This is a genomic window from Microbispora sp. ATCC PTA-5024, assembly GCF_000511135.2.
In the GTDB taxonomy this organism is placed as follows: domain Bacteria; phylum Actinomycetota; class Actinomycetes; order Streptosporangiales; family Streptosporangiaceae; genus Microbispora; species Microbispora corallina.
Window position 1 is genome coordinate 1,388,257 of sequence record NZ_KI866522.1, and the last position, 57,671, is coordinate 1,445,927.

Here is a 57,671-nt window from a genome sequence, read left to right on the forward strand (position 1 = left end):
CGGGACCGGGACGCCGCCGCGGCCCGGCTCAGGTAGCCGGCGGCCACGCCCGCCGTCCGGGCGCGCCGCTCGGCGGTCGGCTCGGCGCCCGCCCGCGCGTCGCCAACTGCTCCGGAAAGGTCGGCCGCTCCCTCACCCGGCCGGACGTGGTCCTCGGCGCTTAGCTGGTGGGGCACTTCCTCACCCCGCCGGACGCGGCCCTCGGCGGTCACCTGGGCGGCCACGATCGCGGCGTCCAGCGCCGCCGCCGGCCATCCCGCCGCGTCCAGGGTCGCGACCATGACGTCGATGACCGCCGCCGGGAGGCGCGACCGGCGGCCGGCGGCGCGCTGGGCGGACAGGACGGACAGCCGGGCCAGTTCCGTCCACTCCCGCCGCCCCTGGGCGCGGAAGCGGCGCAGCGCCGCCCGGGCGTGGCCCAGCGCTGCGGACGGGTCGCCTGAAAGGATCTCGGCCTGCGCGAGCAGCACCTGCACCTCGGGCACCTTGAGCGAGCGGCGCTCGCGGCGGTAGGCGTCCACCGCGCGGGCGGCGGCCGCCTTCGCCTCGGCGGCGAGCCCCACCGACAGCAGCAGCTCGGCCCGGTCCTGGTGCAGCGTGCCCAGCTGCGCGCCGTGCGCGCCGATGATGCGCTCGGCCCGGTCGAGGTGGCGCAGCGCGGCCGGGACGTCGCCCCGCAGCGTCTCCATGAGACCGAGGTTGTTGGCGATCAGGCCGATCGTCAGCGGGCGGCCGAGCTCGCGCGCCAGCGTCTCCGCCTCCAGCAGGTCGCGTTCGGCCGCCGCGAAGGCGTGCCGGTCGGAGTGCACGAGGGCCCGGTTGATCAGCATCCTTTGCACGCCGAGCCGGTCGGCGTGGTGGCGCAGCACCTGCAGCGCCAGCTCGAACTCGGCCAGCGACTCGTCGAGGCGGCCGATCACGTGCAGCACGATCGCGCGCTGCGCGCGGGCGCGGGCGGCCGCCACGCCCGTCAGATCCGGCAGGGCGGCGTCGATCTCGCGCAGCGCCGCCTGCGGCCTGCCCCGCTGCAGAACCGCGAACGCGAGCTTGTACCGCGCCTCGCCGGCCAGGTCGGCACGACCGGCCCGCACACCCCAGGCGGCGGCGCGGCTCAGGTGCCTGATGGCGTTGTCGAGCTCGCCCACGTGCAGGAGCGCGTGCCCCCAGGCGCGTTCGGCCGTGGACGCCGCCACGGCGTGGCCCGCGCGGGCCGCGCGCCGGGCTGCCTTCTCAGCCGTCGGGAGGCCCGAGACGGGGTCGCGGTCGACCGCGGCCAGCGCCGCCTCGGCCTCGGCCAGCGGCTCGTCCGCCGGGTCCGCCGGGCCGTCGCCGTCGCCGTTGTCGCGAACGGCGAAGGCGCGTGCTGGAGCGTTCCCGTGAGCCCTTGCGCCCGGCGGCGTTTCCTGCGTTGGATGTATCACGGCCAGGCCCTCGTGGTTCCGTCTGAGGAAGTTCGCGTTCCGGACGAGTCATGACCCCCGGGAAGGACACTATCCAGATGCCAGTCGACGCGGGCACCACATCGCACCAACCGGACCAACTCATCGTCGACCTCCTGCACCTGGAGGTCGTCGAGCGCATGCTGAACGACTTCGGCGTCGTGCACGCCGCCCTCGCCGCCGACGACCGCGACGAACTCCTCGGGCTGGCCCGCCTGCGCGACCTCAGGGACGCCGACGACGACCCCGTCGAGGTCGGCGAGCTCCTCGCCCTGCTGCGGGAGAAGGCGGCCGCCGACCGCGGCGGCTGGGTCCCGACGATCGGCAAGAACCGGGTGGTGGACGCGGTCATCGGCGACGGCCACAAACCCATGTCCCTGCCGGACGGCGCCGTCCTCGCGACCGGCCACAAGCCCATGCATCTGGTGAGCGGCGGGTTCTCCACCCTCGGGCACAAGCCCATGTCGCTGGGCGAGTTCGACGTGCTGGGGCACAAGCCGATGAGCGGCGGGCAGCCCGAGCCGGTCGGCGCCGCCGACGTGCCGACGTCCCCCGCCGGGCACGAGGACGCCGGGCGCGGCGTGCGGGTCGGCGTCGTCGACACCCCTCTCGCGTCCTCTGGACCGGGCACGGCGGAGCACCCGCTTCCGTACCGCTCGGGCCACTCGGCGTTCGTGCGGAGCCTCATCCAGCGGGAGGCGCCGGCCGCGGAGGTCTCCGTCGAGGGAGTCCTCGACCCCGGCACGGGCCGGGCCGACTCATGGGACACGGCCCGGGCCTTGCTGCGGCTCGCGGCCGCCTTCCAGCCGGACATCCTCAACCTCTCCCTCGGCTGCTTCACGCTGTCCGGGGGGCCTCCGCTGGTCATCGCCCGCGCGATCGAGCGGCTCGCCTCGCGCGTGCTGGTCGTGGCCGCAGCGGGCAACCACGGCGCGCTCCCCCACCTCAGCTCCGGACGCAGCCGGCGCTCGGCCTGCTGGCCCGCCGCCGTCCCGCCCGTCGTCGCGGTCGGCGCGTACGGCACGGTGGACGGGCGCCCGGTCATGCCCGGCTGGAGCCCGGACCTCCCGTGGGTGGCGTGCCTGGCGCCCGGGGAGGGGGTCGTGGGCGCGTACCTCACCGGAGAGGTCGACATCGACGGCGACCAGCAGACCTTCCAGGGCTTCGCCCGCTGGAGCGGCACCTCCTTCTCGGCCGCGCTCGTCAGCGGCGCGGTCGCCGCCCGCACGGTGCCGGGCTCCGTGACGCCCCGGCAGGCGCTGGACAAGCTCCTGGCCGAGGCCGCCGAGGTCCGGCCGTACCCGCTGGAGGGCTGACGGGCCATGCGCGACGATCCGGTCGTCGTCGACCTCGTGCTCCGGGCGCGCGAGGGCGACGCCACAGCGTGGGACGCCATCGTCGAGCGGTACGCGCCGCTCGTCTGGGGGGTGTGCGGCCGGTACGGCGTGACCGGCAGCGACGCGGACGACGTCGCCGGCGGCGTCTGGCTGCGGCTCGTGGAGCGCCTCGACACGCTGCACGAGCCGGCCGCCCTTCCCGGCTGGCTCGTCCGCACCACCCAGCGCCAGTGCCTGCAGTTGCTGCGCGCCCGGAAGCGGCAGGTGCCGGTGGACGACCCCGAGCCGGGCCCCCGCGGGGAGGACGACGGCGTGGACGGCGAGATACTGGTGGCGGAGCGGCGGCACGCCCTGCGCACGGCCTTCGCCGAACTGCCGGCCCGGTGCCGGGAGCTGCTGGGCATGCTGTTCGCCGAGCCGCCGGCCTCCTACGCCGAGATCAGCGCCGCGCTCGGCGTGCCGGTGGGGGCGATCGGCCCCACCCGCGGGCGCTGCCTGGATCGGCTGCGCAGGAGCCGGACCCTGGCCGCTCTCCAACTGGCCTAGGCGGTCGACGTGGACGGGAGCGACGGCGTGACGGACGTACCGAGCTGGTGGGACGACGACGACCGGCTGCTCGAGGAGCTGGGGCACGCGGTGCGCGAGGCCCGGGTGCCCGACTCCTTCGTGCGCGCCGGGAAGGCGGCTTTCGCCTGGCGGACCGTCGACGCCGAGCTGGCCGAGCTGCAGCTCGACTCCCTGCTCTCGGCGCGGGAACCGGCGGGCCTGCGCGACGAGCCGCGGCCGGACGGCTCGGGGCCGCGGGTGCTGAGCTTCGCCGCCGGTGAGCTGTCCGTCGAGGCCGAGATCCATCCCGACGCGGTGCGCGGGCAGCTGGTGCCCGCGCAGCCCGGCGCGGTCCTCGTGCGGGACGACGACGGCCCCGTCCGGGAGGTCCCGGTCGACGAGGTCGGCTGGTTCGTGATCGAGCCGGTCCCGGCCCGGCGCTTCCGGCTGCACGTCCGCACGTCCGCCGGGGCCGCCGTCATCACCGGCTGGATCGACCCCCGGCCGTAGACGACCGCACCGGCCCGCCGGATCGGCCCCCGACGTGGACGACCGTAGCCCGCCGGAAAACTCGTGAAGATTCGCTGTATCACCGGTCCGCCCCGCGCCATCCGTCGTGCGACAGACCACCGCGTCAGCGGTGACGTACCGCACCGGAAGGACCAGGATCGTGAGCGATCCCGCACGCGCCATGAGCAAGGAAGACGCCTACGCCGAGCTGCTCGACCTGCAGTCGAGCGACGTGATCCGGCTGGAGGGGGAGGGCAGCCCGGACGGGGTGAGCCTGGACGGCTGGGACGGCGAGCAGGCCCAGGACGGCAACGTCGCCGGAGTCGTCGTCCGCTACCTGGCGTCGGGCACGGTGAAGTTCGGGCAGCCCAGCCACCCGGCGGCGCCCGACCGGCTGGACCCCCGCAACGCGCTCGCCCTGGTGCGGCTGTGCCAGTGGCTGAAGGACACCTACAACGTCGTCGAGCTGTACCACCTCGGCATCTCCGGCGGCGGCGTCGACAACCAGGGCCGCCCGCGCACCGACTGCCACGGCCAGGGCCGCGCCGTCGACTTCGTCGGCGTCAAGGCGGTCGCCGAGGACGGCGAGGAGTGGACCCTCACCGTCAACGACGACTGGGGGACCGTGTCGACCGCCGCGACCCCCGGCGGGAACTGGCCGCCCGGGACCGGGTCCGACACGTCCTACCGGCTCGACGACGAGGACGCCGACCCGTTCACGCGCGACTTCTGGCGTGCCGTGTACGAGTTCGTCGCCTCCGAGTGGCAGGACCGCACCGACGGCCCCGACGGGCTGGACACGCCCACGTCCATCGGCGAGCGCAGCTTCATCATGCACCCCGACCACCCGGCCACCGCCCCGGGGACGCCGCACGGCCGCGAGGCCCACAAGAACCACATCCACATGCAGATCGGCGTGACCGGAACGGCGGCCTGAGCATGCGCAACCTCACCTTCTGCGACATCCGGCTGCACCCCTCGACGGTGGACTCCGTCTTCGAGGAGACCATGACCGGCGACGTCATGCCGGGCGCGGGCGACCTGCCGCACCCGCCCGGCACGCTGTTCGTGCGCAGCCTGTACCGCGAGGCCGGCTACGGGTTCCCGCCGGCGTACCGCTGCATCGTCAACTCGATTCTGGTCAGCGACACCGGGTTCTTCGGCATGCGCCACCGGATCGCCCGGCTCGGCGCCGACACCAAGGAGCCGCGCTTCCGGCTCGTGGCCGGCGCGGTGCCGGACGACGAGGCGGCGCTGGACGTCCTGCGGATGCGGGACGGCCACTCGCTGGTGATGGCCGCCGTCCACCTCCCGCTGCGGATGATCCAGGAGACCTTCGAGAAGGAGCTGGCGGCCGCGCTCGAGGAGGAGATCGCCGTGCCGTCCCGGTTCAGCGCGCTGACCGGCGCGATCTGGACCCGCGACGACGAGGCCGTCCCCGGCCGGGTCGAGTACCTCGTCGCCGCGACGGGCGACTTCGCCGAGCTGCGGCTGCGGCCCCGGACCCTCGAGCGGATCGAGGCGGCCGGCGGCAGGCTGGTCGAGTCGCGCGGGTTCCGCCACGTCGGCACGGTGTCGGGCGACCCCGCTCCCCAGGCCGGGGGGTGACGGCCGTGGACAAGCTCTGCGGGTTCGTCGCCCCGTCCGGGGCGAAGGCCTACTTCTTCACCGGCGAGCGTTACATCCGGTACGACGTCGAGGCCGACGGCGCCGACGACGGATACCCGCTGGCGATCGCCGACCAGTGGCCCGGCCTGTTCGAGGCGGACATCGACGCCGCCCTGCCGTGGAGCGACGGCTCGGTCTTCTTCTTCCGGGGCGACCAGTGCCTGTCGTACGACGTGGAGAACGGGACCGTGCTGGACGGCCCGCGGCCGATCGCCGAGATGTGGCCCGGGCTGTTCGAGTCCGGCATCGACGCCGCCATCCTGTGGGGCAGCGGCAACGCCTACTTCTTCTCCGGGGAGCAGTACCAGGAGTTCGACGGCGCCACCGGCCAGATCGACCCGGAGGCCAAGTCGATCGCCGACGACTGGCCTGGAACGTTCCAGCCGATCGAGACGGCACTGTGGTGGCCGAGCGGCAACCCGTACATCTTCTCGGGGAACGAGTACGCGAGGCTCGACCCGGACGACGGCTCCGTGGCCGAGGACTTCCCCCGGCCCATCGAGGACTGGCCGGGGCTGCCGATCGGGCCGCTGGCCGAGGACGTCCCCGAGCCCGTCACACCCGACGGGCCGACCGGTTCCGCCCGGTCGGTCAGGGACTTCTTCCCCGAGTTCAGCGCCCCGATGGAGGGCCGGCTCCCCTACCTGTACCAGGACGTCAAGGGCCTGGTCACCACGGGCGTCGGCAACCTCGTCGACTCCCCCGAGGAGGCGGCCGCCCTGCCGTTCGTCCACAAGGACACCGGGACGCCCGCCACCCGCGCCGAGATCGTGGCCGAGTGGCACCGGATCAAGGACGCGCCCGACCTCGCGAAGAAGGGGCACCTGGCGGCGAAGGCGATCCACACCCTGGAGCTGCCCGACGCCGCGATCGACGATCTCGTCCGCAAGCGGTTCGACCTCAACGAGGCCCGGCTGTCGGCCTTCTTCCCCGGGTGGGCGGACTGGCCCGCCGACGCCCGGCTCGGGGCGCACAGCATCGCCTGGACGGGCTCGTTCTTCCCCACCCGCTGGCCGGGCTTCAACGCCGCCGCGAACGCGGGCCGGTGGGAGGACGCGGCCGCCCAGTCCCACCTGCGGGAGGACGGCAACCCCGGCCTCGCCCCGCGGAACCGGGCCAACCTCCGGCTGTTCCGCAACGCGGCCGCCGTGGTCGCACGCGGCCTCGACCGGTCTCTCATCTACTACCCCGCCGCCCTGTGAGCGGCCTCCCCACACACGTCAGGAGCCAGCGATGGTGAATCCAGCAGGACCGATCATGGCCGGCGGTTTCGAGACCGTCACCCTCAACGACGCCGGCGTCGAGTACGCCCTCGTCTTCCTTCCCGACAAGCACAACGACGAGCTCCAGGCCCAGGGGTCCAACCCCGTCTTCTACTGGCTGCCGGAGCGGATGCGCCTGGCGCGCAAGCCGAACGGCGATCTCAGGCTCAGCTTCCTGCATTTCATGGGCGTCCAGGACGGCGAGACGAACATCGGCGTGCTCCCCGGCCAGACCCGGGAGACCTCGGGCGGGGTGCTCAGCTTCGCGATGACCGGCGCGCCGCCCGACGGCGTCCTGCAGGCCGCGCACAAGCAGATCCTGGAACGGATGCAGCAGGGCAGCCGGGACCGGTTCTGGCAGGTCAAGCCGGGCATGGCCGACCGGTCCACGATCGCGGACATCCGGCCGATCCCGATCAGGAGCTCCACGCTGCGCCTGATGATCACCGACCAGGACGGCACGCAGGGCGGCAACGCGGGCGACCCGTTCTTCGTCACCGCCCAGGGCGCCGGACCGGGCAGCCTGATCCCCACCGCCGAGCACCCGTTCGTCGTCAACCTCGGCACGTTCGCGGCGGCGCAGGTGGAGCAGGGTCTGCTGAGCACCGAGGTGCCCATCGAGGTGACGGCCGACCTCACGCTGCCGCTGTGGGCGCCGATCACACGGCTGCACATGACCGCCAACTGGGAGCGGGTGTTCAGCCACTTCACGGCCCAGGCCAGCGCCAGCTACTGGTGGAGCTCGGCCGACCTCAAGGCCACCTGGAACACGCTGCGCATGAACGGCGACATCAAGGTCGAGCTGGAGATGGACCGTACCATTCCCGGCGCGGACAACAAGGAGGCGATGGTCACCAAGTACATCGACATGCTCGTGGCGATGTGGCTGGACCAGGCGAAGCAGGTGATCTTCCAGCCGATGCCGGAGGTCCAGGACCCGGCCCCGCCCAAGCCCGGCGGGCTGCTCAACATCTTCGGCTGGGGCTTCAACGCGGGGTTCAACCTCAACTTCCGGCACGACCGGGTGGAGATCGCCAACTCCTTCACGTTCGAGGTCGACGAGATGTACGCGCAGCCGAGCACGATGGGCGGCAACGTGGACGGCGTGGCCGACCTGCTGGCCGCCCACCCGGAGCTCAAGAGCCGCTACATGCGCACGCTGTACCTGGACAACTGGGAGCGCAAGATCACCACGGTCTGCCGGCCCGTCATCAAGTGGCCCGACCCGGCCCACAACGTGAGCGGCGACCCAGTGAAGTTCGCCAGCGTCCAGATCGGCTACCCCAGCGTGAACGGCGAGATCGCGTGGTCCGCCCACGACTTCCTGCCGCCGCCGCGCCCCCAGGACGTCGACGCGACGACCGACGTGCACGGCGAGGGCGCCCCCGTCGGCGAGACCACCCCGCTCGCCCCCGCCTCCTCGCCGACCCTGGTCTACGCCAGCGGCGCGACCAGCGAGGTCTTCTTCGCCCGGCAGACGCAGAAGAAGGCGGAGGAGGTCACCGGCGCGCCGGAGGGATGGCGTCCGGACAAGGTGTTCGTCCGGCGCACCATCCAGTTCGACGAGTCGCCGTCCGCCCTCGACGACCGGTTCTCCCGGATCATCGTCGAGGCCAACGAGGTCGACCTCGACCCGGGACCGTTCGGCACGCTCACCGACAGCCTCGACGTGGCCGTGCGCGCCGACAACGCCGGCGCGCTGGTGCTCGCCCCCATCTCGATCAACCGGGACCTGACGGCGAGCAACCAGATCGTCGAGGTGCAGGTGCAGCCCAAGGGCGAGGGCCCCGACGGCGGCGAGCGCCCGATCTCGACGTTCACCTTCACCATGGCCGACACCGGGCAGGACTACAAGGAACGCCGGTTCGCCCTCTACACCGGGCAGCCGGGACGGCCGCCGGCGTACCGGTACCGCGTGCGTGTGATCATCAAGGGCACGCTGTTCGAGGACGGGGACGAGTGGATCGGGCCCTGGACCGACGGCGAGGGCAGCGGCGACCTGGCCGTCCGGGTGCCGAAGAAGACCGCCCCCGGCGTCACCGTCGTGAGCCAGGACTGACCGGGATGAACACGCCAGGAGTCCCGGCCGACGAGCCGGGCCCCCGCGTCGGGTCTGCCGACCGGAGCGAGCCCCTGCTGCCCGACTCGCAGCTGGGCTCGCCCTGGTGGGCGCCCGCGCCGGAGCTCGTGCCCGCCACCGAGGGCACGTTCCGGTTCCTGTTCCGCGTCACCGGTCACGACGACGAGGGATCGCCCGTGCTCAGCGCGACGGTCACCACCGTGCTGCGCTTCCCCCCGCCGCCCGCGGGCGCCCAGACCGTCCCCTGGACGGATGTGGGCGTGCGGCTGCGCATCCCGTTCGTGGACGCCGACACCGGCCGGCCGACCTCCACGGAGCTGCCGGTCGACGTGGACGTCCGCGACGGCGTCGTCCACTGCCGGGCCGAGATCAGCGGAGCCGTGGCCCGGGCCGCGTACGGCGCGCTGAGCACGCCGGGCTTCCAGCCGGACGACGGGGCGGGGCTGGTGGTCAGCACCAGCTTCGTCGGCGTGCAGGAGACGCTCGCCGCGTGGGCCACCTCCCTGGTGAACCACGACAGGCTGGACCGTACGGACCCGGGCCGTCTGGAGGTCGTGCCCATCCGGGCGTGGCCGTTCGAGGAGCCGCCCCGCGTGGAGCACCCGATCCCCGAGGAGCATCCGAACTGGGCGGATGTGGTGACCACCGAGGTCCGCGTCCCCGGTGAGCTCACGACGGCCGGGCAAGGCGCCGTCCGGCTGACCCGGGTGTCGACGCCGTTCACGGAGTCGGCCCTCACGGAGTCGTCTCTTGCCGAGTCGGCCCTCACCGGGTCCGCTCTCAGGGAGTCGGCCCTCAGGGAGTCGTCTCTCCCGGAGTCGGCCCTCACCGGGTCCGCTCTCGCGGAGTCGTCTCTCACGGAGTCGGCGCTGACGGAAACGTCCGCGGCGGCGCGGGCCGCGGTGGAGGCGTCGCTCGCGGACGCGGCGGTGGCGGGGCCGGCCTTCTTCGCGGCGTCGCCGGCCGAGGCGCGGGTGGATGACGTGGCGACCCCGCTGACCCTCGCCCGGGTGCCGCTCCCCCTGCCGCGCGCAGGCGGGCGCCTGGTGCTCCGCGACGACCTCCGCGGACGGCGCGGCGACATCCTCACCGGGGTCAGGAGATCGGGCGGGCTCGCCACGGACCCTCCCTCGTTCACCATGGACATGGGCGTGTCCGTGACCCGCTCGCACCGCCTGCCGCTGCTGGTGCCGTGCCGGGACAACCCCGGCCTGTACCGGCAGGACGTAGGAGGCCCGGAGCCCGTGATCGTCGGCTGCCAGGACGCCTTCCAGCTCGGCCGCGTCCCGGCCCGCCGGTTCGCGCCGGCTCCGCGCCTGGACCGCGACCACCGGTACTCGGTGTGGGAGTCGCTCCAGCAGCCGGCCACGTACCTCGTCGTGCCGGCGCACTACCGCGTGGCCCGCGACGTCGCCGGACGCCCTCAGCTGGAGTGGCTGCAGGTGTTCGACGCCACCGTGGACGCGGGCCTGCCGTGCCGGCTGCAGGCCCGGTGCGTGCCCGACCTGTCGGCGGCCGAGCTCGCCGAGCTGGAGTCGCTGCTGCGCGCGGACGCCGGCGGGCGCGACGTCCGCGTGCTGCTCCCGACGTCCCCCTCGGTGGGGTCGACCGGGGTGTCGGTGCGGTCGAGCACATTGGAGGGCGGCCCGCGCGCCGTCCTGGACGACGACGCGATCCGTCTGGCGCTGCACGTGGACTACGACGACGCCGTCGTGGCGGTCACCCAGTTGCGCGGCGGCGACGCGGTCTCGCAGGTCGTCTTCGACACCGGCGACTCCTCCACGTCGATCGCGACCACCGTCCACCTGGACGTGGACGAGCTGGCCGGCCCGTACCCGGGCGGGCCGGTACGGGTCACCGCGACCGGGCTGCGCAACGACGCCGACACGGCGGCGACGGTGACGGCCCTCTGGGTGCGGCAGGCGATCGGGGGGTGGGAGCGCGTCGCGCTCGACCCGCCGGCGCGCGTGCCCGCCCACGGGGACGTCACGCTGCCCGCCGCCGTCCGGGACGGCGCCGTCGTGCCGCAGGCGGTGCTCGACCCCGCGGACCCCGCCCAGCTGGTCGTCCGCAACGTCTACCTGGAGAACCTGCACACAGCCGTCCTGATCCGGCGGGACGTGGACCTGCACGCCGCCGGCGTCGCCCGGGTGGGGCTGGTCTTCGCGGTGTCCGGCATCGAGGTCGCGCGGGCCGTCCTCCCCGCGGACGCGCCCACGCTGGAGGTCACTCTGGTGCAGCCGCTGGTCGCCGACCGTTCGACGTTCGACCGGAAGGTCGCCGTGTCCGTCACGCTCACGCGGGACGACGGCACCGTCCGGCCGGCGGCGTCCGGCCCGGTGGTCGTGGACCTCGCGGGCGGCGCGATCGTCCGGCTGTCGCGGCTCATGGGGGGGTGACGCGGCGACCGGCGCACGAGCCCTGGTCATGCGGCCAGGGCTCATCCGCGTCCGGCGGCCCGCGTTCCCGTGACCGCGGGCGGGATCGGAACGGCCGAATCGGGGAAGGCCGAGAGGGGCGCCGGGCACGCCTCGCCGGGCACACCACGGGGCGACCGGCGGCCCCGTCGGTGCGGCGTTGGACGGGCGTCCGCCGAGAGGCCGCGCTACCGGGGGAGTTACGGGATGGGTCAGGTGGGAAAGGCGCTGACGATCGCCGCGACGATGGGCTGGACGATCCTGTGGGCGCTGATCCTGGGGTTCGCCCTGTCGGCGGTCGTGCAGGCCGTGGTGCGCCGCCAGGCGGTGACCGCCGTCCTGGGCGACGACTCGCCCAGGGCCCTGGCCGCCGCGACCGGCCTCGGCATGGCCTCTTCGTCCTGCTCGTACGCCGCCGTCGCCCTGGCCAGGTCGCTGTTCCGGAAGGGCGCGAGCTTCACCGCGGCCATGGCCTTCGAGATCGCCTCCACCAACCTGGTCCTCGAGCTCGGCATCCTGCTGGCCCTGCTGATGGGCTGGCGGTTCACCGCGGCCGAGTTCGCCGGCGGGCCCATCATGATCGTGCTCATCGCCGTGCTGTTCCGGCTGTTCCTGCGCCGCCGCCTCGTCGAGGAGGCTCGCGAACAGGCGGATAAGGGCGTCTCCGGATCGATGGAGGGGCACGCCGCCATGGACATGTCCGTGACCGGCCCCGGCTCGTTCTGGCGGCGGCTGACCTCGGCCAGGGGGTTCACGGCCGTCTCGCACATCTTCGTCATGGAGTGGGCCGCCATCTGGCGCGACATCGTGGCCGGGCTCCTCATCACCGGCGCCCTGGCCGCCTGGGTCCCCTCGAGTTTCTGGCAGGGCTTCTTCCTGACCGGACACCCGGTGCTGGCGGCGCTGTGGGGACCGCTGGTCGGGCCGCTCGTCGCCATCGTGAGCTTCGTGTGCTCGGTCGGCAACGTCCCCCTGGCGGCCGTGCTGTGGAACGGCGGGATCAGCTTCGGCGGCGTCGTCGCGTTCATCTTCGCCGACCTGATCATCCTGCCGATCCTGAACATCTACCGGAAGTACTACGGCTGGAGGACGGCCGCCTTCGTCTTCGGCGCCTTCTACCTCACCATGGCCGCGGCCGGCTACCTCGTCGAGCTTCTGTTCTGGGCGCTGCGACTGACTCCGCACGAGCGGTCGGCCCGCGTCGTCGAGGCGCACATCACCTGGGACTACACGACCTGGCTCAACCTGGCCTTCCTCGCCCTGGCCGCGGTCCTCGCCGTCCGCTTCGCCGCCACCGGCGGGCTGCCCATGCTGGCGATGATGGGCGGCACGCCCGACGGCGCCCCCGACGGCACACCGGTCGGCCGCGACCACCCCGACCACCCCGACCACCCCGACCACCACGGCGACGACGGCCGTAGGCGGTGAGATCCGGCCCGGGTGGAGCCGGATGCCGGCGGAGCCCCTCCCCTCAGCCCGGGCAGAGGGGGTTCGGAGCGAGCAGGACCGTGGTCACCCACGAGGACGACCGCTTCGACGACCCCCATGTTCTCGTGGCCGCGGACGGTGTCACCTCCCTCTCGGAGGACGTCCGCCGCCCCTGTCCGCTCCCGGCCGGGGCGACCGGCCACCTCGATTTCCCCGGCGGCCGTCGCGCAGCGCGGCCACGGCCGCGGCGGACGCGACCACGCCCAGGACGAGGAGCAGGTCGCGCCCGTAGTTCAGCGGCAGCAGCGACGGGTTGTCGGCCCGCCTGCCGATGCCCAGCGCCATCGGCAACGCCACCAGCGCGAGCACGCCGCCCACGGCGAGCGCGGCCCTCAGCCAGAACCGGTACGGCTCGCGCACCCTTCCGGCGAGCACGCCCGCCGTCACCACCAGTGGCGCCACGATCCCGTCGTGCGCGGCGATCAGCCCCCCGAACCACAGGGCCCACCCGAACGGATGCGTGTGGCGGGCGTCGGCGGCGAGGCCGGACAGCCCGGTGACCACGAGTGCAGCGCCCGCGCCGTACCCGGCCAGGCGCCACGGCCGGGCGGCCACCTCCCGAGGTTGAGCGGCCCTCTGCCGTGAAGGAGCGGCCCCTTCCCGGGAGGGAGCATCCCCTTCCCGGGAGGGAGCGGCCCCGGCCGGATCCCGTCCCGCACCCGTCCCGGTCACGACACCACCACCCTCGTCACCCACTTCGTCTGGAGCACCCCGGGCCGATCCGGGGCGATGAGCCGGACCGGGAAGCCGTGGTCGGCGGCGAGCGGTGAGCCGTTCACCCGCAGGGCCAGCAGCGTGAGCGGGTCGTGCCAGTGCGGCGGCCGGACCTCGCTGGACCGGTAGGCCCCGCCCCGTTCCAGCGACTCGACCGTGACCACGGCGTCCGCGGCCGCGCCGGCCCGGGCGAGCAGTTCGCTCAGGCGCACACCGGTCCACTCGGCCTCGGCGCTCCACCCCTCCACACAGGAGATCGGCAGCCTCACGGTGTGCTGCGGCAGCCGTACCAGGTCGGCGTAGGTCAGGGACAGCTCGGCGCGGACCGCGCCGGTCACCGTCAGCCGGTAGCCGGGGTCGCCGATGAGCGCGGCCACCCCGGCAGCGGCCGCGCTCTTATTGACCGGGAGGCCCTGCGGGCCGATGCGCGGGTCGCGCGGGGCGAGCAGGGCCAGCCGGGCGAGCGGCGCGTAGGTCTCCCCCACCGTGAACAGCACGGTGAGCCCCGAGGCGGCGGCCACCGTGCCGAGGAACCGCCGCCTGCCCGTGGCCTCGGGGTCCACCTCGTCCCGCGTCCGCAGCGCCGCGCGGACCTTCGCCCACTCGTTGACCACGTGGATCAGCAGCGCGCCGTAGACGAGGTACGCCGTCCAGTAGTGGGCGACGGTGAAGGAGAAGGGCCACAGATAGGCGTAGGAGATGTTGAGCAGCCCGGTGAAGAGCTGGAACAGCGCCCCGCCGACGAGGACGAGCACGAGCGCGCGCTCGACCGCGTGGGACGCCGACCGGAACGGCGGCCACTGGAACAGCCGGGGGTACACGGTCCAGAGCTTGGCGAGCAGCAGTGGGATCGTCGCCAGCCCGCCGATGACGTGCAGGCCCTGCGTGACCCGGTACAGGTTGACCGGCCGGGACGGCCAGAGCAGCCACGACGGGGGATGCTGCATGAAATGGCTGATCAGGCCGGTGACGAAGGCGACCGTGAACATGCCTCCGAGCCACAGGCCGAGCCGGGCGGCGACGCGCTCGGAGTGCAGCCCGCTGCGGAAACGCCCGCCGACGCCCCGCACCACCGCCTCCGCGCGGTCGTTCAGGCCTCTCAGGTCCGGGCGGGTCACCGGTGTCCCGCCTCGTGTCCGTGCCCTGTGGACAGGAGGCCGCGGCGGTCCTCGACCGGGCTCACTGCGCTGAGCGGGAGGAGGTCCGCCGGGATGTCCAGGTCGCAACGCTCGATCACGTCGCGACGCTATACCGGGCGTCGTTCACCGCTCCTTACGAAGGTGTGACGGCGTTCCCGCTGCTCAGAGGCGCCGATGAGGAGACGGGGCACGATCGGCGCCGCGGCCGGCGTGGTGACGTGGTGACGTCCTGGGTGCCGAACGCCGGATGATCGGCACCGTTCCGCACAAATGGGGGTTTTCGCATTAGCCGGACAATTATCCTTCTTTCCGTATTTTCAGCGGAATGCCAATAGGCGCGGAACGACGCGTCGAACAAAAAGTTGGCGATATCCCTCACGTACATTCCCCGGCCCGTCATACTGTCCACACGCCGAACTGTCAGCGAAATCTGACGACGGCGAATCGTCGGCGGAGGCGCAACCGGGAGGTACGTCTTGGCAGGTCTCCATGCGAACCGATCCACGTCCCGTTCTAGGAAATTCCGAGCACTAGGCCCAAATTCGGGGGCCCGGCATGCGTCGGGCGGAGTGACGTCCGCAGCGGAAGAACGCCGGGCCCTTCAGGGTGAATCCGAAAGGAACCGTCTGTTGACGAAGAGAGTTCTCGCCACGGGCTTCCTGGCCGTGGCCGCGCTGGCCGCGCCGATCGCCTGGCACATGCCCGCCACCAGCGCCGCGACGCCCGTGCCCCAGGCCATGCCCGGCGTGCACATCCGCGAGGTGGCGCTTCCGAAGGCTCCCCAGGGCCCGAGCGTCCTGGCGGCGCCGTCGCGGCACGGCCGTCCCATCGTGCTGCCGATCGACCCGCTCGGGGACGACCCTCACCAGATCTTCATCGGCGGCCGGATCTACCAGCTGCCGGGCTGCCAGTACGTCGTCAACGACGGCGTCTACATCGACCCCTCGTGCGGACCGCGCTACCGGACCCCGGTCTACGTCGTCAACGGCCGGGTCTTCCCGCTGCCGGGCGACTGGCGCCTCCAGCCCTTCAGCCCGGGGCTGCCGGGCCGGTGGTACGCCCTGGCCGACTACGACAGCGGCCAGCGGGTCCACGAGTACATCTGGGAAGGCCGCGTCTACATCCTCCCGAGCTGCCAGTGGGTGGTGAACGGCGGCATCTACATCTCGCCCACGTGCGAGCCCCAGTTCAGCACTCCGGTGTACCTGATCAACGGCCGCGCCTTCCCGCTGCCCGGCTCCTGGCGCCACCAGCCCGTCGGCCTGCCGGGCCGCTGGTTCGGCCTCGACGGGCGGCACTTCGGGCAGGGATGGGGCCGCAACTGGGGTGACCCGCGGCCGGGCCGGGACGACCACGGCGGCTGGAACAACGGCGGCCACGGCGGCTGGGACGGGCACGGCGATCGGGACGACCACCGGGGTCCCGGCCGTCCCGGTGACCACGACCACGACGGGCACGGCGGCTGGGACGGCCGCGGAGGCTGGGACGGCCGGGGCGGCTCCCGCGACCACGACGACCGGGGTGGCTGGGGCGGCAACGGCCGCGGCGACCACCGGGACCGCGGTGACCACGACGGTCCCGGCGGCTGGGGCGGCCACGGTCACCAGGGCGGCCCGGGCCAGGGCGGCAACGGCGGCGGCTGGGGCGGTCACGGCGGCTCCGGCAATCCCGGCAGCCCGGGCGGCTCCGGCGGTACAGGCGGCGGCGCCGGGGGCGCCGGGGGCACTGGCGGTGGAGCCGGCGGCGCGGGCGGTGCCGGAGGTACGGGCGGAGCCGGCGGCGGAGCCGGGGGCACCGGTGGCGGAGCCGGAGGTACGGGCGGCGCCGGTGGCGGAGCCGGGGGCACGGGCGGCCTGCCCGGCGGTTCCGGTGGTGCGGGCGGTTCCGGCGCTCCCGGCGGCGGCACCGGCAACCCGGGCGGCGGCGGCAGTGGCGGCTCCGGCGGCTGGGGCGGACAGGGCGGCGGCCAGGGCGGCTCTGGCGGCCACGGAGGCCAGGGCGGTTCCGGCGGCTGGGGAGGCGCGGGCGGCCCCACCGGCAGCCCCGGCGGCGGACACTGACGACGGCACGGAGTAACCGGCAACCCGGCCGGTGCCGACACCGGCCGGGGAGGGGCGGAGCCGCCGGGCAGGCCTGCTGCCTGCCGCTCACGCTGCGGCGGGACCGGCCCGGACGAGGACGGCGTGGCCGGAGCCGCCGGGCGGGCCCACCGGCCCGCTCCTCCCCTGCCGGTGCGCGGTCGTCAGCGACGCCAGACGACCGCCGTGGGGGTGGCGGCGTCGAGGGCGACGTCGCCGCTCCACGTGAGGAAGGACTGCTGCGGCCGGTAGTCCTGCCCGAGGAGGAACCCGCGCGTGATGCCGGTGACGTGGACGACGGCGCCGGTGTCCGTGCCGACCGCCACCCGGTTCGCGGTGATCTCGGCGATGTCGCCGGCCGTCGTGCCGGGCGGGAGCTCCACGGTGGTCGCGGCCGGGTCGTCGCGCTGGATCGACCACGTGGGATCGACGTGGTTCGACACGTAGACGGTGTCGCCGTTCTTCAGGCGGACGCCGAGCGAGACGCCGACCCACGACGACCCGTTGTTGGCCCGGTCGGTCGTCTTCGTGACCACGGCGTACAGGTAGTCGCGCTGGTCGCTCACCTCCGGCGTGGCCGGCGTCGTGGCCGAGGGCGCCTCGATCTTGCCCTCGCGGAGCATCTCCTTGGCCATGATCTGGTACGTCCAGGGGTTGGCGTCCATCACGGCCTCACGGGCCTGACCGGCCGGCCGGGTCTGCAGGGCCGACAGGAAGAACCGCATCGGGTCGTCCACCTTGTCGCACATGTTGTTGTTGCTCGTGCAGGTCTCCAGCAGCGCGTGGTCGCCCTCGTACGTCCCGGAGAAGTGCAACGTCTGGTGGTTGGCGGCCTGGTAGGTGTCGCTGCCGGGGACCCGCCGGCCGTGCTCGTCGACCTCGACGTCGTAGATCCACTCGATGTCGGTGGTGCGGCCCCAGCGCGCCATCAGGGCGGGGGTGTTGGTGCCGCCGTCCTCGTTGCTCCAGATGAGGGAGTACGTGAGCTTGGTGCGGCCCGGCGCCGAACCCGGCGCGGTCTCGTGCCAGGCGATGAGCGGGGTGTCGGTCGTGGCGTTCTGGTACGGGCTGCCGAGTTCGGCGAGGTTGCGGCCGTAGACGATCGGGGCGAAGCGAAGCGCGAGGTAGTCGGCGGTGCCCGGCCGGTACGTCGTCACCGTCACGTCGTCGAGCCGCACGGACCCGCTCCCGGACGCCGAACGCTCGGCGGCGAAGCGCAGGCGCAGCGTGTGGGGTCCCGCGCGGAGCTCGCCGAGGGCGAGCTGCCGGTGCAGCGGCTGGTCGCCGGACACGACGAGGTCGGTGGCGTAACGCTCGTCGACGTAGATCGACACGACGGCCGACTCGCCGCCCTTCGCGGCCCAGTCCGTTCCCGGGGCTGCGGCGTCGAGGTCGACGAGCGCCTCGCCGCCCCCCTTCACCACGACCGGCACCCGTACGTCGGGATGACCGCGGCGGACCTGGATGTCCCGGCCGTGGCCGGCCTGCTCCCCACCAGCCTGACCAGAGCCGGCCTGGCCGAACGTGGCCTGGGCGGTTGACGACGCGGCGAGCGCGGCCCCGGGGGCCGGCACCGTGGCCGCCAGAGCCGCCGTCGCCGTGGCGACGGCGGCCGCCGAGGCGGTGAGCAATCGGGTGATTCGCATGAGGGTGTCCTCCGTGTGTGACGCACCGCGGTCCTTTCGCGGCGATGCCACACCTACTGACCGCGTCTGACACGGCGGCCAACGTCGAGAAAGCACTCCCTGAAGATCGCGACAAGTCGCCCGTACTTCGTAGGTCAGGCCGGATCGGCCGCCGTCCTCGGCGGGCGCCTCCGGCCGCCCGGCTTGTAGACGGCCAGGACGGTCGCGACCAGGAGCAGGGACCCCTGCACGGCCATCAGCATGACGAGGGTGCGGTGGCTCTGCGTGAGATCCGCCGCCCCGGGCGCCTGTCTGAGGACGGGCCCGATGAACAGCGCCCCCGTCGCGATGATCGCGAGCTGGATGCAGAGCTTGAGCAGCACCCAGGGCCGCCGGAGTCCCCAGCCGCCGAGGATCGCGAGGACCAGGCCCGTCACGAGGGAGATCAGGCTGAGCGGCACACCCCCGGCGGACACCATCAGCGAGGTGAACCTGAACGCCGCCCTGCCGACGGGGAGCGAGCCCGACGCCGACGCCGCCATGTGCATCAGCGCGAGTCCCCAGACGTCTCCGATGACGGCAACTCCGGCGACGATGTGGACGACCGTGAGGGCGCGGCGGGTACGTGGAGACAGCATGGTGGCCATGCTCCCCGTCACGCCGGCGCCGTCCATCTGCCCCTGGTTGGCGGCCGGTGTACGCCCGATGACGTATGTCCCGCCTATCCTGGGCGAATGGAGATCGGCAGGATCGGGCTGGCGGGCGGCGTCCTGACGGCGGCCGTCCTTTCCGGCTGCTCGGCCGAGGGCGCCCCGTCCCCGTCGGCCCTCCAGGTGAGCAGCACCGCGTTCGCCGAGGGCGCCGCGATCCCCCGCACGTACGCGTGCGCCCGGCAGGGCGGCCGGGACGTGTCTCCGCCGCTCAGCTGGAGCGGCGTCCCTGGCTCCGCCCGGGAACTGGCGATCGTGGTGGACGACCCGGACGCCCCCGGCGGGACGTACATCCACTGGATCGTGACCGGCATCCCCACGTCGGCGACGAGCGCGGCCGAGGGCCGGGCCCCGGGCAGGGTCCTGCCGGGCAGCGACGGCACGGCGGCGTACGCGGGCCCCTGCCCGCCGCAGGGCACGCACCACTACCACTTCATCGTGTACGCCCTGCCCGGCCCCGTCACGCCGGAGGGCGACCCGGCGGCGGTGCACCGGCGGATCAGGGACGCGGCGATCGCCTCCGGCGAGACCGTCGGCACCTGGGCGGGCTGACCCGAAGCCACCGCGTGCGCCGTCGCCTGCGGATGCGCGCCCCCTCTGACCGGCCCGGGGGTCAGCGGCGCAGCAGCCGTACGAGATTGAGGCCGGCGAGGACGCCGACCGCCAGGTGCGCCGTGACGAGGGCGATCTGGAAGGCCCGCTGGCCGCCGGTGAGGTCCGCGGCGTAGCCGCCGTCGTAGAACCCGGACATGAAGGCGAGCACCCCGGCGACGGCGAGCAGGGCCGAGGCGGGGACGGCGACCCCGCGGTGGCGCCGGGTGGCGCCGACGACCAGGACGACCTGGGCGATCATCATCGGGATCGGCGCGGACAGCCGCGCCTGCGGCCCGAGCGCGTCGAGCAGGGTCGCGTTGAGCCCCGCGGACAGGCTGATGAGGGCGCCGGCGACGTCCATGGCGAGCAGCAGGGCGACGCCGGAGACGAGGACGGCGTCGAGCGAGCGGACGCGGGCGGCGACGGTTACGGACATGGTCTTCTCCCAGAAGGTGTGACGATCGGTTGTGGGTCCGAGCGTCGGCCGCGGGACCGCCGGGCGTCATGAGCCGCGGGTCCTCCACGCGACGGGACATCTCGTCCCGTGACGACGGGACGGGCGGATGACAGGATGCGCACCATGATGGACAGATCGGCCCGGCGCGCCGCCCCGGCGGCGGGCGTGCTGCTCGTCCTGGTCGCGGGGGCGCTCGCCGTCGAACCCAGGCTCGGGCGCCTCGGCGTCACCGGGATCGTGGAGCGGTTCGACGCGTTCCGCGCGGTCGCGGCGCTGTCGTTCGGCCTGCCCGGCCTGTTCGTGGTGTCCCAGCGACCGGGCAGCCGGGTCGGCTGGGTGATGGTGGTCGTCGGGGTGGCCCAGGGCCTCGGGCTGGCCCTCGGGACGTACGGCCTGCTCGGCATCAACAACGGCGCCGGCGGCGCCGGCGGTGGCGCGGGAGCCGGCCAGGGCATCGGCGGCGGCGCTGTCGTCGCGGGAGCCGGTGACGGTGTCGTCGCGGGAGTCGGCGGGGCCGGAGGACTGCCGGGCGACGACTGGGCGATGTGGGTGTCCAACTGGCTGTGGGTCCCCGCCTACCTCCTGGTGCCGACGTTCTTCCTGCTGCTCTTCCCGGACGGCCGGCTCCCCTCCCGCCGCTGGTGGCCCGCGCCGGCCGCGGCCCTCGCCGGCCTCGCGATCGGCACCCTCGACTGGATGCTGCGCCCGGTGACCTACGAGAACGTCCCCGGGCTCTTCCCCGCCGGCTACACGGGCGTGCTGGCCGGCCTCACCGGGGTGCCGGCGCCCCTCAGGACCGCCGGCACCGTCTGCACGATCGGCGCCGTGCTCGCGTCGGTCGCCTTGCTCGTCGCCCGCTACCGGTCGGCCGGCCCGGAGGTGCGCAGGCGGCTGCAGTGGGTGCTGGCCGCCGCGCTGGTCACGGTGAGCCTGCTCGGCGTCGCCCTGGTCGTCCCCTGGGGGCCGGTCATCGTGGCGCTCGCCGCGATCCCGCTGCCGGTGGCGGTCGCGGTGGCCGTCGTGGCGCACCGCCTGTGGAACCTCGACCTGCTGCTGTCCCGCGCGCTCGCGTTCGGCGCCGTCACCGTCGCCCTGCTGGCGGCGTACGCCCTGGTCGTGGCGGCGCTCGGGAACGCGGTCGGCTCCGGCGCGTCCGCCGTGGTCGTGGCGCTCGCGGTGCATCCCCTCTACTCGCGGGTCTCGTCGGCCGCCAACCGGCTCGTGTACGGCGACCGCGACGACCCGGCGCGGGCGCTGCGGCGGCTCGGCGTGCGGCTGTCGGACGCCGGGGCGCCGGGCGACCTGCTGGAGCGGATGGCGGCGGAGGTCGGCCGCATGCTGCGCATCCACTACGTGGCGGTCGAGGAGTCGGGCGCCGTCGTGGCCTCCTGGGGCACCGCCCGCCGCGCGGACGAGCCGGCGGAGAGCGTCCCGCTGCTGCACCAGGGCGAGCGGGTCGGCACGCTGGTGGTCGGGGAACGGCTGCGCCCGAAGGACAGGACGCTGCTGGCGGAGCTCGCGCCGCAACTGGCGGTGGCCGTGCGCGCCCACCGGCTCGGGGCCGACCTCGAGCGGTCGCACGGGCGGCTGCTGGCGGCCCGGCAGGAGGAGCGCGACCGGCTGCTGTACGAGCTCCACGACGGCCTCGGCCCCACCCTGGCGGCCCTCGCCCTGCAGGTCGACCGCGGCCGGCGCCTGGTCGACACCGACCCGGACGGCGCGAAGCAGGTGATGGGCGAGCTGTCCGGCCGGATCCGCGGCACGGTCGAGAACGTCCGGGCGATCGTCAACGACCTGCGTCCCCCGCCCCTCGACGACCTCGGGCTCGCGGGCGCGCTGACCGAGCTCGGCAGGGGTTTCGCCGGCGACCTCGCCGTCGAGGTCGAGGCGCCGCCGGACCTGCCCGCCCTCCCTCCGCCCGTCGAGCTCGCCGCCTACCGGATCGCGGCCGAGGCCATGACCAACGCCGTACGGCACGCCATGGCCTCCCGGTGCACGGTCAGCCTGCGGACCGGCGACGCCCCCGAGCCGTGCGTCCTGGAGCTGAGGGTCGACGACGACGGCGTCGGCGTCGGCTCCCCCTCACGGCACGGGTTCGGCCTCGCCTCCATGCGGCGGCGCTCGGAGGAGCTCAACGGCAGCTTCGAACTGCTCGACGACGCCGGGACGGGCACGCACCTCGTCGTACGGCTTCCGCTGGCGGTCCCGTGATCCGGGTCCTGGTGGTCGAGGACCACCCCGTGTTCGCCGAGGGGCTTGTGGCCCTGTTCCGCGACCTGCCCGAGGTGGAGGTCGCCGGGGTCGCGAGCACCGGCGAGGACGCCGTCGAGCTCGCCGGTCAGGTCGCCCCGGACGTCGTCCTCATGGACCTCCACCTGCCCGGCATCAGCGGGATCGAGGCGACGTCCCGCATCACCGCGCGGCACCCGGGGGTGGCCGTGCTGGCGTTGACCATGCTGTCCGACGACGAGACGATCCTCGCCGCCGTACGGGCGGGGGCGCGGGGCTACCTGCTCAAGGAGGCGACGCCGGCGGACATCGTGCGCTCGCTGGAGGCCGTGGCGTCCGGCCAGGTGGTGTTCGGGCCGGCGACGGGGAGCCGGGTGCTGGCCGCCCTGTCCGCGCCGGCCGTGCGGCCGCGGCCCCTGCCCGAGCTGACCGACCGCGAGGTGGAGGTGCTCGACCTGCTGGCCGCCGGTCTCACCAACCACGCCATCGCGCAGCGGCTGTTCCTGAGCGAGAAGACCGTACGCAACCACGTGTCGAACATCTTCGCCAAGCTGGGCGTGTCCGATCGCGCCGCGGCGGTCGCGCGGGCCAGGGACGCCGGCCTCGGCGGGCGGTAGGCCCGCGCGGACCTGACCGCGCGGACCTGACCGCACGGACCTGACCGCAGACCCAACTGCGCGGACCTGACGGCGCGGACCTGACGGCGCGGTGCTACCGAAGCGCGGGGAGGTCGTAGTCGGGCAGGGCGATGTTCCCGGCCTTGGCGAACTGCGCGGCCAGCATGTTCCGCATCGGCCAGCGGGTCATGGCGCGCATCGAGACGGCCCGCATCCGGATCGCGAGCGCGGACGACGGCGCGAAGCCGCCCACTCCTCCGGGCGGCAGGGTCTGCGCCTCACTCACGTAGGGACGCATGATGCGGTCGTAGTTCCGCAGGGCCGCCCGGTCGTCGCCGCAGGTGCCGAGCTCGCCCGCCAGCACGTACGCGCCGACCAGCGCCAGGCTGGTGCCCAGTCCGGTCAGCGGGGTCGCGCAGTAGCCGGCGTCGCCGAGCAGCACCACCCGGCCCCGCGACCAGTGGTCGAGGCGCACCTGACCCATCGGCTCGAAGAAGAAGTCGGACGCGTCGGCCATCGCCCGTACGAGCCGGGGGACCTCCCATCCGGCGCCCGCGAAGCGGCGGGCGACGATGTCCTTCTGTGCGGCCACGTCACGGCGGTCGTACGCGATCGGACCGGACCTGAAGCTCAGGCCGGCCTTGACCTCGCCCGGCAGGCGGCCGGGCCGCGCCAGGGCGACGAGACCGCCCGGCGCGTTGTACATCTGGGCCCATCCGCCGAGGTCCATCTCCTCCATGACGGTGAACCACGTGGTGTAGAGGCCGAGCGGGCGGACGAGGTCCGACTCCGGGCCGAAGGCCAGCGCGCGCACGACGGAGTGCAGCCCGTCCGCGCCGACGACCAGCCCGAACCGGCGCGGGGCGGACTTCTCGAAGGTGACGCTCACGCCGTCGTCGTCCTGGTCGAGGCGTGTGATCGTGTCGTCGAACAGGTACTCGGTGTCCGGCAGGGAGGCCTCGTAGAAGAGCCGGGCCAGGTCCCCGCGCAGGATCTCGATCTCGGAGACGATCCCCTCTCCGCCGAAGCTGTCGGCCGGCAGCCGGGCCTTGAACCGGCCGGCCCGGTCGACCATGGCCATCCCCCGTTCGTGGACGGTGACCGCCCTCGCGCGGTCCAGCAGTCCCATCCGGTCGACCACGGTCCGGCCCGCGCCGCGCAGGTCGACGGTCTGACCTCCCGGCCGGGGAGCGGGCGCCCGCTCGACGATCGTCACGGCGAAGCCGGCCGCGCGTAGCCAGTACGCCAGCACGGGTCCGGCGATCCCGCCGCCGGAGATGAGCACGTCGGTGTTTCCCATGAGATGCAATGTACAGCGTACGCACACCTTCTGAGAAGGGAGATCTCCGCTAACATCGGAGTTGGCGAGACGAGAGCACTAGTGCACGTGGTGCAGTGCCTCCGGACGGCGGACGTCGGCGCAGCATGGCGGCTACAGTTGGTGCACTAGTGCGGGAGGCGTGGTGGACGGTTCGGGCGGGACGCGGTACCGGGAGATCGCGGCGGACCTGCGGCGGCGGATCGAGTCCGGGGAGCTGAGGCCGGGCGACCGCGTGCCCTCCACCCGGGAGATCGTGCGGTTGTGGGGCGTCGCGATGGCGACCGCGACGAAGGTCCTGACCGAGCTCCGCCGTGAGGGGCTCGTCCGCGCGGTGCCCGGCGTCGGCACGGTCGTCGGCGCGGGGGAACGCCCGCCCCGCGACGCACCGCCGACCACCGCCGGCCCGCACGCCGGTGCAGCCCACCCCGGGGAACGCCCGCCCCGCGACGCATCGCCGCCCGGCGCGGCCGCCACCGAGGGCCGTGCGCCACGCGACGCATCGCCGCACGCGGGCGGCTCGCCGGCCACCGTGTCCGGCGGACGCCAGGGGGACGCGGGGCGGAGGAACGCCCCGGACGGGCCGCTCACCTCCGCGCGGATCGTCGCGACGGCCGTGGCGATCGCCGACGTGGAGGGGCTGGCGGCGATCTCGATGCGCCGGGTGTCGGCCGAGCTCGGGGTGGCGACCATGTCGCTGTACCGGCACGTCGCCGACAAGGACGACCTTCTCCTCCAGATGATGGAGGCGGTCTTCGCCCGCATGCGCCTCCCCGAGGATCCGCCGGACGACTGGCGGGCCCGGGTCGAGATCGCCGCCCGGACGCTGTGGGCGATGTACCGCCGGCATCCGTGGCTCGCGCCGGCCATGTCGGTGACGCGGCCCCAGCCCGTCCCGAGCGCGCTCCCGTTCACCGAATGGGTGCTCAGCGCCCTCGACGGGCACGGCCTCGACCTGCCGACCATGCTGACCACGCACATCACGATCTTCAACTACGTCCGGGGGACGGCCGTAAACCTGGAACTCGAGGCGGAGGCCGAGGAGCTGACCGGGCTGAACGCCGAAGAGTGGATGGACACCCAGGGACCGGCGCTCAAGGCGATGCTGGCGGGCGGCCGCCTGCCGACGTTCGAGCGCCTCAGCGCGGACGAGTACGACTTCGACATCGACGCCCTGTTCGACTTCGGGCTGCAGCGTCTCCTCGACGGCATCGCGACGCTCCTCCGCCAGTCGGGCCGGTAGCCGGGCTGAGACATGCGCACGGCTCTGACGTGCCCGTACGCGGCCCTCGGGGCCGTCCGCGCCCCGCGCTACGCGACACCGCAGACCGAGGTGTCAGGGACGCGTCAAGGTTATTGCCCATCAGGGTCAGAACCGGACATAGTGGATGTCGCGACGATCGGCCGGGCATCCGGAGAGGAGGAGGGAACGATGGCGGACCTGGTGCGGAGTGCCGCGTTCCGTCCCCTCCCGTTCACGCCCGCCGGGGGTCGCGTCCCCTAGGTGGCTTCCCTGGGGACATGTCCCGCGACGGGCCGCGCGCGAGACCGGCCCGTCCCGTGCCGCCGTCACCGTGACGTGACGCGGCGACCAGGGGCCTTCCGGTGAACGCGTCCGCGGCGAGGACGCGGCTGGGCATGCCGCGCCCGCGCGCCGCGCGGGGCCGCCCCATCCGGGCGGCCGCGTCCCGGAAGGCCCCATCTCCTCACGGCGGGACGACCTCGCCGGCCAGTCAAGGAAGCAGACGATGACACGACCTGTCCGGGCGCCCGCTGCGGCGCCGTCGCGGGTCCCACCCGGCCGCCCGCGCGACGGCGCACGAGACGCCTCACCGCGAGACCCCTCACCGCGAGACCCCTCACAGCGAGACGTCCAGCGGGAGACGGCGCGGCCGCCGAGGGACGGCGCCGCCGCGGACGGCTCGCCCGTGGGCGTGGCGCCGGACGCCCCCGTCCTCTTCCGCCCCCGGCCCTCCCGGGGTTACCTGTCGCTCGCCGTGGTGACGGCGATCCTCGGGTTCTCCGCGGGCAGGAACCTCGCGTCCGGCGACGGACCCGGCCTCGCCGTCGGCCTGGCCCTCACGCTCGCGGCCGCGTTCTTCGCCGCGCTGACGCTCAGCTTCCCGCTGATGCGGTACGCGTTGTCGGAGGGCACGCTCACCGCCGGGTACGGCCCGTTCCTGCGGTACCGCATACGGCTGCCGGACATCGTCTCGGTGACCCGGACGCCGCTTCTTCCCGGTTCGGTCGTGGCGCTGCTGCTGCCCGGCATCGGCCTGTACGGCGTTCGCTGCGCGGGGCTCGGCCGGTCCGCGTGTGCGCGACGAGCGGGTCCTTTGCCGATGTCGTCCTCGTCCGCACGCGCCGGGGGGCGAGCTACGCCCTTACCCCGGCCGACTGCTCCGGCCTGCTCACGGCGCTGCGGCTGCGCGGCGTGCCCGTACGGCCCGGAGCGTTCTAGACCCGCTCCCCCGTCCCGGCCAGCCGCGGACGCCTCCTCCCGTGGCGCCCGGTCCCGGCCGTCCACCACGACCTCCTGGTGCGCGAAAGGGCCCTGGCGGGGTGCGATCCACTGGGCATCCAGGGCCGCCATCGCCCTTCTTTTCTCAGGAGGCCCCCGCACAGAAGCACGGAGTCCCCTTCCCATGACGACATCTGTCCTCACCCGCGTCGAGGCCGACAGGAAGGAGTTGTTCCTCCTCGTCGTACGGGCCCTCGCCGACGCCGGCGACCCGACGCTGGTGCGGCGTCTGGCCGACGTCGCCGTACGGCTGGCGCCCGCCGACGACGAGTGGACGACCAGGCTGGCCGGCTGGATGAGCCGGCATCCGGCTCTCGCCCGCCTGCGGCCGGCGCTCGTCGCCGAGCTGGCGCACGCCCGGATCACGGCCAGGGCGACCCGGACCCGGTCGTTCGTCGACCGCGCGCTGCGGCGGGCCGACGAGCCCGGCGAGCTGCTGGCCTACTGGCTCGGCCGGTACGGCCGCTCGCTCCCCCAGCCGTTGAAGCGCGGCGTGGCCGACGCGGTCGTCCGGCTGTACGACGAGCTGGCCGTGGCCACCTACGACGGCCCGGGAGCCTCCCTGCGGTTCGCGGACGTGCTCGCGCTGACCCATCCGGCTCCCCGCGACGGGACGCAGTCGGCGCTGTTCGCGCTGGCGATCGCCCGCAGGCGCGGCCTCACGCACGACATCCCGCCGTACCTGACGCTCCTGCGCGCCCGCCGGGAGCTCTTCCGGATCGCCGCCGACAGGCGCGCCCCGCTGCTGGACTGGCCGGACGGCGCCCTGCGGCTCGCCTCGGCCGCCATGACGTGGTCGAGCGTGCGCCGCTGGCTGCTCGGGACCATGACGGGCGCGGCCTGGGCGGCCGTCCTGCCGACCATGTCCTACCGGGAGCGGCTCGCCCATCTGGCGGACCTCGACCGGGCGGGGGTCTCCGCCGAGGTCGCCGCGTGGGTCGCGGCCGACCTGGCGGATCCGGCCTCCGTCGCCAGGGCCGGCGCGACCCCCCTCGACATCGTGGCCGCCGTGCGCGCGGTCCCGGACTCGCGCTGGTCGGCCCCCCTCGGCCGGGCGCTGGAGTCGTCGCTGGGGAACGTCCCGGAGCTTCCCGGCCGCACCCTCGTCCTCGTCGACCGGTCCGACCTGATGGCCGGCCCGTGCCCGGCGGCGCGGTCCCTGACGCGGGCCGACGCCGCCGCCGTGTTCGGCGCCGCCCTCGCGCTGCGCGCCGCCGCGGCCGATCTCGTGAGCGTCGGCGCCGGCAGCCCCCGCGTGCCGGTGACGGACGGCGACGGACCGCTGGACGTCGTCGCGCGGTTCGGACGGCCGGGGGGCTCGACCGGGCTGGAGCACGCCCTCCGGCGCCACCTCGACGGCCACGACCGCGTCGTGATCCTGACCCACCCCTCCAGGGCGGGCGAGGTCGCCGGGACGGTCGCCGGACGGCAGCACGTCGTCACCGCCATCACCGGCGGGGCGTTCACCGCCATCCCGTACGTCGAGGCGGCCGGCGACGCGTCCTGGCCGTTCTGACCCGTGCAAGGACCGGGGGCCGTCGCCGGCGGAGCCCGCCGGCGACGGCCCCCTTCGTCCAGGATCACCTGCTGTCGCACCAGTCGAGGGGATGCGGGCTTGTCAGCCGCAGAGCGTCCCCGTGCGCACCGCGCGGACCGCGTCGGCGCCGACCTGCAGGGGGTAGGAGTCGCCGCCGTCGTCCCAGAGGGTGATCGTGGCCGTCCCATCGGAGGTGCAGACGCCGCCGACCGGGGCCCAGGCGTTCGTGTAGTTCTCCTGATCGACATATCCGTTGGCGGTGCCGCCGCCGGGCGAGGTGATCACGTAGTGCGCGTGGGTGGCATCGGAGTTGCCGTTCGGGACGTACGCCTCGATCCGCCACGCGTGTGTCGTGTCCATGCCGCTCAGGCGGTACACGGCGCTGGAGTCCCTGACCGACCCGTTCGCGTACGTCCAGGTCTCCCGCCCCAGCAGCCCGACCCCGCCGCCGGAGAACCACGTGCCCGTGGTCGAGAAGCCGTTGCACGCCCCGGGCCCCGTGGTGAGCGCCCCGTAGTCGGCGCAGCCGCTCATGGGCCCCGTGCTCGTGGTGAACCTCTCCCACGGCCCGATCGTGCCGGAGTTCGCCCGCAGGACGCCCGCCGAGTTCGCGGCCCAGCCCAGCTCGGCCGTGACGTACAGGCCGTTCGCCGAGGACTTCAGCGAGTACGTGCCGTCGGTGTTGCCGATCTTCTTGAACCTCTCCCACGGTCCCACGGCGTCCGCCCTGGCGCGCAGCTTGCCGTAGTCGACGCCGGTCCAGCCGATCTCGGCCGAGACGAACTTGTTGTTCGCGTTGGACAGCAACGCGATCTCCCCGTTGCCGAGCGGCACCTCCGACCACGACTCCCAGGACCCCGGGCTGGTCGCCCGGGCGCGGAGGATCCCGTAGCTGTCGCCCGACCAGCCGAGTTCGGCGGACACGAAGTCGTCGTTGACGCCGTTGGCGGCGGCGGCCGAGCGGAGGACCAGCGGGGTGCCCGACTGGTAGTGCGGGGTGGCGGTGTTGTTCGCCCACGAGATGTAGCCGTGCTCGAAGTTCTGCCGGATCTCCGAGCCGGAGGTGTACTCCAGGGAGGTCGGGAAGCCCAGCGGCGAGTCCCCTTCGCCGATGGACCGGTAGAAGCTGAAGATGCAGCCCCGCACCCCCCAGGCGGCGCTCTTCCAGTAGATCGCGGAGTGGGGTTCGGCCTGGCCGCCGGCGCAGGGCGAGCCGTCCATGTAGCTGACCCGGCCACCGCCCGGCGCGGCCTGCTCGTCGGCGTAGGGGTACCCGAACACGCCGCCCGGGCCGCCGAAGCCGCTCTTGTGCAGGTACGCGTCGTAGATGCAGCCGTGCATCTCGTGCGCGCCGAGCGCGTCGCTCACGTAGACGGCCGCCTTGGACCCGTAGGGGCCGGGCGAGCCGATGCTGCAGTCGGGACCGGTGAAGTACGACACCTGGCCGCTGCCGGCCTCCGCGCTCACCTGGTCGTGGAGCGGATAGCCGAGCACCCCGGCCGGGCCGCCCGCCCTCAGGTAGGCGTCCCGGACTGCGCCTCGCACCGCGAAGGTGCCGTACGCCGACCGGACCAGCGACCCGCCCGCGAAGTCCTGCTGCTCCACGGCGAAGGATCCGCCGATCACCACCCGGCCGGCCCCGGTCGGCGCGCCGAGATAACCGCCGATCCCCCCGCGGCCGTCCCAGTTGGTGCGGAAGAGGGCGAGGGTGCCGTCGTCCACCGGATACCGCCAGTCCGGGCTGAAGGGCGGGCCCGGGTCCGGGTCCGTCAGGTAGACGAGCCGGTCGCCGAACACGCCTCCGTTGTACGGGTCGTCCAGGCCGAGCTGGGTCACCCGGACCCCGTCGGTCGTCGTCACATCGCCGGTCCCCCGCACGCGCACCGCCCTCGCCACGAGGGTGGTGCAGATGTCGTGCGCGGCCGCCTCGATCCGGATCATCACGTCGCTGCCGTCGGTGATCTGACTCGCCATGCTCCACGCCTCCTGCGCGTGGCCGCGGGCCACCTCGTTGTTGTGGAAGTCCATGGCGTGGGACGGCGGATCGACGTCCGGATCCTCGAGTTCGTGCGCCAGCCCCCATCTGGTCGCGTAGCCGGGACTGTCCCCGGTCGCGAGGATCAACTGCCAGAGACAGTGCCGGGCGGCGTCCTGGCGGCTCTCGGGCTGACCGTCCCTGTCGATGATCGCGCCGCTTCCGGACACCGCGTACTTCTCGGCCGGGAGCGCGACCATCCCGCAGGTCGTCCAGTCGCTCGCGCAGAGGTCGCGTTCCTCCTGGCCCATGGCGCACCACTGGCCGGAGGTGAGCGGGTTGTCGATCGCGATCGGGATGCCGGTCCCGTCCGCGCACGTGCCTGCCGAGGCGGGGGACGCCGTCGCGGTGACGCCCACCGCGGTGCCGGCCACCAGGAGGAGGGCGACGAGCAGACGGCCGAGGACGGCTCTCCAGCGGCCGGACGGCACGGAAACATTCATGGGACGTCCCTGGGGGGCGGAGGGAGGGGGGCATTCATCGTGTGGTCCCGGCACGACGCCGATCAAGGCTGTGACCAGCGGTCGACCAACTGTCGACCAGATGACGACCAGCCGTTAGAGTGCCCCCGACGCCCTCACTCCAGAGGTGGACAGCCGTGGACCAGCCGTCGCCTGATCTACAGCAAGGCCTCGCCCCCCGTGCCGCCCTCGGGCGGGAACTGCGGCGGCTCCGGCTCCGCCGGGGACTGTCGCAGCGCGGCCTGGCGGCGGCGCTCAATTTCGGTTCGCACAGCTCCATCGCCGACATGGAGGCCGGGAGGCGGGTTCCCCCGCCGGACGTCCTCACGGCGTACGAACGACACTTCGCGCTCATCCCCGGCACGCTCGGCCCGCTGCGGGACCAGGCACTCGCCGAGGTGGCCGACGAGACCGAACGCGTGACGGCGTCCCCGGCCCGGCCCGCCCACGGCGAGGTCGCCCCGGCCTCCGCGCGCCGATGGCGGCCCGACTGGCGCTCGTTCGCCCTCGGCGGGGCCGCTCTCGCACTGGTGGCGGCCGCCGGAGTGACCCTCGCCGGCCGGGCCACGGGAGGGTCCGGCGCCGAGACGACCGGCGCGAGCGGAGAATGGCGGGCGCTGACCCAGCACGTCACCGACAGGAGGGAGCGGGAGTCCGTCCCGGAGCCGATGGACGGGGACGATCCCCGGGCCCGGGGCTGCTACGCGGGGACGGTCACGCTCGACCAGGTGCCGCTCACCCTCGCCGGTGGCACGGCGTTCGGGACGCTCCGGCTACGGCACAACGAGCGCTGCGGGACGAGCTGGGCCTCCGCCTACTACAGCAATCCGCGCCTGTACACCGTGACCCTCGTGGCGCACCGGCCGGTGGACGACGCGATCATGCCGTCGGAGTGGCGGGCGAACACACCGCCCGGGAGCTACGGCGACATGCTGTCCACGGGGACGGGCTGCGTCTGGGTCGAGGGCTGGGTCTCCGCCGACGGCGAGGACGGCCCCCACGCCCGCACACGGTGCCTGTGACCGCAGGGGCGCGGAGGGCCGGCTTCCCGGGCGGCCCCCGTCGTTCCGCTTTCCGTGGTGACCGGTACCGTCGGAGTAACGGGGAGACGTGATGGTGATGTGATGTCCTCAGCCGTCGACTACGAGTCGGTGTTCAAGGCGCTCGCGATCCCGGTGGCGGTGCTGACGCCGGACGCCGTCATCGTCGCGGTGAACGAGGCCTACCTGACGATGACGCGGCGCACGGAGGCGGACCTGATCGGCAGGTGCGTCCTCAGCGCGTTCACGTTCAATCCGGACGCCGACGATCCCCCGGCCCTCCGGGGCGACGAGCTCACCCGGGAGTCGCTGGCACGGGCGCTGGCGACCGGCGAGCAGGTGAGGACGCCGGTGCAGAGGTACGACATCGAGACGCCCGGCCACCCCGGGGAGTTCGAGGAGCGGTACCTCAGCGGTGTCACCGTTCCCGTCCTCGGCCAGGACGGCGAGGTGAAGCTCCTCATCCTCCAGGGCGAGGACATCACCGACTTCCTCCGGCAGCTGAGACTGTGCGGCGAGCACGGGGTGGGCGGCCTGCGGGCCAGGCTGGAGGAGATGGAGACCGACGTCTACGCCCGCGCCCGCGATCTCCAGGACCTCAACGGCCGCCTCGAGCGCGCCTACCGGAAGCAGTGCGAGACCACCTCGGCGCTGCACGAGGCCGTCGAACGTCAGCGGCGGCTCGTCTTCGACCTCTCCCACGACCTGCGCAACCCGATCGCCGGGCTCCTCGCCAAACTGGACGTCGCACTCTCGGATTCGGGCGCCGACCTGCGGCAGAGCCTGCGCCGGCTGGTGCGGGACGCGGAGCGGCTCAACGCGATCGTGGCCGACATGCTGGAGCTCGCGCGCCTGGAGACCGCGATCCCCGGCGCCTGCGAGCCGTTCGATCTGGGCCGTCTGGTGCTCGACGAGCTGCAGCGCCAGCCCCTGACCGCCCGTGTCGGCCCCCGGGTCGACCCCGGGGTGACGGTGCGCGCCTGCCCCGTTCGAATCGCCCGGCTCCTGGGCAACCTGCTGTCGAACGCCGACCGGCACGCGGCCTCGATCGTCGAGGTCGTCGTCACCGCGCGCCCTCCCGACGCCGTCCTCGAGGTGGTCGACGACGGGGGAGGCATCGCCCCCCGCGACCGCGAGAGGATCTTCGAACGGCTCGTCCGCCTGGACGACGCCCGGCGTCTGGATCCCCAGGGGTCCGGGCTCGGGCTGTCCATCGCCCGCGAGATCGCCCAGAGCTTCGGCGGCCGGCTGTACGCGGACGACTCCCCCAAGGGGGCTCGCCTCGTCCTGAGGCTCCCTCTCGCCTCGTCGCAGGACCCGGAGGAAAGCGCCCCCGCCGACCGGCCCGGTCGTCCAGCGGCTCCTTGACAGAATCCGGGCGCGGAAAATCAAGAGGCGCGGGGGCATGGCGCGACGGCCGGTCCACAGGGTAAAAACATCCCAACCCATTTTTCACAACTTGATATAAGGCGAGCCACCCGAGAGAGCGCTCTCTCAGGCCCGCCCCGGTGGCGTCCAGCCGCCCATCCCCCTCGAGAGGCAGGTCGATGTCAATCGTGAGCCGCATCGGCACCAGGAGGCTCCGGCCAGGCAGCGCTGCACGCCCGATGAAAGGACGAACCGTATGACCAGCCAGTTTCCTGGCACTGAGAGTCCCCTGAGGCGGCGCTCCCTCCGCCGGCGGACAGGGCGGGCGGTGACGCTCGGCCTCGTGCTGACGACCGCCGTCCTGACGGCGGGGACGGCCGCGGTCGCGGCCTCGCCCACCCACGCCGGCGTCGACCTCGGACCGAACGTCACCGTCTTCGACCCGACCATGCCCGTCGGCGACATCCAGGCGAAGCTCGACGCCGCGCACACCGCCCAGGTCGACAACGAGATGGGCACCGACCGCTACGCCTTCTTCTTCAAGCCGGGCACGTACGGCACCGCGGACCACCCGCTCCAGATCAAGGTCGGCTACTACACGGAGATCGCCGGCCTGGGCGCCTCGCCCACCGACGTCGTGATCAACGGCAAGGTCGAGGTCTACAACCGGTGCCTGGACAACGGCGGCACGAGCAACTGCCTCGCGCTCGTCAACTTCTGGCGCACCCTGTCCAACCTGTCGCTCGCCATCGACGCGGCCGGGCAGGACGGCTGCCGGGCGTCGGCGGACTTCTGGGCCGTCTCCCAGGCCGTGTCCATGCGCCGGCTCAACGTCACCGGCGGCGGCCTGTCGCTGATGGACTACTGCACCGCCGGTCCGCAGTACGCCAGCGGCGGCTTCATCGCCGACTCCAGGCTGCCGTCCGTCACCAGCGGGTCGCAGCAGCAGTGGCTGACCCGCAACAGCGAGATCGCCGGCTGGTCCAACGGCGTGTGGAACCAGGTCTTCTCCGGTGTCGTCGGCGCTCCGAGCGAGGCCGGCTTCCCCAGCCCGCCCTACACGACCCTGGACGCCACTCCCGCCAGCCGGGAGAAGCCGTACCTGTTCCTGGACGCACAGGGCCGGTACAACGTCCGCGTGCCCGCCGCCCAGCGGAACTCCCGCGGCGTCTCCTGGGCCGGCGGCCTCACACCGGGCCGCACCGTGCCGATCTCCGACTTCTTCGTGGCGAAGCCGTCCGACTCGGTGCAGGTCATCAACAGCCAGCTCGCGCGCGGCAAGAACCTGCTGCTCACGCCCGGCGTCTACGACGTGGCGCGCAGCATCGAGGTCAAGCGCCCCGACACGGTGGTCCTCGGCATCGGCCACGCCACGCTCACGGCGGTCAACGGCGCGATCCCGCTCGACGTCGCCGACGTCCCCGGCGCGATCGTCGCCGGCGTCACGATCGACGCGGGCCTGAAGGAGTCGCCGGTCCTGCTCCGCGTGGGCAAGGGGCACGGCGGCGGCCGGAGCCGGGCGGACGACCCGACGACCCTGTCCGACGTGTACTTCCGCGTCGGCGGCCCGCACGTCGGCAAGGCCGGCACCGCCCTCGAGGTGAACAGCGACAACGTGATCATCGACCACACCTGGGTGTGGCGCGCGGACCACGGCGTCGAGGGCTTCACCGACACCCAGCGCTGGAACACCAACATCGGCCGCTACGGCGCCGTCATCAACGGCGACCACGTCACGGCGACGGGCCTGTTCGTCGAGCACTTCCAGCGGTACAACACCGTGTGGAACGGCGACGACGGCACGACGATCCTCTACCAGAACGAGCTGCCGTACGACCCGCCGACACAGGCCGACTGGATGAACGGCACGGTCGAGGGCTACGCCGGCTACAAGGTGGGCGACCGGGTGCGGACGCACAACCTCTACGGCGGCGGCGTCTACGTGTTCAACCAGAACAACCCGTCGATCCACACCGAGAACGGCTTCGAGGTCCCGCAGACCCCGGGCGTGAAGCTGCACCACATCATGACGGTCAACCTCAGCGCCGGCGTCATCGACCACGTCGTGAACGGCGTGGGCGCCGCGGCCGACACGACCAAGGTCGGTTCGCCGGTGTACGTCGTGGACTACCCGGCCGCGTCGTAGAACCGGCAGGGCGGAACAGCGCGGCGGCACCGCCGCGACCGGTGGGCCGGAGCGGGCGAGCTCCGGCCCACCGGCATGCCGCGCACTCCCGAGGTGCCGGGAATGTCGGTGGCGGCTGCTTGGATGCGGGTGTGGACACCGGCAGGCGAGGACTGTTCTGGGACGTGCTGGCGGGGCGCGCGGCGCCGCCGCCGGCGGCCGCGACGCTGGGCTGGGAACTGGTCGCGATCGACCCCGAACGGGGAACCATCGAGGTCGCCTTCTCGGCCGGCGAGTCGTTCCTCAACCCCGCCGGCGTGATCCAGGGCGGTTTCCTCGCGGCGATGCTGGACTACACGATGGGGCCCGCGCTGGTGGCGACCCTGCCGCCGGGGCGGTTCGCGCCGACCCTCGACCTCCACGTGCAGTTCGTCCGCCCCGCCCGCCCGGGGCGCCTCCTCGGAAGGGGGCGGGTGGTGCACCGGGGGGCCGAGGTCTGCCACCTGGCCGGGGAGCTCCTCGACGCCCAGGGCAGGACGGTGGCGGTCGCCACCGCCACCGCCGTGATCCGGGCCGTCCCCGGCATGTGAACCGCCGTCCGGGGAGGCGAGCCCACGGCCGCGCCGTCCGGCATGCGAGCACCGCCCGCCGGCCGATCCGGCCCGCCCTCCCGAGAACGCGGACGCGGCGTCGTGCTGCAACCGGGCCTTCGAAGCCCACTGTCGCGAAGTCCTTTCCTGTGACGATCGTCAAATCGCTGCACTGCGAATCGCGAATCCGGCCGACCGTACGGCGACAGCACGTTTCGACCGACTCAAGGAAAGCGGTGCCGACGTCGTCGGGCTGTCCACCGCCGCGTCGTGAAACGGCTCGGACGCGTCGTTTTCCCGCTCTCGTGAGCAGTTCCGGCGGCCGGAAAATCGCTCGCACCTCCGTGACCCGCTGAGGCAGCATGGCCCGGGCGGCGTCGGTGTTGGGGAGGGCTGATGACTGCGCTCGTATCGGTCGATAATGCGCAAGAAAGCCCATCCGTACGGAAATCAGCCGTTCTGCTGGCGCTGCGCTACTACTGCGATGAGCTGAAGCGCCAATGGCGGGTCGCGGTGCCGGCGCTGATGTTGCCGGCGATAGGCAACATCTGCCTGTTCTACCTGGCGCCGCTGGCGGTGGCCGGGCTCGTGGGGGATCTGTCCGGCGGCGGGGACGGCACCGTCAGTGCGCTCCTGCCGTACGTGCTCGGGTTCGGCGCGACGCTGCTGACCGGTGAGGTGCTGTGGCGGGTGGGGCTGCACTTCCTGAACCGCACCGACGCCCGGGGCATCGAGCGGCTCGGCGTGGTGGGCATGGACGAACTGCTGGCCAAGGACGCCGCGTTCTTCCACGACAACTTCGCCGGCTCGCTGACCAAGCGGGTGATCGGCTTCTCCTCCAGGTTCGAGGAGTTCGCCGACACGCTCACGTTCTCGATCATCGCCAAGCTGGTGCCCCTGGCCTTCGCCTCGGTGGTGCTGTGGCGATACCACCCGCTGCTGGTCCTCGTTCTGGTGGGCCTCATCGTCGTCACCGGGTTTCTCGTCGCCCCGCTCATCCGCCGCCGTCAGGCGCTGGTCGACGCACGCGAGGCCGCCAGAGTACAGGTGTCGGGTCACGTCGCCGACGTGCTGGCCAACATGGACACGGTCCGCTCGTTCGCCGCCGAGGAGCGCGAGGCCGCCGAGTATCGGGCCAGGATCGCCGAGCAGCGCAGGTTGTCCCTGCTCTCGTGGGATTACGGCAACCTCAAGGTGGACACCGTCGTCGCCCCGCTGTCGGTGCTCACCAGCTCCGTGGGCCTGCTCCTCGCCGTGGCGCTGCGCGGAGGCCTCGGCGTGGAGGCCATCGTGGTGACGTTCACCTACTACACGAACGCGATCGGCATCATGTTCGAGTTCAACCAGATCTACCGGCGCATCGAGAGCGTGCTCACCGAGGCGGCCCAGTTCACCGAGCTGCTTCTCGTGCCGCCGGCCCTGGTGGACCCGGCCGAGCCGCAGCCGCTGCGCCCGGCCGACGCGAGCGTCCGCTTCGAGCGGGTGACGTTCGCGTACGCCGACGGCCGGCCCCTGTTCGAGGACCTGGACCTGGACATCCCCAGCGGCGCCAAGGTCGGGCTGGTCGGCCAGTCGGGCGGCGGCAAGAGCACCCTCACCCGGCTGCTCCTGCGCCTGATGGACGTGGACGGAGGCAGGATCCTGATCGGCGGCCAGGACATCGCCCGGCTGCGTCAGGCCGACCTGCGCGGGCTCATCGCCTACGTGCCGCAGGAACCCGCCATGTTCCACCGGTCCGTACGCGACAACCTCGCGTTCGCCCGGCCGGGCGCCACCGACGCCGAGATTCTCCGGGCGGCGCGGGCGGCGCATGTCACGGAGTTCGTCGAGTCGCTGCCGGACGGGTTCGACACCCTGGTCGGCGAGCGGGGCGTCAAGCTCTCCGGCGGCCAGCGGCAGCGCATCGCGCTCGCGCGCGCCATCCTGCGCGACGCCCCCATCCTGCTGCTGGACGAGGCGACCAGCGCCCTGGACTCCGAGAGCGAGATCCTCGTCCAGGAAGCCCTGTGGCGCCTCATGCAGGACCGCACCGCGCTCGTGGTCGCCCACCGCCTGAGCACCGTCGTCCGCATGGACCGGCTCGTCGTGCTCAACCGGGGACGCGTCGTCGAGCAGGGCACCCACAGCGAACTGCTCCGGGCCCAAGGCTCGTACGCCCGGCTCTGGCATCACCAGTCCGGAGGCTTCCTGGTCGAGGACGACACCCCGGACATGCTCCCCCGGTGAGCGGCGCGCCGGCCTGGGCGATCTCGTCTCGCCCGGGGTGAGCGTCTCCAGGACCACCGGCAGCGCGATCGACACCGACTCCGCACGGGTACGTCACCACGAGACCCCCGGGCACAGCGGCCGGATCTCTCGAAGGAACCCAGATGGACGTTCGCCTGATCGACGACGAGGGGGTCGAGGAGCGTCCCGCCGAGGAGCTCGCGGCGCTGCTCGACCGGCAGGACGGCCTGGTGTGGGTGGACATCGCCACCTGTGACGACGAGGCCGCGCGGGTGCTCTCGGACGTGTTCGGCTTCCATCCGATGGCGGTCAAGGACTGCGTCGAGCGCAACCGGGTGCCGAAGATGCACGCCTACCGCGACCACGTGTTCGTCGTCGGCGGGGACGCCGGCGACCCCGAGGAGTTCCTCGACGAGCTGTTCCGCACCCGCCACGGCCTGCTCACCGTGCGCACCATGAGCGCGCTGAGCAGCGCGATCTACGGAGGCATGGCCGGGCTCGCCCGGATCTCCCCCGACGGGCAGCGTCTCGTGGCCGAGACCGCCGACCGGTTCGACCGGATCCGCAGGGTGGCCGACGGCGAACGGGAGTACCTGCAAGGGGTGATCGAGTTCTTCCAGACCGCCCTCACGATCAAGGCGGCCCTGATCGGGCAGACGCAGAACGAGGAGGTCAAGCGGCTGACCGAGGCCAGCTACGCCCAGAACGAGGAGATCAAGAAGATATCCGCGTGGGCGGCGATCCTCTTCGCCCCCACCCTCATCGGCACCGTGTACGGCATGAACTTCGCAGCGCGGCGACGCCCAGTGCCTTCTTTCGCATGTGAATGTCTCCTGTGACGCGGTTTTCGCTACCGGTCACGGAGCCTCGCAGCGGCCTCTGGTGATCCACCAGTGAGTCACATGGACCGAACCCGTCTTTCACTCGGAGAGCTCTTGGAAAACGGGTTCGGCATTCGCTCATGCGAGGTCGAGGGTGAAGAGGATAGGGGTTGACCGAGCGTTCTACGGTACTGCACGCTTACCAATAAGTGAAGACACGGTCCCATATTCGGCCATCCGGAAGAAGGCACGGATATCCGGGCCATGAAAGGAGTCCAGCCGGAGGACCGCACATGTTCTGAGCACATCCTTTTGGCACGCGTTCATTCTCGGGCCGGGTCTCCCGGCCCTACGGGCAGGCGGTCGGCCGACCGCCCGCCGCTCGCCTCCCCGCCGGGTGACCGTCCCGCCGGCGGCGAACCGTCAACACCGCCCCCACGCAGGCGATCTCTCACCGGCGGCAGCGTCCGGAGCCCGCCCGGGACCTCGCCGGGACGTCGTGGTGAACCCCGTGGGCGGACGCCTCGCCGGCGACGACGGCGTGACGAACCGCCACGGACGTCAATCCCGGGGCGTCCGTCGCCGCCGATCTCGAATTCGATTCACTCCAACATTTCCACGCGGCCGATCCCGCGCGGTTCCGGCGCGCCTCCGGCACGTCCCGGACTTTTCACCGGAACCGGGTCCCGGCGGCGACGCCGCACGCCCCGGAACGAATACGAGGAGACGAAGATGCCGCACGTGAACATCAAGTATTTTCCGGTGCCGTTGTCCGGCGAACAGGAGGCCGCGCTGGTCGCCACGCTGACCGAGGCCGTGCAGAACGCCTTCGGATGCGACGGGGGCATCGTGTCGATCGCCCTGGAACCGGTCCCGGCCGATGAGTGGGACCCGCGGGTCTACCAGCCGGAGATCGTCGAACGCGCGCACCTGCTCCGCAAAACGCCGAACTACTGATGAACGGCGACGGCGAAGCGGCGATGCCGCGCGGAGAACGGCCGGAGGGGCTGCTGGGCCTCCTGGCCGAGGACCTGCGGACAGTCGTCGAGCGGGACCCGTCCGTCCGCAGCCGGCGGGAGGCGCTGCTGCACCCGGTTCTCCCGGCGCTGTGGCTGCACCGGGCCGCCCACCTGCTCCACCGGCGCGGACGGCGGCTGCCGGCCAGGCTGCTGATGGTCCTCGCGCGCGCGATCACCGGTGTGGAGATCCACCCGGGCGCGGTGCTCGGCCGCAGGGTCTTCGTCGACCACGGCGCGGCCGTGGTCATCGGGGAGACCGCGGTCGTCGGCGACGACGTGACCGTCTATCACCAGGTGACGCTGGGGGCGCTCGGCTGGTGGCGCGACAACCTGCGTCCCGAGGGGGATCGACGGCACCCGGTGATCGGGTCCCGCGTGGTGCTCGGCGTCGGCGCGACCGTTCTCGGCCCCGTGCACGTGGGAGACGACGCCGTCGTCGGGGCGCGGGCGCTCGTCCTCGCGGACGTGCCCGCCGGCGCGCACGTCTGCGCCCCGACGGCGACCGTGTCGCCCCGCCGTCCCCGCCCGCCCGTCCCGTCCCCTGACGAAAGGAGAGGATCGATGGATCCGGACAGCACGGTCCTGATAGTCGGCGCCACCGACGAGACGGTCCGCAAGGCCAAGGAGCTCGGCCTGCGCGTCCTGCTGCTGCAGCACCCCACCAAGGTCACCGCCGAGCAGGAGGAGCTGGCCGACGTCCTGCGCGTCCTGGACTACACCGACTGGGCGGCCGTCGAGCCGGTCGCGCGGTCGCTGCGGGAGGAGCCGGGGTTCCGCGTCGCGCTCTCCATCACCGAACCGGGCCTCGAGAACGCGGGACGGATCAACGACCTGTTCGGGCTGGACGGCACCGGGTACGCGGTCACCCGCAGGCTCCGCGACAAACTGGCCATGCGCCGGCACCTGGCCGGGCTCGACCCGTCCGCGGTGGCCGCCGCGCCGCTCGCGCGGCGCGAGGACCTGGACGTCTTCGCCGCCGCGCACGGGTACCCGTTCATCGTCAAGCCGACCGACGCGACCGCCAGCATCGGCGTGCTGCGGGTCGGCGGGCCCGACGACGCGCAACACGCGTGGGAGACGGTGGAGCGCCTGCGGGGCACGCGGACCGACCGGGTCTCGACCATGTACCTCCTGCAGGACTTCCTCATGGAGGAGTACGTCGAGGGACCGGAGTTCAGCGTCGAGGCGTTCAGCTTCGCGGGCCGGCACGTCGTCGTGGCGATCACCGAGAAGTTCGGGCACCACGACAGCTTCGCGGAGCTCGGCCACGCGGTGCCCGCCCGGCTGGACGAGCCGGAGCAGGAGCGGATCCGCGCGAGCGTGGGCCGCTTCCTCGACCAGATCGGGCTGCGCGACGGCGTCTCGCACACCGAGGTGCGGCTCGCCGCCCGCGGCCCGGTGATCATCGAGAGCCACAACCGCATCGCCGGGGACCTGATCCCGGAGCTGGTGCGCGGCGCGTACGGCGTCGACCTGACCGAGTACGCGCTGGGCTGGCCGTTCCGGCTGGTCGCCGAGCTGCCCGACCGTCCCGAGGCGTACGCGGGGGCGTGTGTGCGGTCCCTGGTGAGCGAGCCGGGACGGGTCGAGTCGGTCGAGGGCGGCCCCGACGCCGCGGCGCGGGACGGCGTGCTGGACGTGCGCATCACCGCCAAGCCCGGCGACACCGTGCACGCGGTGCGCGACAACTGGGACCGCCTCGGCCTGGTGGCGGTCATCGGGCCGGACACGACCGCGGCGATCCGGCGCGGCGCCGAGGTCATCGAGGAGGCCGTCCGGATCCGGGTGGCGGGCGAGGACGGCCGCACCTGGTTCGCGCACGCGGCCGAGGCCGGCTCGCCGGCGGGGGCGCGGGCATGAGCGGGCGCATCGGCAGGCACAGCGGCGCGGGCGACCCCCGGCGGCCGGGAGAGGAGAAGTCATGAGCGTCCTCATCGTGCACAGGAACCCGCTGGAGCCGTTCCCCTACCAGCGCTGGCTGCACGACTACCGGGGTCCGGTGGTGATCCTCGCCGCCCGCGACCGGTTCGAGCCGTTCGGCGAGCAGGTGCCGGTGGGCGACCTCGGCTACACGCGCCTGGAGACCTTCGACGACGACGAGCGGATGAGCGAGCGGGTGGTCCGGCTCGCCGCCGAGTACGGCACCACGCACCTGATCGGGGAGCACGAGGCCGACGTCCTGCGGGTGGCCACGCTGCGCGAGCGGCTCGGGCTGCCCGGCGCACGGGCCGCCGACGTGCTGCCGTTCCGGGACAAGGCCGTGATGAAGGAGCTCGCGGCGCGGGCCGGGGTGGAGGTCGCGCCGCACACCGTGCCGGAGACCGCGCGGGACGTGCTGGACTTCGCCGCCCTCCACGGGTTCCCCCTGGTGTTCAAGAACAGGACCGGCTTCAACTCCATCGGCCTGCGCATCCTGCGCGACCGCGACGCGCTGACGGCCTTCCTCGCCGAGGCGTACGGCTCGCCGCGGGACGACCTGCTGCTGGAGGCGTACGTGCCCGGCCGCATGTGCCACGTCGACGGGCTCGTGGTGAACGGCGAGACCGTGCTGGCCTGGCCCTCGCAGTACCAGTACGAGCTCGCCTCCTTCGGCTCCGATCCCGGGTCGCGCGTCGACCTGGCGCTCGACCCGGACGACCCCCTCACCGGACGCCTGCTGGAGATGACCGACCAGGCGCTCGCGGCGCTGCGGCCGCCAGGCGGCCGTCTGCTCGACCACGCGTTCCACGCGGAGATCTTCCACACCCCCGACGACCGCCTGGTGCTGTGCGAGATCGCCTGCCGGTCGGGCGGCGGGAAGATCCGGGAGGTCTTCCACACGCTGTTCGGGGTCAACCTGGCCGAGTGCTCGATCCGGGCCCAGCTCGGGCTGCCGCTGCCCGAGGTGGAGGGGCTCACGCGCTCCGGAGGACGTCCGATGCCGGCCCGCATGGCCGGTCAGGTGCTGATGATGAAGCGGCCCGGGCTGATCCACTCGCTGCCCGACGTCCCGCGGGAGCCCTGGGTGGAGCACTTCTGGCTGTTCGCCCGTACGGGTCAGGTGGTGCCGCCCGCCGCGGGATCGGCCGACTTCCTGACCGTCGCCGTCGCCTCGGGCCCCTCGCGCACGGAGTGCGAGCGCAGGCTGCGCTCGCTCGGCGCGCGGCTGGAGGAGCAGGTACGGGTCGAGGCGGTGCCGTCGTGAGGCGCCCGCCGGCCCGGGTGCGGTACATGGCCGGGATGGTGATCGACGCCACCGGCAGCGGCATGTACCTGCCTCTGTCCCTGCTGTTCTTCCACCACGTCACCGGTCTGCCCATCGCGCGGGTCGGCGTCGTCATGAGCGCGGCGGCGCTGCTGAGCCTGGTCAGCAATCCCGTCGCGGGCGTGCTCGTCGACCGCTTCGGCGCCCGTGCCGTGGTCGTGGGCGGCTACCTGGTGCGGGCCGCCGGGTTCGCGGTCTATCCCCTGGTGCACTCGCCGGTGGCGATGTTCCTCGCGGTGGGCCTGGTGGCGCTCGGCGACGGCTCCTATCCCCCGTCGATCCAGTCGTTCGTCGCCGCGATCGCGCGGGGCGCGGACCGGGACAGGCTTCTGGCAGCACAGCGCAGCCTGCGCAACGCGGGCCTCGGCGCGGGCGGCCTCATCGCGGGCGCGGCGCTCGGCCTGGGCAGTGACGGCGTCTACCGGGGCATCGTCCTGGTCAGCGCGGGCGCCTTCGTCGCCGCCGCGCTCATCCTCCGCACGATCCCCGTCCCCCGGGCGGACGCCCCGCCTCCCGCCACGGCCGCCGCCACCCCCCGGACGGGCGGATACCGGCTGGTCCTGCGCGACCGGACGTTCCTCGTGCTGACCCTGCAGAACGTGCCGACGGCCTTCGGCTACATGGTGCTGTCGGTGGCGCTGCCCGTCTACGTCACCCAGGCGCTGAGCGCGCCCGAGTCGCTGGTCGGCGTGGTGTACGCGGTCAACACCGTCGGCATCGCGCTGTTCCAGATGCCGGTGACGCGGCGGCTGATCCGGTACCGGCGCACCCGGACCGCGGCGACCGGCGCGGCCCTGTTCTCGGTGTCGTTCGCGGCCTTCGCCGTACTGGCCGGGGTTCCCGCGCAGCCGGTCCAGCTCGCCGGGGTCTTCGCCGCGACGGCGCTGTTCACGCTGGGCGAGATGCTGCACGGCGCGCCGCTGTCCGCGCTGGTGTCGAGCGCGGCCCCCGAGGAGACCCGCGGCAGGTACATGGCGGTCTACCAGTTCTCCTGGGCCATTCCGATCGCGCTGGCGCCCGCGGTGCTGACCGCGCTGCTGGGCCTGTCGCCCACCGCGATGTGGCTCCTGCTCGCGGGGTGCGTCGGATGCTCGGCCCTGACGCTGGTCCGCCTGGAGCCCCGGCTGCCCGCCCAGGCCGTCCATCCGCGCGCGCCTGCCCTGCCGGAGCGCGCCGAGAGCCGGGAGGAGCACGACCGCGAGACCGTCGCCCCATGAAAGCCGATCACGTGAACGGATATCGACAGGAAGGGTTGTGAACCCATGGGCAGATCGAGTTGGCACGTCCTGCAGGGAGAGGACCCCGCGTACGCGCTGCCGGAGGCCGCCGGTCAGTGCGGCTGGGTCAGCCAGGTGCGGCCGTTGATCGTGGAGATGAGCCGGCCGGGCGACGTCGTGCTCGACCCGTTCGCCGGTTGGGGGACCACGCTGGTGGCGTGCGCGGTGGAGTCGCGGACGGGCATCGGCCTGGAGGTCTCGCCCGAGCGTGCGGAGCAGGCACGCCGGCGTCTGCGGGACTACCCCGGCCAGACGATGCTGTGCGCGGACGCCCGCACCCCGCCGTTGCCCGACGAGTCCGTGGACTTCGTCCTGGCGGACCTGCCGTACTTCGGCACCAACCTCGACACGCACTCCACAGTGGAGGGTCAGTTCTACGCGCTGCGCGACTACGACGCGTACCTGAGCGCGCTCGACGAGGCATTCGGCGCCCTGGCGAGGGTCATGCGTCCCGGCGCGCGGGCGGTGCTGGCCGTGCAGAACCGCCGGCTGGCCGGCGCCTTCGTCCCGCTGGCCTGGGACGTCGCCCGCGTGCTCGGGCGGCATCTGACTCTGGGCGACGAGCGGATCCACTGCTACGACCGCCCGGTGAGCGACGACGACCCGATGGTGACCAACCGCTCGCACGAGTACCTGCTGGTGGCCGCGAAGCAGGTGGCCGCCGCGAACTGAGAGGGCGCCGGGCCGGTGATCGGCGCGATCACCGGCCCCGGACCGTGAACAGCACCACGCCGGCTCCCGCACGCCCAGCGGCACCGGGACGACGGCCCCGCGCAAAGGAGTACGGATGATCCCCCTGATCGCCAGCGACATCGCGACCACCATCGACGACCTCATCGGCAACACCCCCCTGGTCCACCTCACCGTTGACGGCCTGCCCCCGACCACCACGCTGCTCGCCAAGCTGGAGGCGGCCAACCCTTTGTCGAGCATCAAGGACCGGGTCGCGCTGCGCATGATCGAGGAGGCCGAGGCGTCCGGTGCCCTCACTCCCGGCGCGACGGTGATCGAGTCCACCTCGGGCAACACCGGCATCGCCCTCGCGGCGCTGGCCGCCGCCCGGGGGTACCCGTGCATCGTGGTCATGCCGGACAACGCGTCCCGGGAGCGCACGCTGACCCTGCGCATGCTGGGCGCGCGGGTCGAGTTCACCGCCGCGGCCCTCGGCTTCCAGGGCTGCGTCGACCGGGCGGGGGAACTGCACGCGGAGGTGAGCGGGTCCTGGTACGCCCGCCAGCACGAGAACGCCGCCAACGTCATGGCCCACTACACGACCACCGGACCCGAGATCTGGGAGGCCACCGGCGGCCGGGTCGACGTGCTGGTGTGCGGGGTCGGGACGGGCGGCACGCTGACCGGGACCGGCCGCTACCTCCGTGAGCGCAACCCCCGGCTGCGCGTCGTCGCCGTCGAGCCGGAGGGGTCTCCCCTGCTGTCCGGGGGCTCCCCCGGCCCGCACCGGATCCCCGGTCTCAACGGCGGGTTCACCAGCCCCGTCACGGACGTCGCCATCATCGACGACGTCATCACCGTCTCGGACGACGACGCGGCCGCCATGACCCGGGCCATCGCCGCCACGACCGGCCTGCTGGTCGGGGTCTCCTCCGGGGCGGCCGCCCACGGCTGCGCCGAGCTCGCCCGCCGCAGGGACCTGACCGGCCAGACGGTCGTGACGATCTTCCCGGACACCGGGGAGCGCTACCTCAGCTGGTGGCCTGCCTGATCAGGCGCGGGACGGCGGCCGGCCCCCCGGGCGAGCCGCGCCGGGACCGGGGACGCGCTCACCCGGCCGCGGCTCCCTCGGCAGGCCGTACCGCTCGTTGAGCATCTCCATCGCGGCCCCCGCGGCGATCACGTCGGTGCCGAGCCTGGACGTGGTGACCTCGACGGCGAGCCAGTCGGCCCGGGGCACCTCGGTGCGGACGGCCGTGCGGACGACGTCGAGGTAGGTCGCGGCGTGCGGGAGCAGGTCGGCGCCGGCCAGCACGACGTGGTCCACGTCCAGCGTCTGCAGCAGGTTGACGACGCCGACGGCCAGGACCCGCGCGGCCGTCCCGGCCTCTCCCGCGGCGAGCGCCCGGTCGTGCAGGATCTCCAGGCAGCCGCGCCTGCCGCAGACGCACTCCGGCCCGTCGACCTGGACCACCATGTGCCCGAACTCGCCCGCGTTCGTGTGCGCCCCCCGGTAGACGCCGCCGCCCAGCCACAGGCCCGCGCCGATGCCCGACTCCACCATGATCAGGGCGGCGTCGCGGACGTCCACGCCGCCGAGCCACGCCTCCCCCACGACGCCGGCCGCGACGTCCTTGTCGAGCAGCACGGGGAGGCCGAGCCGTTCCGCCGCCATCTCGCGCAGCGGCACGTCATGCCAGTGCCGCAACCGGTGCGCGTCGCGCACCACGCCCTGCGCGTGGTCGAGCGGGCCCACCATGCCGATCCCGACGCCGACGAGCCGCCCGGCCCGGCACTCGCCGGCCAGCGCCCCGACCCCGGCGGACAACTCGTCGAGCAGCCGCCCGGGCGTGAAGTCGGGGGGCAGCGGCCTGGCCACCGTCTGGAGGACCCGCCCCGTGAGGTCGCTCAGCACCATCCGGAGCGTACCGCGGGCCACGTGCGCGCCGATCGCGTAACGGCTGTCCGGGACGAGCCGGTAGACGCTGGCCGGTTTGCCGACGCCGTGCCGCCGTACGCCGTCCGGCTCCACCAGGCCCGCGGCGACCAGCCGCGCGACGACCTTGGACACCGCCTGGGGCGTGAGACCCGTCGCGGAGGCGATCATCGCGCGGTCGAAGACGCCGGCACGTCGGGCGACGGCGACGACGGACGCGTCGTTGTAGTCGCGCAGATAGTCCACATCGGCCGGTCTGACCACCCCGCCATCCTATTACGCAACACCGTTGCTATACCCTGAGGCGCAGGTGAAACGAGCGCCACAGGCCCGCCTCCCCACGGCGCGCGGGCCGCGCTCCATCGATCACGAAGGTTGTCCATGAGACCCCTCACCCCGGCGCAACGCCGGTCCGCTCTGCTCGCCCTCGCCCTCGGTGGGTTCGCCATCGGCCTCACGGAGTTCGTCGCGATGGGACTGCTGCCCGACATCGCCCGCGACCTGCTCCCCCAGATGTACGCCCAGTCCACCTCGCAGGCCGTCGCCCACGCCGGATGGATCGTCAGCGTCTACGCGCTCGGCGTCGTGGTCGGCGCGCCGACGCTCGCGGCGCTGACCGCGCGGATCCCCCGCAAGACGATGCTGCTGGGCCTGCTGGCGATCTTCATCGTCGGCACGGTGGCGTCGGCCCTCGCGCCGACGTTCGGCCTCGTCCTGGTCGCCCGCTTCGTGGCCGCCCTGCCACACGGGGCGTACTTCGGCGCGGCCGGCCTCATCGCCGCCTCGATCATGGGCCCGGGCAGCCACGGCAAGGGCTTCGCCGTCGCGCTCGGCGGCCTCACCGTGGCCAACGTCGTGGGCGTGCCCGCGATCACGCGACTCGGCCAGGACGCCGGGTGGCGGGTCGCCTACCTCGCCATCGCCGCGATGTTCGCCGTGACCCTCCTCGCCGTCCTGGCCACCGTTCCGGCCGTCGCCGCGCATCCGGACGGGTCGGCCCGCAGCGAGTTGCGGGCCTTCCGCGCCCCGCAGGTCTGGCTGGTCGCGGCCACGGCGGCGCTCGGCTTCGGCGGGTTCTTCGCGATCGACAGCTACATCGCGCCGGTCACCACGCACGTCGCGGGGCTGCCGGCGTCGGCGGTCCCCTGGGTGCTCGTCGCGGTGGGGCTCGGCATGACCGCCGGCAACGCCGCGGGGGGCTGGGCCGCCGACCGCGACCTGCGCCTCACCCTGCTGGCCGGGTTCCCGGCGTTCGTCGCCGCCATGGGGATCTTCGCGCTGATCGCCCACTGGCCCGCCGGGCTGTTCGCCGGCGCCTTCCTGATCGGCGTGGCCGGCCTGTTCCTCGGCCCGGCCATGCAGTCCCGCCTCATCGCCGTGGCCCCCGGCGCGCAGATGATGGGCGCGGCCGTCAACCAGTCGGCCATGAACGTCGCCAACAGCCTGGGCGCGGCCCTGGGCGGCGTGGTGATCGCGCGCGGCCTCGGCTACGTCGCGCCGGGGTGGGTCGGGGTCGTCCTCGGCCTCGTCGGATTCGCGCTCGCGGCCACCAGCTTCGCGCTGGAGGCCTCCCGCAGGCGGCCGGCCGAAGCCGTACGGGAACCCGCGGGAGTCCGCTGATCATCCGGGCTGACGGCCCGTGCGCCGGACGGCGTGGGGTCCCTGGGCGTGGCCGCCGCAAAAAATTCTCAATTCCCCCAATCCCTCTGTGAGCTGCCCTAAGGCCATGACACCGCCCTTAGGCCACAGATTCGCCCGCATGGGGTCGGCGTATGCGGGGAAGGTCTCCACGGTCCCACGGAAGAGACACGGTTTGGTCACGAAAGTGCAGATCGCTTCCGTCGGATGCCGGGGCGAAACGCTCCAGCCTGACCGCCGCACGCCCGGCGGAGACAAGTGAACCGCAACGATATGGAGGAACGGTGATGCCGACCAACCCCCACCGCCCGAGCAGCGGACTGTCGTCCGGACCGGGTGGGCCACGCCGGCGCATCTCCCCACCCGTGATCCTCGCTACCGCGATCGTGCTGACCGCGTCGGGCGGTGCCGGAGCGGCGGCGGCCTCGGCCGCCTCGCCCGTCGCCCCGCCGACCGCCACCCCGGCGCCCACCCCGACGGCCACGGAGACGGCCACGGAGACGCCCGGCGCGATACCGACGGACGCCCCCGCCGAGCCTCCCACGGCCACGCCCGCCCCTGCCGAGGTGCCGCTCGTGGGCCCCTTCCTCGGCGCGCTGCACGGCGAGGTGGTCGTGCCGGGGAAGGACCGGTGCTCCACCGTCACGGTGTTCACCCAGACCGGGCAGGTCACCGCCGTGGCGGACGGCTCGATCACCGTCAGGAGCCAGGACGGCTTCGAGCGGTCGTACACCGTGGACGACTCCACCCGGGTGCTCACGGGCCGCCGGGGCGGCGAGATCAAGCAGAACGCCTGGGTCTCGGTGATCTCTCCGGCCCCGCCCGCCGCGCCGGCCCCCGCCCCGGAGAGCCCGGCTCCGCTTCCGTCCCCCACGCCGACGCCGCCGGAGGTGACGCCCGCTCCCTCCGAGACCACTCCCACGGACGCGCCCACGCCCACGGACACGCCTACGGACACGGGCACGCCCACGGACACGGGCACGGGCACGCCCACTCCCGGCGAGGCCTCGACGCTCCCCGGCGTTCCCGTCTCCCCGGGTGCGACGGACTCCGCCGCCCCGCCGACCGAGACGACGCCCGCCGCCCCTCAGGGGGAGACGGCGACGGCCGCCTACGTCTTCGACCTCTCGCGGCCCGGCAAGCGGCTGTGGCATCCCGGGAAGGGCTCTCCGTCCGCCCTGGAGTGGCGCTTCGGTAAGCCCGTGTGGCGCGCCCCCCGGCCCTGTCCGACGCCGACGGTCATCCCGACCGAGCCGTCAGATGCGACCCCCACTCCGGCCGTGACCCCCACGGACGCCGTGACCCCGACTCCCGAGCCCACGCCCACGCTCACGGACACGGGGACGGGGACGGGCACCCCGTCCCCCGCTCCGACGTCCTGACCGCCCGCCGGCCGGCCCTCCCCCGCACGGGAGGGCCGGCCGGCGCGTCACACGCGGCGGCCGGCCCAATTTTGGTTCCGCCGGGTAGCGACGTTCACTTGGCCGAAACCTGAACCCGGGTCGCGTTGGGTAGAGTCACGCCATCCTCGACAGCGTTGACCCATTCATCGGCACCGCGGCGACCGACCTGCCTCAGGCGCGCGGTCTCGCCGCCACGTGGTGGTGGCCGAAACCCCAGGTGGGCAACACCCACCCGGGCGCCACGTCGCCGCTGGGCATGGTGTCCGCCTGTGCCTACTCGGGCGCGTACCCGACGGGGTACGGGCGGTACGCGAAGAACACCGAGGGCGTCCCGGACGTCATGTTCGAGCAGCTCCAGGCATCCGGGTTCACCCATTTCCAGCAGTCCGGCACCGGCGCGATCCGCAAGTACTACAACTACGTCCGGGTCACCCCCATGGTGCAGCCGCTGGACCTGCTGGGAGTGTCGTGGCCGCTGCGCGACGAGGTGGCGGAGCCGGGCTACTACGCGGCCACCATGGACACGGGCATCCGCTGCGAGCTCACCGTGGGCGCCAAGGTCGCCGTGCACCGGTACACGTTCCCCGAGCACGGCAGCGCCCGTGTGGTCGTCGACCTGTCCTGCGGCGGACTCGCCATCGAGCTCGGCCGTACCGTGCCGCTCCGCGCGCAGGTGGAGAGCATGGGCCAGGGCCGGGCGCAGGGCACGGTGGTGATGGAGGGCGTCCCGCTGTCGGTGCACGTGGACGTCGACAGCCCGGGCTGGCGGCAGATGCTCTGGTACGACCGGCGGCTCATCGACGGCGGCACCCGCCTCGACTTCGACAGCATCCGGCACACCACGCTGCGGCCGTTCGGCATGCTCTTCATGGGCCCGACCACGGCGGGCCAGACCGTCGAGGTCCGGCTCGGGTTCTCCCTGCGCGGGTGCGACCAGGCGCGGCGGAACCTGGAGCGCGAGTGCGGGCTCGGGCAGCCCGCCTTCGACGCGGTGCGGTCCCGCACCCGGGCCCGATGGGGCGAGCACCTCGGCCGTGTCGAGGTCGAGGGCGGCACGCCGGCCCGGCGCACCGTGTACGCGACGGCGCTCTACCATTCGCTGATCAAGCCGTGCGTCGCCGACGACGAGAGCCCGTTCTGGCCCACCCCTGGACCGTACGCGTTCGACGTGTGCACCATGTGGGACATCTACAAGACACAGCTGCCGCTGCTCGCCGCGATCGTCCCGGACCGGGCGGTGGATCTGCTGGAGTCGCTGATCCGGGTATGCGAGGAGGAGGGCAACTTCCCCATCGGATACCGGATGGCCCGCGGCGCCGACCGGTTCTTCCGCCAGGCCAGCGCGCTCGCGCACACGGCGCTGGCGGACGCCCACGCTCTCGGGCGGACGGGCCTGGACTGGAACTGGGCGCTGGTGCACATGGTCGACGACCTGCGCCGCCTGTACGGCGAGGACTTCTTCGAGCACGGCGTGGTGCACCCGATCACGCACACCCTCGACCTGGCGTACGCCCACCACTGCACGGCGCAGGTGGCCAGGGCGCTGAACGACGGGCGGCTGGCCGACGACCTCGAGGACCGCAGCCGGCAGTGGTCCAACGCCTTCGACCCGCACACCGGGCTGCTGCGCGACTCGGAGTTCTACGAGGGCGGCAAGTGGAACTACTCGTTCCGGCTGCTGCACGACATGGCGGCGAGGATCGCCCTGGCCGGCGGCGACGAGGCGTTCGTCGCCAAGCTGGACAGGTTCTTCGGCTTCGGCGCCGCACCGGTGCGGCAGCCCGGCCGGCGCCCGAGGCCGGCGGAGATGGCGGCGGGGTACGCCCTGAACCGGTTCGAGGGGCTGAACAACGAGCCCGACATGGAGGCGCCCTGGGCGTACCACTACGCGGGCCGGCCCGACCGGACGGCCCAGGTGGTGCAGGCGGCGCTTACGTGGCAGTTCGGCACCGGGCCCGGCGGGCTGCCCGGCAACGACGACTCCGGCGGCCTCAGCTCGTGGTACGTCTGGGCGTCGCTCGGGCTGTTCCCGATCGCCGGGCAGAACCTGTTCCTGGTCAACGCGCCCGCGTTCCCCCGGGCCGTGCTCAGGGCCGGGGGCAACGAGTTCGTCATCGAGACCAGCGGGCACCGCGAGAGCCCGATCGGCGTCGACGGCATCGACCGCGATCCGCCGGCGCAGTACGTCCAGTCGGCTACCCTCAACGGCGACCCCCTGCATGCGACGCATCTCAGCGCCGCCACCGTGCACCGCGGCGGCCGGTTGCACCTGCGACTGGGCCCGGAGCCGTCCGGATGGGGGCTGGGAATCCGGCCGCCGTCCCTTTCCGATACGCCCCCGACCCCGGAGTAAGTGTGATGACCCTCCCCCGTCGCCGTCTCGTCATCGTGGTAAGAGCCGACCCCGTCATCTGCGGCCACTCCGGCGAGGCCCGTAACCTCGCCGAGGTGGCCCTCACCCGCGGATTCGACGACGTACGGCTGCTGACCTGGCCGATCCCCGCGCTGCAGGCGGCCGGGCTGCCGCTCAAGCCGCTGGACCGGCTGCTGCCGTACAGCCCCGGGATCACCGTGGAACGGCCGGAACCGGTCGGGGACTACCGGGTGCCGGACGGCCGTCACCAGGCCGGCCTCACCGGCCGCCTCGTCGAGCTGCTCGCCGAGCCCGTGCCCACGACCTGCCTGTCCATGTACCTCGTCCCGCACACCGCCGTCGTGGTGGACGCGGTCGCGGCCGCGCGCGCGGCCGGGCTGGCGCCCACCGTGCACACGGTGGCGAAGGCCGTCGGCTCGGACGTGACCAACGTGATCCGGTCGTGCCTGCGGGAGGGCCGGTTCGGCGCGGCTACCGTGCTGTTCAGCACGTTCCTGGCCAACGACGAGGTCGTCGCGGTCTCGGAGTACACCCGGGAGGAGATCGTCGCCGCGGCCGAGCAGGTGGACGCCAACTGCGGCACCACGTTCGCCGAGCAGTGCCGGCGCCGCGTGACCGTCAGCTACCCGCCGATCGACTCGGCCGCCTTCCTCGACCCCGATCCGGCCGAGGTGGACGCCGCGCTCGCGCGACGCGGCCTGGAGCGGGACGGGTACGTGCTGTTCCTGTCCCGGGTGGCCCGGGCGAAGGGGATCTACGACCTGTTGATCGCCTTCGGCCAGATGCGCTGCCGGTCCCGCGTGAAGCTGGTCGTCGCCGGAACCGGCCCCGCGCTGGAGCACGTGCAGGCGATGGCCAAGGAGGACGACCGGGTGGTCTTCCTCACCGACGTCGACGACCAGGAGAAGCCGCTGCTCATGCGCGGCTGCGCGGCCTACGCCCTGCCCACCAAGCCCGAGCCCGACTTCGTCGAGACGTTCGGCATCGCCTTGGCGGAGAAGGCCCTGGCCGGCGGCGGGCCGATCATCACCACGACGACCGGCGGGACCGCCGAGGCGGTCGGCGACACCGCCGTCATCGTCGAGCCCGGCGACATCGCCGGTCTGGCCGCGGCCGTGGACCGGGTGGTCCTGGACATGCCGGCCGCCGAACGGCAGGACCTCGAACGTCGTGCCCGCGCCCGCGCGATGACCTTCGACCGGGCCGCGGTGTTCGACGACCTGTTCCCGGAGGAGGCGCTCGTCGCCGGGGTCGGCTGACCTAAGCCGACGGCCGGACCGTCAGGGTGGCGCGGGTGGAGTCGGCCCTCGAAACCCGCAGCCGGACGCCGTTGACCCGGACCTGCCCGCCGGTGCTCAGCGCGATCTCCGCCTCGCCGTGGCAGCGCCCGTCGGTGCAGGACCCGCTCGTCCTGGCGCTGCCCCCTTCGACGCTCATCCTCCCCGTGGAGTTCTCGACGGCCAGCATGACGCCCTCGTCCGCGAGCGACGTCACGGTGATCGAGTCGAGCCCGAACCCGGGGTCGACCACCAGCCGGTCACCCCGGTGGACCTCCACCTCGCAGTCGGCCTTCCTGCAGGCGGTGAGCTCGGACGGGGACGGGGACGGGGACGGGCTCGGGGAGGCGGGCGGCGGGCTGTTCGCCGAGGCCGGCGTGGACACGGGGGGCGGGGTGCTCGGGGCCGTCTCCACGGCCCCCGTCCGCTCCCTGGACCGTTCCGGCTCCGAGCCGCATCCGGCGAGCAGCGCCGCGATCGAGAGGCCGGCGAGGCCGGCCCGCGCGGCAGGGCTCGAGGTGATCCCCATGACCTTCTTCTCCCCCGAACGGAATCGGCCGTACGCGGCCCGTTCCGTCGCGCCCCCGGGACCGCGTCACAACCGTAGTAAAGGCGTCCCGCCGCACCCCCGTTTTCGCCGGCGACGCGCCGGAGCCCCTCCCCCGGGACTGGTGGACGGCCGCGTCCGTGACGTGCGGGTTCAATCCGGTCGGGAACCCTGGACCCGTCTGATCGTCGCCAGCCAGGCGGGCGCGCCGGCGTCATCGTGGAACCGCGTCCGGACCCGATCCGGTACGACCGCCGCGACGGTCCATCCGTGATCAGGGGTGAACGCCGCTCGCAGATCGTCCCGGCGGACGGGGTGGGGGCCGGCGTCGGGGCCGGCGTCGCTGAAGCACAACACGTACAGGGTCGCACCGGGCTCGGTCACCGACGCGAGACTCGCCGCGTACTCCTGCCGCTCGTCGCCGTCGCAGGTGTGGAAGAGCCCGCAGTCCAGCACCGTGTCGAACGTGCGCCCCAGACGGCCGAGACGGAGGGCGTCGGCCGCCGCGAACTCGGCCGCGATCCCGCGCTCGCGGGCCTTCTCCCTGGCGGTCGCCAGCGCCGTCTCGGCGACGTCGACGCCCAGGACCGGCAGTCCCAGCGAGGCGACGTGGAGGGTGTTCTCGCCGGTTCCGCAGCCCGCGTCGAGGACCGTCCCGGCGAATCCGCCCTCGGACGCCAGACGCACGACCGCCGGCTGGGGCCGGCCGATGTCCCACGGCGCGGGGCCGTCGTGGTACGACGCGTCCCAGGGCCGTCCCGTCATCCGTTCATGACTGGTCGGGCGCCGCCCGCCGAACGGATCGCCGGCGAGACCTCCCGATCGCTCCGGCACCTCGCTCCCCTTCCCACGTCCGCTCTCGTCACCTCATCGTGGCACGCCGATCGCAGCTCCTCCGTGCGGCCCTCGGGTACTGAGGGATGGCCAGATAGTTAGGTGGGGTAAGTGACGGTCGGGAGAGGTTTGCCGAACGTTTGACTTCCCGCCTTACCGAGGCCAACCACGATCTATAAGTTCCTCTTGCCCATGATCAAGCAAGGGGAGACCGACATGCAGACGAGCCCCGCGGTCCGGGGTCGCGCGATCAGGAAGTCCTTCGGTGACGTGGTCGCACTCGACGGCGTCGATCTCGATGTGGCGAGCGGGCAGGTCCACGGCCTGGTCGGCCCGAACGGCGCGGGCAAGACGACGCTCCTCGGCCTGCTGCTCGGCCTGGCGGTCGCCGACGGCGGCAGCCTCGAGATCCTGGGCACACCGGTCGGGCGGACGCTCGCCGTCCCCGACGGCGTGGCGGGCTTCGTGGACGGGCCCGGGCTGTATCCGTCCCTCACCGCGCGGCAGAACCTTGCGGCCCTCGCCGCCCTGCGCGGGTACGACGCCGGTCGCACCAGTGCCGTCGACGACGCGCTGGAGCAGGTCGGGCTCACCGACGTCGCCGACGACCGCATCCGGGGGTTCTCGCTGGGCATGCGCCAGCGGCTCGGGCTGGCCGCCGCGCTGCTCACCACACCGCGGCTGCTCGTGCTCGACGAGCCGGCCAACGGCCTGGACCCCGCGGGCACGCGCCACGTGCACCGCGTCATCACCGATCTCGCCGAGAACGGGACGGCGGTCGTCCTGTCCAGCCACCGGATGGACGAGCTCGCGGCGCTGTGCTCCGAGGTCACCCTCCTCTCCACCGGGCGGGTCGTCTTCTCCGGGCCGGTGAGCAAGCTCGCTGCCGAGAGCGGCGAGCTCGACTACCGGCTGCTCACCTCCGACCCGGCGGCCGCGCGTCAGGTGGCGCAGGAAACGCCCGGGCTGCGCGTCCTGCCCGGCCGCGACCGCCTCGAACGGCTGGATCCCGGGGTGCTCGTGGTCCGCGGGCCGGTGCCGGCCCTCGACGAGCTGGTGGTGCGGCTGGTGCGGGCCGAGGTGGCGGTGCGCGAGCTGGCGCCCGTGGTGACGCCGCTCGAGGCCGCGTTCCTGGCCCTGACCGGGGCCGGGCAGACCGACGAGGAGGACCCCCGATGACCACGACCGTCGCGCCGCCCGAGGTGGCGGCCCGGCCGGCGCCGGTGCTGCACGGCTACCGGTTCGAGCTGGTGAAGCTGCTGTCCCAGTGGCGGATCCGCCTGCTGCTGCTCGCCTGCTGGATCGCCCCCGCGGGGTTCGTGGCCGCGGTGAGCCTGCAGAGCACGCTGCCCGCCGACACGGTGTTCGGCCGCTGGATGAACGAGACCGGCTGGGCGGGATCGCTGGTCGTGCTCGACTTCTCGTGCAGCTGGGCGCTCCCGCTGCTGACGGCGCTGGTCGCCGGCGACATCTTCGCGGCGGAGGACCGGCTGGGCACCTGGCGTCATCTCCTCGTCGCGGTCCGCTCGCCGAGGCGGATCTTCGTGGCGAAGGGCCTCGCCAGCCTCACCGTGCTCCTGATCCTGGTGGCCGGGCTGTGCGCGTCGAGCGTCGCCGGCGGCCTGGCCGCCGTCGGCGACCGGCCGCTCATCGGCCTCGACGGCCACCTCCTCTCCACGGGAGACGCGGCCGGCACCGTCCTGCTCGCGTGGGCCTGCGCGCTCGCGCCGACGCTGGCGTTCGCCGGGGTCGGCCTGCTCGGCTCGGTGGCTTTGGGCCGCTCCCCGATGGGGCTGCTGATGCCCGCGCTCCTCGCCTTCGTGCTGCAACTTGCGCAGCTGCTCCCGCTGCCGGTGGCCGTCCAGCTGGCCCTGCCGAGCCACGCCTTCCTCGCCTGGCGCGGCCTGTTCACCGCCCCGGCGCAGGCGGGTCCCCTTCTCATCGGCCTCGTGGTGAGCCTGGCGTGGGCCGTCCTCGCCACCGCGCTCGCGTACCGCCTGTTCCTGCGCCGCGACTTCACCGACCTGACGTACGACGGGGCGGGGCGGCGCGTGCTGGTGACGGCGGCGCTCCCGCTGGCCGGCCTGGTCGCCCTCGCCGTCGTCGTCCTCGCCGCCGCGACCTCCGCTCAGGGTTCCGGCATCGTGCGGGTCAAGCTGCAGGACTCGCTCGCCACGGCGTACGCCCACCTCTACCGGCTGCAGACACAGGAGCTTCACCGCCCCGCCGTCACCGAGGCCCAGCTGGACGCCACCGCGTCCTGCGACAAGGGCGACTCACGGGTCGCCGACGAGGGACCGGGCAACGACTGGCGGTGCGTCGTGTCCTGGCGCCTCCCCGGCGCGACCGCCGTGGGCAGCGCCATCTACCAGCTCGACGTCACCGCCGACGGGCGGTACGTCGCCGACGGCGACGGACCGAAGGAGGTCAACGGCTACTTCCAGGTGCGTACTCCGACGGGAGACGCGCCGAACCCCCTGTGGCAGTTCGACGGGAAC

General features: G+C 73.4%; 46 protein-coding genes (1 of these 46 running past the window's edge). 33 read left to right on the forward strand and 13 right to left on the reverse strand.

Going from position 1 to position 57,671, the window contains the following annotated elements; all coding sequences use genetic code 11:
* Positions 1-1,421: hypothetical protein (locus MPTA5024_RS41905; RefSeq protein ID WP_198166967.1), on the reverse strand; the 1,421-nt coding region annotated here is incomplete at its 3' end.
* 77 nt (positions 1,422-1,498) lie between these two features.
* Here MPTA5024_RS41905 and MPTA5024_RS06270 point away from each other — a divergent pair.
* The 9 genes from MPTA5024_RS06270 to MPTA5024_RS06310 all read left to right on the forward strand — a co-directional run bounded on the left by MPTA5024_RS06270 (position 1,499) and on the right by MPTA5024_RS06310 (position 12,687).
* On the forward strand, positions 1,499-2,755 hold the full coding sequence (locus tag MPTA5024_RS06270) for a S8/S53 family peptidase (protein WP_036320691.1): 1,257 nt from the start codon (positions 1,499-1,501) through the stop codon (positions 2,753-2,755).
* A 6-nt stretch (positions 2,756-2,761) separates the two neighbouring features.
* Positions 2,762-3,322 carry an RNA polymerase sigma factor gene (locus MPTA5024_RS06275; protein WP_036320694.1) on the forward strand — a complete coding sequence of 187 codons (561 nt, stop codon included), beginning with the start codon at positions 2,762-2,764 and terminating at the stop codon, positions 3,320-3,322.
* A gap of 27 nt (positions 3,323-3,349) precedes the next feature.
* Positions 3,350-3,832, forward strand: a complete 483-nt coding sequence (locus MPTA5024_RS06280; RefSeq protein WP_036323402.1) for a hypothetical protein — start codon at positions 3,350-3,352, stop codon at positions 3,830-3,832.
* A 160-nt stretch (positions 3,833-3,992) separates the two neighbouring features.
* Positions 3,993-4,769, forward strand: a complete 777-nt coding sequence (locus MPTA5024_RS06285) for a hypothetical protein (RefSeq protein ID WP_157099306.1) — start codon at positions 3,993-3,995, stop codon at positions 4,767-4,769.
* A 2-nt stretch (positions 4,770-4,771) separates the two neighbouring features.
* On the forward strand, positions 4,772-5,440 hold the full coding sequence (locus MPTA5024_RS06290; protein ID WP_036320702.1) for a hypothetical protein: 669 nt from the start codon (positions 4,772-4,774) through the stop codon (positions 5,438-5,440).
* 5 nt (positions 5,441-5,445) lie between these two features.
* Positions 5,446-6,702: a hemopexin repeat-containing protein gene (locus MPTA5024_RS06295; RefSeq protein WP_198166968.1), complete on the forward strand. Its 1,257-nt coding sequence runs from the start codon at positions 5,446-5,448 to the stop codon at positions 6,700-6,702.
* A gap of 31 nt (positions 6,703-6,733) precedes the next feature.
* Positions 6,734-8,821: a hypothetical protein gene (locus tag MPTA5024_RS06300; protein WP_157099307.1), complete on the forward strand. Its 2,088-nt coding sequence runs from the start codon at positions 6,734-6,736 to the stop codon at positions 8,819-8,821.
* 5 nt (positions 8,822-8,826) lie between these two features.
* Positions 8,827-11,241: a hypothetical protein gene (locus MPTA5024_RS06305; protein ID WP_036320709.1), complete on the forward strand. Its 2,415-nt coding sequence runs from the start codon at positions 8,827-8,829 to the stop codon at positions 11,239-11,241.
* Between the two features lie 225 nt (positions 11,242-11,466).
* A complete protein-coding gene (locus MPTA5024_RS06310; RefSeq protein ID WP_084369449.1) occupies positions 11,467-12,687 on the forward strand; it encodes a permease in 1,221 nt (406 codons plus the stop codon).
* A gap of 141 nt (positions 12,688-12,828) precedes the next feature.
* Here MPTA5024_RS06310 and MPTA5024_RS06315 read toward each other — a convergent pair whose 3' ends face one another.
* The 3 genes from MPTA5024_RS06315 to MPTA5024_RS44170 form a co-directional block, all read right to left on the reverse strand.
* On the reverse strand, positions 12,829-13,302 hold the full coding sequence (locus MPTA5024_RS06315; protein ID WP_051457760.1) for a hypothetical protein: 474 nt from the start codon (positions 13,300-13,302) through the stop codon (positions 12,829-12,831).
* Positions 13,303-13,415: 113 nt separating this feature from the next.
* The gene (locus tag MPTA5024_RS06320) at positions 13,416-14,579 is read right to left on the reverse strand and encodes a molybdopterin-dependent oxidoreductase (protein ID WP_232326239.1); all 1,164 of its coding nucleotides are present in this window, start codon (positions 14,577-14,579) and stop codon (positions 13,416-13,418) included.
* Positions 14,576-14,698 (reverse strand): hypothetical protein, encoded by a 123-nt coding sequence (locus MPTA5024_RS44170; RefSeq protein ID WP_269750549.1) that lies wholly within the window; start codon positions 14,696-14,698, stop codon positions 14,576-14,578. The genes MPTA5024_RS06320 and MPTA5024_RS44170 overlap by 4 nt, the downstream gene beginning before the upstream one ends.
* A gap of 531 nt (positions 14,699-15,229) precedes the next feature.
* Between MPTA5024_RS44170 and MPTA5024_RS40635 the strand changes: the two genes are divergently transcribed.
* On the forward strand, positions 15,230-16,660 hold the full coding sequence (locus tag MPTA5024_RS40635) for a hypothetical protein (RefSeq protein ID WP_051457761.1): 1,431 nt from the start codon (positions 15,230-15,232) through the stop codon (positions 16,658-16,660).
* 182 nt (positions 16,661-16,842) lie between these two features.
* Here MPTA5024_RS40635 and MPTA5024_RS06330 read toward each other — a convergent pair whose 3' ends face one another.
* Both MPTA5024_RS06330 and MPTA5024_RS06335 read right to left on the reverse strand, forming a co-directional pair.
* A complete protein-coding gene (locus tag MPTA5024_RS06330; RefSeq protein WP_051457762.1) occupies positions 16,843-18,324 on the reverse strand; it encodes a hypothetical protein in 1,482 nt (493 codons plus the stop codon).
* A 134-nt stretch (positions 18,325-18,458) separates the two neighbouring features.
* Complete coding sequence (locus MPTA5024_RS06335; RefSeq protein ID WP_198166969.1) at positions 18,459-18,941, reverse strand: DUF2269 family protein; 483 nt, start codon at positions 18,939-18,941, stop codon at positions 18,459-18,461.
* Between the two features lie 96 nt (positions 18,942-19,037).
* Between MPTA5024_RS06335 and MPTA5024_RS06340 the strand changes: the two genes are divergently transcribed.
* Positions 19,038-19,565: a YbhB/YbcL family Raf kinase inhibitor-like protein gene (locus MPTA5024_RS06340; protein ID WP_036320713.1), complete on the forward strand. Its 528-nt coding sequence runs from the start codon at positions 19,038-19,040 to the stop codon at positions 19,563-19,565.
* 61 nt (positions 19,566-19,626) lie between these two features.
* Here MPTA5024_RS06340 and MPTA5024_RS06345 read toward each other — a convergent pair whose 3' ends face one another.
* Positions 19,627-20,043 carry a hypothetical protein gene (locus MPTA5024_RS06345; protein WP_036320715.1) on the reverse strand — a complete coding sequence of 139 codons (417 nt, stop codon included), beginning with the start codon at positions 20,041-20,043 and terminating at the stop codon, positions 19,627-19,629.
* Between the two features lie 144 nt (positions 20,044-20,187).
* Here MPTA5024_RS06345 and MPTA5024_RS06350 point away from each other — a divergent pair, with 144 nt between their 5' ends.
* The gene (locus MPTA5024_RS06350; protein WP_055725760.1) at positions 20,188-22,275 is read left to right on the forward strand and encodes a sensor histidine kinase; all 2,088 of its coding nucleotides are present in this window, start codon (positions 20,188-20,190) and stop codon (positions 22,273-22,275) included.
* Complete coding sequence (locus tag MPTA5024_RS06355) at positions 22,272-22,910, forward strand: response regulator (protein WP_198166970.1); 639 nt, start codon at positions 22,272-22,274, stop codon at positions 22,908-22,910. Before MPTA5024_RS06350 ends, MPTA5024_RS06355 begins: the two co-directional genes overlap by 4 nt.
* A gap of 94 nt (positions 22,911-23,004) precedes the next feature.
* Here the strand turns inward: MPTA5024_RS06355 and MPTA5024_RS06360 are convergent, their stop codons facing one another.
* A complete protein-coding gene (locus MPTA5024_RS06360) occupies positions 23,005-24,210 on the reverse strand; it encodes an FAD-dependent monooxygenase (RefSeq protein WP_036320721.1) in 1,206 nt (401 codons plus the stop codon).
* Positions 24,211-24,373: 163 nt separating this feature from the next.
* On the opposite strand from MPTA5024_RS06360, the gene MPTA5024_RS06365 reads away from it, so the two are divergent.
* Positions 24,374-25,471: a TetR/AcrR family transcriptional regulator C-terminal domain-containing protein gene (locus tag MPTA5024_RS06365; protein WP_036320724.1), complete on the forward strand. Its 1,098-nt coding sequence runs from the start codon at positions 24,374-24,376 to the stop codon at positions 25,469-25,471.
* A 738-nt stretch (positions 25,472-26,209) separates the two neighbouring features.
* Here the strand turns inward: MPTA5024_RS06365 and MPTA5024_RS06370 are convergent.
* On the reverse strand, positions 26,210-26,437 hold the full coding sequence (locus tag MPTA5024_RS06370; protein WP_198166971.1) for a hypothetical protein: 228 nt from the start codon (positions 26,435-26,437) through the stop codon (positions 26,210-26,212).
* Positions 26,438-26,873: 436 nt separating this feature from the next.
* Between MPTA5024_RS06370 and MPTA5024_RS06375 the strand changes: the two genes are divergently transcribed.
* A complete protein-coding gene (locus MPTA5024_RS06375; protein WP_051457764.1) occupies positions 26,874-28,265 on the forward strand; it encodes a hypothetical protein in 1,392 nt (463 codons plus the stop codon).
* Between the two features lie 102 nt (positions 28,266-28,367).
* On the opposite strand, the gene MPTA5024_RS06380 is transcribed toward MPTA5024_RS06375, so the two are convergent.
* Positions 28,368-30,764 carry a DUF6973 domain-containing protein gene (locus MPTA5024_RS06380; protein ID WP_157099308.1) on the reverse strand — a complete coding sequence of 799 codons (2,397 nt, stop codon included), beginning with the start codon at positions 30,762-30,764 and terminating at the stop codon, positions 28,368-28,370.
* Between the two features lie 155 nt (positions 30,765-30,919).
* Here MPTA5024_RS06380 and MPTA5024_RS06385 point away from each other — a divergent pair, with 155 nt between their 5' ends.
* From MPTA5024_RS06385 to MPTA5024_RS06445, 12 genes are all read left to right on the forward strand, one after another.
* On the forward strand, positions 30,920-31,804 hold the full coding sequence (locus MPTA5024_RS06385; protein WP_036320732.1) for a helix-turn-helix domain-containing protein: 885 nt from the start codon (positions 30,920-30,922) through the stop codon (positions 31,802-31,804).
* A 102-nt stretch (positions 31,805-31,906) separates the two neighbouring features.
* Positions 31,907-33,190 carry a sensor histidine kinase gene (locus tag MPTA5024_RS06390; protein ID WP_157099309.1) on the forward strand — a complete coding sequence of 428 codons (1,284 nt, stop codon included), beginning with the start codon at positions 31,907-31,909 and terminating at the stop codon, positions 33,188-33,190.
* Positions 33,191-33,533: 343 nt separating this feature from the next.
* The gene (locus MPTA5024_RS06395) at positions 33,534-35,336 is read left to right on the forward strand and encodes an adenylyl cyclase (RefSeq protein ID WP_232326241.1); all 1,803 of its coding nucleotides are present in this window, start codon (positions 33,534-33,536) and stop codon (positions 35,334-35,336) included.
* 131 nt (positions 35,337-35,467) lie between these two features.
* Positions 35,468-35,905 (forward strand): PaaI family thioesterase, encoded by a 438-nt coding sequence (locus tag MPTA5024_RS06400; protein WP_036320734.1) that lies wholly within the window; start codon positions 35,468-35,470, stop codon positions 35,903-35,905.
* A 396-nt stretch (positions 35,906-36,301) separates the two neighbouring features.
* Positions 36,302-38,131, forward strand: a complete 1,830-nt coding sequence (locus tag MPTA5024_RS06405; RefSeq protein WP_051457767.1) for an ABC transporter ATP-binding protein — start codon at positions 36,302-36,304, stop codon at positions 38,129-38,131.
* Between the two features lie 143 nt (positions 38,132-38,274).
* A complete protein-coding gene (locus MPTA5024_RS06410) occupies positions 38,275-38,970 on the forward strand; it encodes a CorA family divalent cation transporter (protein WP_051457768.1) in 696 nt (231 codons plus the stop codon).
* 714 nt (positions 38,971-39,684) lie between these two features.
* Positions 39,685-39,909 carry a tautomerase family protein gene (locus MPTA5024_RS06415; protein ID WP_036320736.1) on the forward strand — a complete coding sequence of 75 codons (225 nt, stop codon included), beginning with the start codon at positions 39,685-39,687 and terminating at the stop codon, positions 39,907-39,909.
* 23 nt (positions 39,910-39,932) lie between these two features.
* The gene (gene epsC, locus MPTA5024_RS06425; RefSeq protein WP_198166972.1) at positions 39,933-41,831 is read left to right on the forward strand and encodes a serine O-acetyltransferase EpsC; all 1,899 of its coding nucleotides are present in this window, start codon (positions 39,933-39,935) and stop codon (positions 41,829-41,831) included.
* A gap of 61 nt (positions 41,832-41,892) precedes the next feature.
* Positions 41,893-43,155, forward strand: a complete 1,263-nt coding sequence (locus tag MPTA5024_RS06430) for an ATP-binding protein (protein WP_036320739.1) — start codon at positions 41,893-41,895, stop codon at positions 43,153-43,155.
* On the forward strand, positions 43,152-44,432 hold the full coding sequence (locus MPTA5024_RS06435; RefSeq protein WP_198166973.1) for an MFS transporter: 1,281 nt from the start codon (positions 43,152-43,154) through the stop codon (positions 44,430-44,432). Before MPTA5024_RS06430 ends, MPTA5024_RS06435 begins: the two co-directional genes overlap by 4 nt.
* A 45-nt stretch (positions 44,433-44,477) precedes the next feature.
* Positions 44,478-45,164 (forward strand): TRM11 family SAM-dependent methyltransferase, encoded by a 687-nt coding sequence (locus MPTA5024_RS06440; protein WP_051457769.1) that lies wholly within the window; start codon positions 44,478-44,480, stop codon positions 45,162-45,164.
* A 115-nt stretch (positions 45,165-45,279) separates the two neighbouring features.
* The gene (locus MPTA5024_RS06445) at positions 45,280-46,215 is read left to right on the forward strand and encodes a PLP-dependent cysteine synthase family protein (RefSeq protein ID WP_036320742.1); all 936 of its coding nucleotides are present in this window, start codon (positions 45,280-45,282) and stop codon (positions 46,213-46,215) included.
* Here MPTA5024_RS06445 and MPTA5024_RS06450 read toward each other — a convergent pair whose 3' ends face one another.
* Positions 46,216-47,364 carry an ROK family transcriptional regulator gene (locus tag MPTA5024_RS06450; RefSeq protein WP_084369454.1) on the reverse strand — a complete coding sequence of 383 codons (1,149 nt, stop codon included), beginning with the start codon at positions 47,362-47,364 and terminating at the stop codon, positions 46,216-46,218.
* Between the two features lie 117 nt (positions 47,365-47,481).
* On the opposite strand from MPTA5024_RS06450, the gene MPTA5024_RS06455 reads away from it, so the two are divergent.
* The 4 genes from MPTA5024_RS06455 to MPTA5024_RS06470 all read left to right on the forward strand — a co-directional run bounded on the left by MPTA5024_RS06455 (position 47,482) and on the right by MPTA5024_RS06470 (position 53,774).
* Positions 47,482-48,720, forward strand: coding sequence for an MFS transporter (locus tag MPTA5024_RS06455; protein WP_036320744.1), 1,239 nt, complete (start codon positions 47,482-47,484; stop codon positions 48,718-48,720).
* A gap of 383 nt (positions 48,721-49,103) precedes the next feature.
* Positions 49,104-50,120 carry a hypothetical protein gene (locus tag MPTA5024_RS40640; RefSeq protein ID WP_036320746.1) on the forward strand — a complete coding sequence of 339 codons (1,017 nt, stop codon included), beginning with the start codon at positions 49,104-49,106 and terminating at the stop codon, positions 50,118-50,120.
* 142 nt (positions 50,121-50,262) lie between these two features.
* Positions 50,263-52,494 (forward strand): glycoside hydrolase domain-containing protein, encoded by a 2,232-nt coding sequence (locus MPTA5024_RS06465; RefSeq protein WP_036320748.1) that lies wholly within the window; start codon positions 50,263-50,265, stop codon positions 52,492-52,494.
* A gap of 5 nt (positions 52,495-52,499) precedes the next feature.
* Positions 52,500-53,774, forward strand: a complete 1,275-nt coding sequence (locus MPTA5024_RS06470; protein ID WP_036323428.1) for a glycosyltransferase — start codon at positions 52,500-52,502, stop codon at positions 53,772-53,774.
* Position 53,775: 1 nt separating this feature from the next.
* On the opposite strand, the gene MPTA5024_RS06475 is transcribed toward MPTA5024_RS06470, so the two are convergent.
* Both MPTA5024_RS06475 and MPTA5024_RS06480 read right to left on the reverse strand, forming a co-directional pair.
* Positions 53,776-54,321: a hypothetical protein gene (locus MPTA5024_RS06475; RefSeq protein ID WP_036320750.1), complete on the reverse strand. Its 546-nt coding sequence runs from the start codon at positions 54,319-54,321 to the stop codon at positions 53,776-53,778.
* A gap of 171 nt (positions 54,322-54,492) precedes the next feature.
* Entirely contained in the window at positions 54,493-55,104 is a 612-nt protein-coding gene (locus MPTA5024_RS06480) for a class I SAM-dependent methyltransferase (protein WP_036320752.1), read from the reverse strand.
* Between the two features lie 261 nt (positions 55,105-55,365).
* Here MPTA5024_RS06480 and MPTA5024_RS06485 point away from each other — a divergent pair, with 261 nt between their 5' ends.
* Positions 55,366-56,352 carry an ABC transporter ATP-binding protein gene (locus MPTA5024_RS06485; protein ID WP_232326243.1) on the forward strand — a complete coding sequence of 329 codons (987 nt, stop codon included), beginning with the start codon at positions 55,366-55,368 and terminating at the stop codon, positions 56,350-56,352.
* Positions 56,349-57,671, forward strand: partial view of an ABC transporter permease gene (locus MPTA5024_RS06490; protein ID WP_036320755.1) — the 5' portion only. The gene runs 33 nt beyond the window's last position; the window shows 1,323 of its 1,356 coding nt (coding positions 1-1,323); the start codon lies at positions 56,349-56,351; its stop codon lies beyond the right edge, outside the window. Before MPTA5024_RS06485 ends, MPTA5024_RS06490 begins: the two co-directional genes overlap by 4 nt.

Bases quoted from the DNA above. Each gene is read 5' to 3' on its own strand.
- MPTA5024_RS06270 (WP_036320691.1), top strand. From the start codon at position 1,499: ATGCCAGTCGACGCGGGCACCACATCGCACCAACCGGACCAACTCATC.
- MPTA5024_RS06275 (WP_036320694.1), top strand. From the start codon at position 2,762: ATGCGCGACGATCCGGTCGTCGTCGACCTCGTGCTCCGGGCGCGCGAG.
- MPTA5024_RS06290 (WP_036320702.1), top strand. From the start codon at position 4,772: ATGCGCAACCTCACCTTCTGCGACATCCGGCTGCACCCCTCGACGGTG.
- MPTA5024_RS06300 (WP_157099307.1), top strand. From the start codon at position 6,734: ATGGTGAATCCAGCAGGACCGATCATGGCCGGCGGTTTCGAGACCGTC.
- MPTA5024_RS06305 (WP_036320709.1), top strand. From the start codon at position 8,827: ATGAACACGCCAGGAGTCCCGGCCGACGAGCCGGGCCCCCGCGTCGGG.
- MPTA5024_RS06310 (WP_084369449.1), top strand. From the start codon at position 11,467: ATGGGTCAGGTGGGAAAGGCGCTGACGATCGCCGCGACGATGGGCTGG.
- MPTA5024_RS06330 (WP_051457762.1), bottom strand. From the start codon at position 18,324: ATGCGAATCACCCGATTGCTCACCGCCTCGGCGGCCGCCGTCGCCACG.
- MPTA5024_RS06335 (WP_198166969.1), bottom strand. From the start codon at position 18,941: ATGCTGTCTCCACGTACCCGCCGCGCCCTCACGGTCGTCCACATCGTC.
- MPTA5024_RS06340 (WP_036320713.1), top strand. From the start codon at position 19,038: ATGGAGATCGGCAGGATCGGGCTGGCGGGCGGCGTCCTGACGGCGGCC.
- MPTA5024_RS06345 (WP_036320715.1), bottom strand. From the start codon at position 20,043: ATGTCCGTAACCGTCGCCGCCCGCGTCCGCTCGCTCGACGCCGTCCTC.
- MPTA5024_RS06350 (WP_055725760.1), top strand. From the start codon at position 20,188: ATGATGGACAGATCGGCCCGGCGCGCCGCCCCGGCGGCGGGCGTGCTG.
- MPTA5024_RS06360 (WP_036320721.1), bottom strand. From the start codon at position 24,210: ATGGGAAACACCGACGTGCTCATCTCCGGCGGCGGGATCGCCGGACCC.
- MPTA5024_RS06370 (WP_198166971.1), bottom strand. From the start codon at position 26,437: ATGTCCGGCAGCCGTATGCGGTACCGCAGGAACGGGCCGTACCCGGCG.
- MPTA5024_RS06375 (WP_051457764.1), top strand. From the start codon at position 26,874: ATGACGACATCTGTCCTCACCCGCGTCGAGGCCGACAGGAAGGAGTTG.
- MPTA5024_RS06380 (WP_157099308.1), bottom strand. From the start codon at position 30,764: ATGAATGTTTCCGTGCCGTCCGGCCGCTGGAGAGCCGTCCTCGGCCGT.
- MPTA5024_RS06390 (WP_157099309.1), top strand. From the start codon at position 31,907: ATGTCCTCAGCCGTCGACTACGAGTCGGTGTTCAAGGCGCTCGCGATC.
- MPTA5024_RS06405 (WP_051457767.1), top strand. From the start codon at position 36,302: ATGACTGCGCTCGTATCGGTCGATAATGCGCAAGAAAGCCCATCCGTA.
- MPTA5024_RS06410 (WP_051457768.1), top strand. From the start codon at position 38,275: ATGGACGTTCGCCTGATCGACGACGAGGGGGTCGAGGAGCGTCCCGCC.
- MPTA5024_RS06415 (WP_036320736.1), top strand. From the start codon at position 39,685: ATGCCGCACGTGAACATCAAGTATTTTCCGGTGCCGTTGTCCGGCGAA.
- epsC (WP_198166972.1), top strand. From the start codon at position 39,933: ATGCCGCGCGGAGAACGGCCGGAGGGGCTGCTGGGCCTCCTGGCCGAG.
- MPTA5024_RS06430 (WP_036320739.1), top strand. From the start codon at position 41,893: ATGAGCGTCCTCATCGTGCACAGGAACCCGCTGGAGCCGTTCCCCTAC.
- MPTA5024_RS06440 (WP_051457769.1), top strand. From the start codon at position 44,478: ATGGGCAGATCGAGTTGGCACGTCCTGCAGGGAGAGGACCCCGCGTAC.
- MPTA5024_RS06445 (WP_036320742.1), top strand. From the start codon at position 45,280: ATGATCCCCCTGATCGCCAGCGACATCGCGACCACCATCGACGACCTC.
- MPTA5024_RS06455 (WP_036320744.1), top strand. From the start codon at position 47,482: ATGAGACCCCTCACCCCGGCGCAACGCCGGTCCGCTCTGCTCGCCCTC.
- MPTA5024_RS06470 (WP_036323428.1), top strand. From the start codon at position 52,500: ATGACCCTCCCCCGTCGCCGTCTCGTCATCGTGGTAAGAGCCGACCCC.
- MPTA5024_RS06475 (WP_036320750.1), bottom strand. From the start codon at position 54,321: ATGGGGATCACCTCGAGCCCTGCCGCGCGGGCCGGCCTCGCCGGCCTC.
- MPTA5024_RS06480 (WP_036320752.1), bottom strand. From the start codon at position 55,104: ATGACGGGACGGCCCTGGGACGCGTCGTACCACGACGGCCCCGCGCCG.
- MPTA5024_RS06485 (WP_232326243.1), top strand. From the start codon at position 55,366: ATGATCAAGCAAGGGGAGACCGACATGCAGACGAGCCCCGCGGTCCGG.